The sequence below is a fragment of the Streptomyces sp. NPDC047072 genome (genome assembly GCF_040643855.1).
Lineage (GTDB): Bacteria > Actinomycetota > Actinomycetes > Streptomycetales > Streptomycetaceae > Streptomyces.
The window spans coordinates 21,305-77,666 of sequence record NZ_JBEYVC010000003.1 but is presented as its reverse complement, the minus strand read 5'-3'; the positions used below and the strand labels follow the sequence as shown (position 1 = coordinate 77,666).

The following is a 56,362-nucleotide window of genomic DNA, read 5'->3' as shown; positions in this document are numbered from 1 at the left end:
CACCGCAGAGGCGGGCGCGATCGGCGAGGTCATCGGCCTCGCGATCGCCGCGGTCGTCCTCGTCCTCACCCTGGGCTCGCTGGTCGCGGCCGGACTCCCGCTGCTGACCGCGATCATCGGCGTCGGCATCGGCGCCGCCAGTATCACCGCGCTCGCCAAGGCGCTCGACCTCGGTGACACCACGTCCACGCTCGCGGTGATGATCGGCCTCGCGGTCGGCATCGACTACGCGCTGTTCATCGTCTCCCGGTACCGGGGCGAGCTGGCCGACGGCAAGGACCACGAGGAGGCGGCCGGCCGGGCCGTCGGCACCGCGGGCTCCGCGGTGGTCTTCGCGGGCCTCACCGTCGTGATCGCGCTGGCCGGCCTCGCGGTCGTCAACGTGCCGATGCTGACCAAGATGGGCCTCGCGGCCGCGGGCACGGTCGTGGTCGCCGTACTGATCGCCCTGACGATGATCCCGGCGCTGCTCGGGTACGCGGGGCGCAAGGTGCGGCCTGTGGGGGAGAAGCGGAGCAAGAAGGGGGCCGATGTCAAGAGCGCCGCCCCCGAGAAGCCCGGCCTCGGTGTCCGCTGGGCGAGCTTCGTCGTACGCCGTCCCGCCGCCGTCCTGCTGCTCGGTGTGGTCGGCCTCGGCGCCGTCGCCCTGCCCGCCACCCAGCTGGAGCTGGGCCTGCCCGACGACGGCTCGCAGCCGACGTCCACCACCCAGCGGCGCGCCTACGACCTCCTCTCGGAGGGCTTCGGGCCCGGCTTCAACGGCCCCCTGATGATCGTCGTGGACGCCAAGAACAGCGACGACCCGAAGGCCGCGGCCACCACGGTCACCGACGGCATCAAGGACATGAAGGACGTCGCCACGGTCACCCCGGCGACCTTCAACAAGGCCGGCGACACCGCGACGATCACCGTGATCCCGGGCTCCAAGCCGTCCTCGACGCAGACCGAGGACCTGGTGCACGCGATCCGCGACCAGGGCGCCGACGTCAGGGCCGACACCGGGGCCGACGTCCTGGTCACCGGCACCACCGCCATGAACATCGACTTCTCGCAGAAGCTCACCGACGCGCTCATCCCGTACCTGGGACTCGTCGTGGGCCTCGCCTTCCTCCTCCTGATCGTGGTCTTCCGCTCGATCCTGGTCCCGCTGAAGGCGGCCCTCGGCTTCCTGCTCTCGGTGCTCGCCGCGCTCGGCGCCGTGGTCGCGGTCTTCCAGTGGGGCTGGCTCGGCGGCCTGCTCGGCGTCGAGGAGACCGGCCCGATCATGTCGATGATGCCGATCTTCATGGTCGGCGTGGTCTTCGGCCTCGCGATGGACTACGAGGTGTTCCTCGTGACCCGGATGCGTGAGGCGTACGTCCATGGCGAGGCCCCCGGCCAGGCCGTGGTGACCGGGTTCCGGCACAGCTCGCGGGTGGTGGCCGCGGCCGCGGTCATCATGATGGCCGTCTTCGGAGGCTTCATCAGCTCCAGCGAGTCGATGATCAAGATGATCGGCTTCGCGCTGGCGATCGCCGTCCTCTTCGACGCGTTCGTCGTCCGCATGGCGATCGTCCCGGCGGTCCTGGCCCTGCTCGGCAAGCGCGCCTGGTGGCTCCCGAAGTGGCTGGACCGCGCCCTGCCCAACGTGGACGTCGAGGGCGAGGCACTGCGCACGGAGTCCGACAAGGACGCCGACCACGACTCCGACCACGACTCCGACCCGGACGAGGACCGCGAACTGGCCCGCGTCTGACCCGCATCGCCCCCGCCGCAGGAAGCGTCCTGCGGCGGGGGCGATTGTCAGTGGCGCGGTCTAGCGTGAGGGACATGACCACACTCTCGGCACGACCACACACTGCGGTACTCGTGATCGACGTCCAGAAGGGCGTCGTCGCCGAGGCGCACCAGCGCGACGAGGTCGTCGCCGCCATCGGCTCCGTCGTCGACCGGGCCCGGGAGCAGCGCGTCCCGGTCGTCTGGATCCAGCACTCCGACGACGAGCTGGTCAAGGGCAGCGAAGCCTGGGAGTACGTCGCCGAACTGCCCCGCCAGGACGGCGAACCGCTGATCCACAAGCTGTACGGCGACTCCTTCGAGGACACCGACCTGGAAGCCGTCCTGGCCCGCGCCGGAGTCGGCCACCTGGTCGTGACCGGCGCGTCGACCGACGCCTGCATACGCTCCACCCTCCACGGCGCCTTCGTACGCGGCTACGACGTCACGCTCGTCGCCGACGCCCACACGACCGAGGACACCAGCAAGTGGGGCGCCCCACCGCCGGACCAGGTCATCGCACACACCAACCTCTACTGGCGCTGGCAGTCGGCACCGGGCCGGAAGGCGGGGGTGGTGGAGGCACGGGACGTCACGTTCTGAGGTCGCGGGCGAGGTAGGTGACGCTCGCGTCGGCGTCCGGCACGGCGACCTCGTGGAAGCCGAGGCGGTCGTAGAAGGCGCGGGCGGGGATGTTCGCGGTGAGCATGGACAGATGGACGCCGGCCACGCCCCGGTTCCGGAGCGCGTCCAGGAAGGTGTCCATGAGCGCCCGGCCGTACCCGCGCCCCTGCCACCGCGGGAGCAGGTCGATGTGCAGGTGGGCGGGGTAATCGGCGACTTCCGGTACGAGCATCCGCTCCGGGGTGTGGAGCAGGGCGACGATCTCCTCCTCGGGGGTACGGGGCGGACCGGCGAGCGCCGGGTACCGCTCCGAGACCTGCGGCAGCCACTTCGCCCGGAAGTCCCCGACGAACCGCGCGGTGTCCGCCGTACCGAGGACGTACCCGACGTCCCCCTCCCCACCGTCCAACACGAAGGCCAACTCCGGCTCCAACGCGACATACGGCCGCGCGAAGGTCACCGGGAAGACACCGGGGTCCGTGTAGTGGGGCCGGGCATCCCGCCCGACGTGCGCGGTACGGACACAGATGTCGTCGAGGGCGTCGGCGTCCTCGGGGCGGTAGGAGCGTACGGCGGGGGCCGCGGCGGGAAGGGTCATCGGAGCATCGTGCCTGAACGGGCGGGGGGTGGGAACGGCTGTTCCGCTCCGCACAGGACCGATCGCCCCGGCATCCCGTTCGTGGGACCTGGCGCCGCCGACCTTCTCGATCGCGTGTTGCTGCCAGAAACCGTCCTCGTTCCAGCGCTGTGGCGCCTTCAGGTGGCGAAGTCGGTCCTTTGCGGCGTAGTCGGAGTTCTTCGGGGGGGATGGCCGGTTCCTGGTTCATGTCACTCAGCGTGGCGGAATCTGCTTCCGTTGATCAGTGACGACTCGGGTGCTCACGGTGACTGTCCTGGCTTTGTCCTGCGCTGTCTCGGCTGTCCCGGGAGTTGTCCGGGTACGACTGCGCGGTGGAGGTGGGGCATGAACGAGGGTGCGGACGAGGCCGGTTGGGATGTCGAGCCGGGGGACGAGATCGAGCCGCTGGTCCAGGCGGTGGGACGGCTGCTCAAGGTGTGCCGGGAGTCGACGGGGATGCGGGCGGCCGACTTCGGTGAACTCATGGGCTACGGCGAGGACATCATCCGCAAGATGGAGCGGGGGCAGCGGATTCCCCGCCCCGAGTTCCTGGACCGGGCGGATCAGGTCCTCAAGGCGCAGGGGCATCTCAAGGCGTTCATGGAGGACATGTGGAAGGCCCGGTACCCGAAGAAGGTACGGGAGTTGGCGCAGCTGGAGGAGCGGGCGGTGGAGGTGCTCACCTACAACAACCACAACCTGCACGGTTTGCTGCAGACCCCGGACCACGCGAGAGCGCTGTTCGAGATGGTGCTGCCCGCCTACTCGGAGGACGAGGTGGAGCGCGGGATCGCCGCACGCATGTCGCGCAAGGCGATCTTCGACCGGGAGCCGTCGCCGATGCTCCTGTTCATCCAGGAACAGGTGACGCTGGAGCGCCCCTACGGCGGGAAGGACGTGCAGCGCCGACAGCTCCAACACCTGCTGGAGGTCGCACAGTTGCGGAACGTGTCGCTTCAGGTCATGCCGACCGGCCTGGAGGAGCACGGTGGGGTGCACGGGCTGATCCAGATGCTGAAATTCGAGGACGGAACGGCGATCGGGCGCTCTGACGGCGTCGTATTGGAGTGTGTGGTTCGAATGCGTGACCTTTCCGTATGCGTGTCGTTGATCGGATGACAGCACTATGGGTGAGGGAGGAGGGGCCGGTGAGCCGGAGGCTGCCGTTGGGTGAGGGGGAGATGGCCCGCACGGCCTGTGCCCGTGGTCTGCTGCGGGCGGGGGTGGTGGAGAAGTCGGGCGAGGTGCTGTCGGCCTCGGTGCTTGCGGAGCGGGTGGGCTGGGCTGCGGATCTGGTGTCCGGGATGGCTGCCGGTCTGCTGGCCGCGCACTGGAATTCGGCCGATGTGGAGGCGCTGGCCTCGGGTGTGGATGCCGGGGGCAGGGCGCTGCCGTCGCAGGCGTGGATGGCGCTGCGGCGGTTGGGCTGGAGTGCCGCCCCGGCTGAGGGCGTGCGCGTCAATGACCGGATCGTGCGCATGGCTCAGGAACAGGCGGGGCGCCTGCTGCGATCGGCGAAGTGGCGGGCCGGTCTGACCGCCGGGGTGCTTGCGGTGTGGCCTGCTGACCCGGACAGGCGCACCCCCGGCGAGTGGGATGCCGTCCGCGAGGCCGTCCCTGACGGCCGACACCTGCCAGCCGGTGTGATCAGATCCCGGACCCGGCAGATCGCGGCCTTCGCGGGCAGGCACGGCCGCATGCCGGCCGATGTGTTCGAACTGGAGGCCGCGCCCCGGGTGGCGCGGATGCTGCTGCTGTCCGCCTGTGATGGCCAGCAGGCCACCCTCACCCGTGGTGACCCGGGGCGGGCGCTGCTGCGGCTACAGCTGCCCACCCGGCCCGACCCGCGCTCGTATGCGGACTGGGCTTGGGTAGCCTGCCCGATCGCGCTGCCGCCGACCGTCCCGCCCGGCGCGGTGCTGCACCTGCCCACCCTGCGCATCCACCAGGGCCGGGTCCACGCCGACCTCGCCCACACGCACGCAGTGCCCACGGACCTGCGCACCGGACACACCATCGCGCTCGGCGTGGACTGGGGACTGAACACCCTGCTCAGCGCGGGAGCCGTCAGGCTGCACGACAACGGCACGATTACCGCCCTTGGAACCGGTGCCCAGTTCCGCGCAGCCGGGGTGCTGGCCAAACAGCACCGGCTGCGGCGCGAGAGCGAGCACCTGCACGCCAGGACCGACCACTACCACCGCCTCATCAACAACATCGAGGGCCACCGTCTGACCGGCCGGCACGCCGTGCTGGCCGAGGAGAGCCGGCATGTGGACAACCGGCGCTCCCACCTCAACGACGCACTCGCCTGGGCCGCCGCGCGCTGGGCGGTCGACCAGGCCATCACCGCCCGAGCGAGTGTCATCTATGTCGAGGACCTGCGCTCGATGGAGGCCCGGGGCATGGGCCGCACCCTCAACACCCGCCTGTCCCAACAGGTCCGGGGGCAGATCGTGGACCGGATGCGGCATCTGGCCGCCGAGGCGGGCATCGCCGTCGTCACCGTCCCGGCCCGGGGCACTTCCCGGCACTGCCCCCGCTGCCTGGTCCCGCTGCGCCACCGCAAGGCCCCCGACCGGCCCACCACACCGGGCTGGAAATGGGCTCTCTGCCCCAACCTCGACTGCCGCTGGCAGGGCGACCGCGACATGGGGGCATGGCAGCGTATCGCCGCACGCGGCCTCACCCACCAGACCAAAACCGCCACCGAACGCGCCAGCGGCGCGATGGCCATCCGCAGCGTGGTCGACAGGCTCGAAGCCACCGCCGTGGTCCAACAGGCCACGACCGAAGCCCGCCGGGACCGGTCGAAGACCGGATCCACCCGGCGCCGCACTCCACGCCCCGTGCCCAGGCGACGCGGGGCACCCTCCCCCACCGGCCCCTCGGGCCCGGTGGGCAAGCGTCCGGAGGGACACGCTCACACGGACCGCACGAGACTGCCCCGCGCAGCCCACCGGCACCAGGGCGTGACGACGATCAGCACACCCACAAGCCGACACCGGCCACGAGGGGCAGCACTGGGCGCAGGCTTCCACCTGCACGCCCACGCCACCCCACCAAAGTGGGCAGAACCCATACCGGACCAGACGGCCCGCATAGGTTCGCTTGGCTAATCAGAGACGCTCTCACGCCGAGGGAGTCGCTGGCCTTCATGGAGCAACTGCTGGGGAGACTATGAACGCCGCCGAACTCCACTGGTTCAAGAGCCAAGCCCCCCACATCCCACCTCACCGTCTCCCCGACGGCCTGGTCCACCTTCGTCGCCGAGATCTCCCGCTGACCAGTTCTCCTTCCTCCGATAACCCATCGCCTGCGCCCTACACACACCGCTAGCGTGCTCCGCATGACGACCCCCGACGCCGCCCACCCCCGTTTCGCCGAGGCCCTGCGGGAGCTGGGGCTCGATGAGCTGAACGCGCGGATCCGCCGTTTCCCCGACGCCACCCGGACCGCCGCCGAGGCCGCCGCGGCGATCGGGTGTGAACTCAGCCAGATCTGCAAGTCGTTGATCTTCGCGGCGGACGGGGTGCCGGTGCTCGTGTTGATGGACGGGGCGTCTCGGGTCGATGTCGAGCTGGTGCGGCGGGAGTTGGGCGCGGACAAGGTGACGCGGGCCAAGGCGGAGGTCGTGCGGGAGACGACCGGGTACGCGATCGGGGGAGTGCCGCCCTTCGGACACCGTACGAGAACCCGCGTACTGGCCGACCGCTCGCTCCTCGCGCACGACGTCGTCTGGGCCGCCGCCGGCAACCCGCACGCCGTGTTCCCCATCCCGCCCAAGGACCTGATCGCCCACGCCGGCGCCACCCTGGTGGACGTGCGCGAGTGACCCCCCTCGTCACCGCCGCCGTCCTCCTCGCCGCCGTCACCCACGCCTGCTGGAACGCGATCGCCCACAGGATCACCGACAAGCTGGTCGGCTTCACCCTGATCGCGGGCGGCGGGATGCTGATCGGCCTCGCGATGGCACCGTTCGTCGGGTTCCCGGCGGCGCGGGCGTGGCCGTACCTCCTCTGCTCCTCGGCGATTCACATCGCCTACTACGCGCTGCTCATGCGCTCTTTTCGGCTCGGTGACTTCGGACAGGCGTATCCGATCGCACGCGGTACCGCGCCCCTCGTGGTCACCCTGCTCGCCGCCGTCTTCGCGCACGAGGTGCCGGACGGGTGGGCGGCGGCGGGCGTGGCCGTCTCCTGTGCGGGGCTGACCGGGGTGGCGCTGTGGGGACTGCGGGGGAGCCGGCCCAACTGGGCGGCGATCGGCGCCGCGTTGGCCACCGGCCTGACGATCGCCGCGTACACCGTCGTGGACGGCCTCGGCGTACGGGCCTCGGGGTCGTCGCTGGGGTACATCGCCTGGCTGATGGCCGGCCAGGGGATCGTGATCCCCGCCTACGCCGCCTACCGCTGGCGCGGCGAACTCACCGCCCGCCTACGGCCGTTCGCGGCACTCGGCCTGCTCGGCGCGGCCCTGTCCGTGACGGCGTACGCCCTCGTCCTGTGGGCCCAGACCCGCGCGGAACTCGCCCCCATCGCCGCCCTTCGGGAGTCCTCGATCATCGTCGGCGCGGCGATCGGTGCGGTGTTCTTCAAGGAACGCTTCGGAGCGCCCAGAATCGCCGCGGCCTGCCTGCTGGTCGTAGGCATCGGCCTGATGCTGCACGCCGGTTAGTCGTGGAAGGAATGAAGGATGTCTCGTCGGGCTCTCGCAGGGTTGGGCCTTGTCTGCAGTGCGGTACTCCTCCCGGTTGCCTCATGCGCGTCGGGCCACCCCGATCCCGAAGGCTCGGCCGAGTCCACCAGGTCTGCCGACGCGGGTCCGGTGGCCAGTGACGGCGCTTCCGGTACCGGACAACCCTCGGTGGAGGAGCCGCCCGAGCTCGACCGGGATGAGGTTCTTGCCGGGCGGCAGCAGGTGACCAGCGGAAGCGCCAGGGTGGAATTCCGTGCGGGAAAGAAGGGACAGGCGCTGATCGTCGCCGTGCGCTGCCGGGGTGGCAGGAAGATCAAGGTGGACGTGCCTTCCGCTCATGTCTCCTTTCCGCTGGAATGTCCGGCGGACGATGTGAGCATCACGTACAACCAGGTCATGGTGACCGGCGTGGAGCGCGGCGGCACGGTGTCCGTTACCGCACCGACGGCCGTTCAGTGGTCCTTGACGGTCGGACGCGGGGAGCCGGTACGAGAGGAATCACCGGGAACGACCTGATCGCGAGGAACTGTTCCTCACTCGTGCCGGTGGGAGGCGGGCGGGTCAGGGCCGGATGTTCTCCAGGTCCTCCAAGAGGCTCGGGTGGGTCGGGTGCCAGTACAGAGCCTCGCGGGTGTGGGCCGCGGACGCCGGCTGGTCCATGGCGAAGAGAGGGCCGAAGGGGCCGAAGGTCTCCTCCGGGACCTGCTTGACCGGGAGGTCCAGGCGGCGGCCTATCACCGCCGCGATGTCCGCCACCGCGTCGCCCTCGTCGGCGACGGCGTGCCAGGCCGTCCCGGCCGGGGCGGATTCCAGGGCCAGCCGGATCAGGACCGCCGCGTCGCGCGCGTGCACGGCCGGCCAGCGCTGGGTGCCGTCGCCCGGGTAACCGGCCACCCCGGTGCGGCGCGCCGCGTCGGTCAGCAGACCGGCGAAACCGCCCCGCCCTTCGTCGTGGACCGTGCGCGGCATGCGGACGGCCGTGCTGCGCACCCCGCGCGAGGCCAGCTCCAGCAGGGCCGTGACCGTACGGCTGCGACCGGCCACGGGCCCGGAGGTCGGCAGCGGATCCCCCTCCGTGGAGGCGCGCCCCGGCACCGCGGGCGTACCCGAGACCGTGACGAGCGGACGGCCGCTGCCGACGAGTTCCTCGCCCAGCGCGCCGAGCGCCGCGCTCTCCTCGGCCATCGAGCGGGCGATCGCGTCCGGGGTGCTGTAGTCCCGCCCGAACGCCAGGTTGACCACCCCGCCGGACCGCGCGGCACCGGAGCGCAGGGCGTCGAGGTCGGCCAGCTCCCCGCGCAGCACCTCGGCACCGGCGCCCTCCAGGGCCCGTGCGGAGGCGTCGGAGCGGGCCAGCGCGAGCACGGTGTGGCCGCCCGTGATCAGTTCGTCGACGACGGCGGAGCCGATGGTGCCGGTGCCGCCCGTGATGAAGACGTGCATGAGCTCTCCCTGAACCGGAAGGTGATGGGACTCTTGTCCCATCACTGACCCTACACCCGTGATGGGACAAGAGTCCCATCACCTATCCTTGTCCCATGGCTAGATGGCAACCGGGGGCGACCCAGCGACTCGTCGTAGCGGCCGTCGACCTGTTCACCGAACAGGGGTACGACGCCACGACGGTGGCACAGATCGCCGAGCGCGCCGGCGTCACCAAGAGCACCTTCTTCCGGCACTTCTCCGACAAGCGCGAGCTGCTGGTCGCGGGCCAGGAGACGCTCAGCAGGCTGCTAGCCGACGGCATCACCGAGGCGCCCGCCGACGCCACCCCGCTCCAGGCGGTCGCCGCCGGCCTGGAGCGCGCGTCGAGCGCCATGGGACCGGCGAACCGCGAGTACGGACCCCGCCTCAAGGCGGCCGTGGCGGCCAGCACCGAACTCCAGGAGCGCGACGCCCTCAAGAGCGTCGGCCTCGCGGCGGCCATGACGGCCGCGCTCGTCGCCCGCGGTGTCCCCGAGCCGATCGCACAGCTCGCGGGCGAACTGGGCGTCCTCGCCTTCAAGCAGGGCTACGCCAAGTGGTGCGAGGGCGACCGCGACGACGAGGAAGGACTCGCCCCCTTCGCCCTGGCGGCACTCGAGGACCTGCGCGCGGCGACGGCCTCACTGGGCTGACCCGGAGCACGCCCCTTCTGCCAAGCACCGCCCAAGCGCGGCTCAACCCCGACTTTTCGTTTGCACTCCTTGCCCAGGCCTTGAACGACCGTTCCCCGCCCGTTCAGTCAGCCTTCTGTGCCCCTGTTGTGTGCCGTCCCTAGGGTCCCTGAGGACTCACAAGAGGGCACGCCAAGAGGGGACGCATGGACACACGCCGAGCGGTCCGGGCCCGCGGGATCACCAAGTGCTTCGGCGACGTCGTGGCGCTGGACGGGGTCGACCTGGAGGTCACGCAGGGGCGGATCCACGGCCTCGCCGGGCCCAACGGGGCAGGAAAGACAACCCTGTTGGGCCTGCTGCTCGGCCTCGCCGTCGCCGACACCGGTCGGCTGGAGATCCTCGGCACCCCGGTCGGCCGGGCCTTCGCCGCCCCCGACGGCGTCGCCGGCTTCGTGGACGGCCCCGGCCTCTACCCCTCCCTCACCGCCCGCCAGAACCTCGCCGCGCTGGCCCGGCTCCGGGGCCGGGCAACCAGCGCAAAAGGCATCGACGACGCCCTCCACCAGGTAGGCCTCACCTCCGTCGCCGACGAAAAAGCCCGCGGCTTCTCCCTCGGCATGCGCCAACGCCTCGGCCTGGCCGCCGCGTTGCTCACGCAACCGCGCCTGCTCGTCCTCGACGAACCCTCCAACGGCCTCGACCCGGCCGGGAAACGGCATGTTCACGGAGTCCTGGGCCGGCTCGCCGCGCAGGGCACGAGTGTCGTCGTCTCCAGCCACCGTATGGACGACCTGGAGGCCCTGTGCTCCGAGGTCACCATCCTCGCCACCGGACGGGTCGTGTTCTCCGGCCCGCTCGGCAAGCTGGCCGCCGAGAGCCGTGAACTCGACTACCGGGTAAGGACGTCGGACCCGGAGGCCGCGCGCCGGCTGGCCGCGGACACGGCCGGCGTCCGGATCGTCGACGACGAGACGGTCGTACGACAGGACGCGGGACCGCTCGTCGTACGGGCCCCGGTCCCCGCCCTCGACGAACTCGTCGCGCTGCTCGTCCGGTCGGGCGTCGCCGTACGTGAACTCGCCCCCGTGGTCTCGCCGTTGGAGGCCGCCTTCCTCGCACTCACGGAGAGCCGATGAGCGTGGCCCTCGCCCAGGAGACCGTCACTCCTCCCGTCCCGGTCGGCGGCGCCTACCGCTTCGAACTCGTCAAGCTCGTCTCCCAGTGGCGCATCCGCCTCCTCGTCCTCGCCTGCTGGACCGCGCCCGGTCTCTTCGTCGCCGGGGTGAGCGTGCAGAGCACCCTGCCCTCCGACACCCTCTTCGGCCGCTGGATGCACGCCACCGGCTGGGCCGGACCGCTGGTGGTCCTCGGCTTCGCCGGGACCTGGGCGCTCCCGCTGCTGACCTCGGTGGTCGCCGGTGACGTGTTCGCCGCCGAGGACCGGCTCGGCACCTGGCGGCACCTGCTCGTGGCGGTCCGCTCGCCCCGGCGCGTCTTCGCGGCGAAGGTGCTGGCGAGCCTGACCGTCATCCTGCTGCTGGTGGCGGGGCTGGCCTGTTCCAGCGCCGTCGGAGGGCTCGCGGCGGTCGGCAACCGGCCGCTGGTCGGCCTCGACGGCCACCTCCTGGCCCCCGGGGACGCCGCCGCGCGGGTCCTCCTCGCCTGGACCGCGGCCCTCGCCCCCACCCTCGCCCTGGCCGCGATCGGCCTGCTCGGCTCGGTCGCCCTCGGCCGCTCCCCGACGGGACTGCTGCTGCCCCCGCTCGTCGCGCTCGGCATGCAGGTCGCCCAGATGCTCCCGCTCCCCGTCGCCGTACGCCTCGCCCTACCGGGATACGCCTTCGTCTCCTGGAACGGCCTGTTCACGAGCCCGGCCCAGCTCACCCCGCTCCTGATCGCCGTAGCGGTGAGCCTCGCGTGGGCCGTGCTCGCCACTGCGCTGGCCCACCACCTGTTCCTACAGCGGGACTTCACCAACCTCGCCTACGACGGTGCCGGGCGCCGCGCGCTCACCATCGCCGTGCTTCCCCTGGCCGGCCTGCTCACCCTCAGTGTCGCGGTGATCGCCGTGGCGGTCCCGGCGACCGGCATCCGGCAGGACAAGGTCCAGCGCTCACTCGCCACCGCCTTCGCGCACCTGTACCGGATGCAGACCGACCAACTGCACCGCCCCGCTGTCACCGAGGCCCAACTGCGGGCCACGGCCGCGTGCACCAAGAGCGACGGACAGGCCGCCCAGCAGGGGCCGGGCAACGACTGGCGGTGTGTCGTGACCTGGCACCTGCCCGGGGCCGCGGTCGCGGGGACCGCGGTCTACCAACTCGACGTCGGATCGGACGGCCGGTACGTGGCCGACGGGGACGGTCCGAAGGAAGTCAACGGCTACTTCCTGGTGCGGACCGAGACCGGGGACGCCCCGAACCCGCTGTGGCAGTTCGACGGGAACGTCGATCTGCTCGACACCACCTCGAAGGGATAGGTCCATGCAGGTAACACGGCGTATCAGGGAGAAGGAGCCGGTCAGACGCCGGACCGTGCTGGTGGTCGCCGGCATCGCGGTCGCCATGGGCGTCACCGGCACCGCGGTCGCCTCGACCTACCAGTTCGGCACCCAGCAGGTCGCCCAGGACACCCCGAACGGACAGGTCATCTCCAGCGACCAGTACGTGAAGCCGTACGGCAGCCGGACGGTCATCAACGACGGCAAGATCATGTCGTCCACGGTCAGCCCCGACGGCACCCACCTCGCCGCCTCCGTCACCGACGGCGACGCGGCCCTCGTCGTCATGGACCTCGCGACCGGCCAGGTGAAGCAGAAGATCGGCGCCAACGCGGCGGACGACCTGCGGATCAGCAGCGCGGCGGTCGGTCAGGAGGGCCCCACCTACTCGCCCGACGGCAAGCAGCTCTGGCTCGGACAGGCCACCGGCTACACGAAGTTCACGGTCAACCCGGACGGCACCCTCGCCGACCCGGTCACCGTCCCGATCCCGACCGTCGGCTCCCAGCAGGCCCTCGTGGGCGCGGCCGTCTTCTCGCCCGACGGCTCCACCGTGTACGCGGCGGTCAACGGCCAGAACAAGGTGGTCGCGTTGGACGCGGCGACCGGAACCGTCCAGCAGACCTGGGCGGTCGGCAACGCGCCACGCGGACTCGCCCTGGTCGGCGGGAAGTTGTACGTCAGCAACGAGGGCGGCCGCCCGGCGAAGCCCGGCGACACCACCATGAACTCGTACGGCACCCAGGTGCCCGCCAACCCCGACACCGGCGCCTCGACGAGCGGCACGGTCAGCGTCATCGACACGGCCGCTCCCTCGGCCGCTGTGGGCACGATCACCGTCGGCCTGCACCCCACCGCCGTCTACGCCAAGCACGGCACGGTGTTCGTCACCAACACCGCCGACAACACCGTCTCGGTGATCGACACCCGCAAGGACAAGGTCGTCCAGACGATCGCCACCCAGCCGTGGCCCGAGGCGAAGGTCGGCTACGAGCCCGACGCGGTCACCCTCACCGACGACGGCCGCCTGCTGGTGACACTGGGCCGCGCCAACGCGGTCGCCGTCTACCGGTACAAGTCCGCGCAGGAGCCCGCCAGTTACGTCGGCCTGCTCCCCACCGACTACTTCCCCGCCGAGATCACCACCGTCGGCAAGAAGGTCGTCGTCTCCAACACCCGTGGCATAGACGCCCGTCGGCCCACCACCGCCTCCGGCCACGGCACCCACGACACCACGTCGAGCCTCACGCAGTTCACGCTGCCGAGCGACCTGGTCATCAAGTCCCAGACGGCGAAGGTCTTCCAGCAGAACGGCTGGACTCCGGGCTCGGTCCGCACGGCGAAGAACACGGCGAAGAACGCCAGGCCCGTCCCCGTCCCCGCCCGCCTCGGCGACCCCTCGACCATCAAGCACGTCTTCCTGCTGGTCAAGGAGAACCGCACCTACGACCAGGTCTACGGCGACCTCCCGCAGGGCGACGGCGACTCCGCGCTCACCACCTTCGGCGCCAACGTCACCCCCAACCAGCACGCCCTGGCCGAGCAGTTCGGGCTCTACGACAACTTCTACGACATCGGCACCAACTCCGCCGAGGGCCACAACTGGCTGATGCAGTCGGACAACCCGGAGTACACCGAGTCCTCCGCCGGTGAGTACACCCGCAGCTACGACACCGAGAACGACGTCCTCGGCCACCAGAAGTCCGGGTTCCTGTGGACCGGCGCGCAGGCGGCCGGCGAGTCGGTCAAGGACTTCGGAGAGTTCCAGTCCACCGAGTCCAAGCCGGCCGGGGCGAGTTGGCAGAACCTCTACTGCGACTCCAAGACCATGGCCGCGACCGGGGCGCAGACCCAGTACCCCATCCAGACCGGCTCGGCGATCCCGTCCCTCAACAAGGTCTCCGTGCAGGGCTTCCCGATGTTCGACCTCGACGTCCCGGACATCTACAAGGAACAGATCTGGCAGCAGGACTTCGAGAAGAACGGCCCGGCGAACCTGAACATGTTCTGGTTCTCCAACGACCACACCGGCGGCCCGGCCAACGCGGCCGCCGAGGTCGCCGACAACGACCTCGCGGTCGGCCGGATGGTCGACGAGATCTCCCACAGCAAGTACTGGAAGGACTCGGCGATCTTCGTCGTCGAGGACGACTCCCAGAACGGCCTCGACCACGTCGACGGCCACCGCGCCCCGGTCCAGATCATCAGCCCCTACGCCCAGCACGGCACCGTCGACAGCCACTACTACACGCAGATCACCATGATCCGCACGGTCGAGCAGATCCTCGGGATCCACCCGATGAACCAGAAGGACAGCGCGGCCACCCCGATGTTCGGGGCGTTCACGGGCAAGGCCGACACCACCCCGTTCACGGCCGTCCCCAACCGCACCTCGCTGACCCTCGGCGTGAGCCCCACGCCCTCCTGCGGCGCGGACACCCCGGCCGCCCAGGACACCGACGCGGCCCCGGCACCGACCACCACGGCGGTACCGCAGGCCGCACAGCAGGTCGCCGCCGAGTGGCAGACCTGGGCCTCCCACCAGCGCCTGACCGGCGCGCACGCGGTCCCCGACTACGCCAACCCCGAGCAGATGAACCGCTACACCTGGTACCAGACCCACAGCTGGACCAAGCCGTACCCCGGCGACAAGAAGGTCTACGCGCCGAACGACGTCCCGGGCGCGTACCTGCCGTCGTCGGACTCCGACAACTGACGGTTCTGTAACAGCCGTACGTCGTTTCCGGCGGCCATCTGTGATGTGGCCGCCGGACCGACGAGACGTACGGCCGGTCTCCTTGGGCTCGGCCGGGGCACACCGCCCCGGCCGGATCCCGACATCCCGAGGAGTCACGATGTCCCTGTCCTCCCGGCTGAAGAGCCGCGCCCGCAAGGCCACGGTCCCGGCCCTGCTGCTCGGCCTCACGCTCGGCTCGGTCGGCGTCGCCGCCACCGCGCACGCCACCGAGGAGCCCAGCTGCCAGACCGTCCCCGGCCAGACCTGCCCGGCGCCCGGACCGGCCGCCGACCCCCTGCCGGCGCGCGGAACGCAGCCCGCCGGTATCTCCACCCAGCAGTGGCGGGGCGCGACCACCGCGGCCCAGTTCTGGAACAACGAGGGCATCAGCAACGCCGCCGGCGACCGCTACCACCTCGTGATGCGCGGCGAGACCGGCTACCCCGGCCAGGGCTGGCCCGGCAACACCAGCGCGAACGCCCGCGCCTGGTACCACTTCGAGACCGGCAGCAGTTGGCGCCCGGTCCACCACTACATCGTCTACGGCGGTGTCTTCCAGGACCGCGACCACCGGATCCAGAACCTGGAGGAGTCCCACCACGTCACCCAGAGCAACGCGAGCGGCTCCAACAGCGTCTACCGCGAGTACGACGTCAACTCCTGGAGCACCACCACCGCCAACCGGGGCCGGGAGCGCATCGTCCGCAACGTCCGCAACGGCCACGTCTACGCGACCTTCGACCACTACGGCTCCTTCCACTACCTCGGCCGCTGGTGAACGAGATCCGCGGCAGCCGCTGCCGTACCACCGTCGACCTCTTCGCCGAGTGGGCCCAAGTCCTCGGTTTCCCGGACTACTTCGGGCATAACTGGGACGCCTTCGAGGAGTGCCTGCTCACCGTGGGCCCGCTGACCGTCCTCGTCCGGGACGCCGGTCAGCTGCTCGCCGACGAGGAGCCGCGGCAGCTGGCGACCTTCCTGGCGATCGTCGACACCGTCTCCCGGGAGGGCGGCTTCACGATGAGGACGGACCAGGTCTCACGATGAGGACGGGCCAGGCAGCGTGAGCACCGCCTCCGCCCCGCCTTCCGGACGGTTCCGGAAGGCGAGGCGGGCGCCCAGCAGCCGGGCCTGGCCCACGGCGATCGTCAGCCCCAGGCCCGTCCCGGCGCCCGGGGCCGTCGTACGGAAACGCTGGGGGCCGGAGGTGTGCACGACCGCCAGCAGGTCGGCCGGGAAGCCCGCGCCGTGGTCGCGGACGCGGACCACCGGGCCGTCCACCTCGACCTCGACCGGCGCGGCGCCGTGCCGCAGGGCGTTGGCGGTCAGGTTGGCGAGGATCCGCTCGACGCGGCGCGGGTCGGTCGTGACCACCGCGTCCTCGACGATCCGCAGCCCCACCTCCGCCGACCCCGCGACCGCCCGCCGGGTCATCGCGCTGACCTGCCGTTCCTCCGTCTCCAGGACGGCCACCTGGGCGTCCAGGCGGGCCACCTCCAGCACGTCCTCGACCAGCCCGCGCAGATTGTCCAGGGAGCGCTTCATCAGGTCCGTCGCCGGGCCCGCCGGCAGCAGCCCGACCGCCGTCGTCATGCCCGCGACCGGGGTGCGCAGCTCGTGCGCGATGTCCGCGGTCACCCGGCGCTCGGCCTCCAGACGGGCGCCGAGCGCGTCCGCCATGGTGTCCACGGACGCCGACAGCCGGGCGATCTCGTCCCGGCCGCCGGGCCGGACCCGGGCGTCGAGGTCGCCGTCGGCGATGGACTCCGCGGTCCGGGCGGCCGCCGTGGCCCGGCGGCCCATGCGCAGCCCGAGCAGCAGCCCGGCGAGGGACACCAGGACGGTCGCGGCCGCGCCCACCCCCAGCAGGGTCCGGTCCAGCGCGGCCAGGGAGCGCTCCTCGGGCGCGTAGGACCGCGACAGGGTGAGCACCTCGCCGTCCGCGACCCGGGTCGCCGCCCAGAGCGTGCCGTGGTCCAGGTAGGTCACGCGGACGCCCTTGTCCACGGCGTGCTTCACCGGGCCGGGCAGGTCGCGCGGGTTGAGCCGGGCGGGCGACTTGCGGGCCGCGTAGTAGTCGTAGGCGTCGCTCATCAGCCGACCGTCCAACTCGGAGCGGGCGGTGGAGAGTTGGTCCGCGGCCGTGACGCGGTGCACCAGGACGCCGCTCGTCGCCGCCACCGTCACGGCGGCCGCGGCGACGGCGAGCGCGACCTTCGTCCCGACGTTCACCGGCGGCTACCCGACCAGCTTGTAGCCGAAGCCGCGGACCGTCTCGATCCGGTCCCGGCCGATCTTGGCGCGCAGCCGCTGCACATGGACGTCCACGACCCGGGTGTCGCCGGACCAGGCGTAGTCCCACACCCGCTCCAGGAGCAGGTCGCGGGTGAGGACGGTGCCGGCCGCCGCGGTGAACTCCCGCAGCAGCTTCAGCTCGGTCGTGGTCAGGGCGAGGAGACGGCCGTCCCGCCGCACCTCCAGCGTCACCGGGCAGAAGGCGAGATCGCCGAAGCGCAACGTGTCGTCCCGCGCGGGCGAGGTCTCGGCGGGGGCCGCGCGGCGCAGCAGGGAGCGGATCCGGGCGACCAGCACCGAGCCGTCGAACGGCTTGGTCACGTAGTCGTCGGCGCCCGCCTCCAGGCCCATCACCACGTCCACCGGGTCGTTGCGCGCGGAGAGCAGCAGCACCGGCACTCCGGACTCCTCGCGGATCCGGCCCGCGAGGCTCACTCCGTTCAGGCCCGGCAGCATGATGTCCAGGACGGCCGCGTCGGGCGGGGACGCACGGAACATCGCCAGCCCGGCGACGCCGTCGGCCGCCGTACGGACGCGGTAGCCGTGGCCCTCCAGGGTGAGCCGGGTGGCCTCGCGGATCATCTCGTCGTCCTCGACGAGCAGGATCTCGTGCATGGGGGGTCCCTCCTCGGTGGGCAACGTTGTCAGGGCTTGGCCACGTGCAGTCGTACGGCGTGGACGTCCTCCGCCCAGTCCGGGGCCGGGGGCCGGACGGGGGTGACGGCCGCGTGGCTGTAGTAGGCCGCGTACTGGCGCTTGACCAGCCCGCTGAAGACGATCCTGACGGGATAGCTCGGGTAGTCGCCGTGCGGGCAGCCCGAGAGACAGGGCAGGTCGAGGACCGAGCCGGTGCCGGTGGCGCGGGGCGAGCCCCAGCCGTGCCAGGTCACGTCCCACAGAACGGTGTTCGCCGTCAGGTCCAGGGTGTCCGGGCGCTGCCAGGCCAGCGACTTCCAGTCCAGCACGTACACCGGTCCCGACCAGGGGATCCGCGACGGCGCCGGACCCTCGCTCCGGATCCCGCCGTCGGCCGTGCCGCACCCGGTGAGACCGGTGACCCCGGCGAGCAGCAGGGCGGCGAGCGACGCGCGCAGCGCCGGACGTCGAAGAACCATGTTCGTCATGGTGCGGGTTGCCGCCGGGAAAGCGGGGTGATGACGCCCGTGATATGCGCAATAGCAACCCGGCGCCGGATTCGTGCATCGGGGTCCGCGCGGGAGCACTCTGGAAGCAGAGGGTTCCGGAGGTGACCGTCATGACGCACAGCACAGTGGGATGGCACGTGGAGCTGGAGTTCCGGGAGGACGGGCAGCACACGGAGGCGGTCGCGCTGGTCCGCCTGCCCGACGGGTCCGAGGTACGGGCCCACGGCCGGGCCAGCCGCCACCGCGTCGACTCTGACCAGCCGCGGGTGGGCGAGGAGATCGCCGGGGCGCGGGCGCTGAACGAGATCGCCATGCAGTTGCTGACCAAGGCGCACGGCGAGATCGACTCGGCGTCGGGACGGACGTCGCACCCGATCCACGTCTGACCTATGGGTGTACGACGTTCCGCACGGCCCGAACCAGCGCCTGCGCCCTCGGATCCGCGGTCACCGTCTTGCGGAAGCCGTTGGTGACGTAGCCGAAGGCGATGCCGGTCTCCGGGTCGGCGAAGCCGAGGGAACCGCCGCGGCCGGGGTGCCCGAAGGAGCCGGGGCCGAGGAGCGGCGAGGCACTGCCGTGCAGCATGTAGCCGAGCCCGAAGCGGGTGTTGACGACAAGAACCCGATCGGGCCCGGCCGACTCCTCGGCGCGGGCGCGGGCGAGGGTGCCGGCGCTGAACAGAGCGGGGGTCGTGTCGGCCGCGCGGACCCGGTCGACCCCGTCGGCACCGTCGGTCGCGTGGACCCGCTCGCCTCCGTCGGTCGCGTCGGCCCGGTTGACTCCGTCGGCCGCGCGGGCCCGCTCACCCCCCTCGGTCGCGTCGACCCCGCCGGCCCCGTCGACCGCACCGATCAGCGCCGCATAGATGCGCGCCAGCCCGTCGGCCGTCGCGATGCCGTTCGTCGCGGGCAGGGCGCTTGCCCGGTATGTGGGGGCGTTCTGGTCCGGGAAGGGGGTGATGGCGGCGAAGGCGCGGCGGGTGAGGGAGCCGGGGTCCTCGTAGGCCTCGGTGACGGACCGCTTGGGACGGGCGCGCAGGGCACCGCTGGGCTCGGGCGCCTCGATACGGCCCACCCGCCCGGTCCGCCCGGCCGCCTCCTCCGCCACCGGCAGCCCGAGCCAGAACCCGGCGCCGAGCGGCCCGGCGATCTCGCGCGCGATCCACTCACCGGCCCCGACCCCGCTCACCCGGCGCACCAGCTCGTCCAGCATCCAGCCGTACGTCAGCGCGTGGTACCCGTGATCCGTGCCGGGCTCCCAGACGGGCGCCTGCGCGGCGACGGCGGCGGGCCCCTTGGCCGGGTCCAGGGACTCCTCGGGTGTGAGCGGCCGGTCCAGCACGGGCAGCCCGGCCCGGTGATTCAGCACGTGCCGCACCAGCACCCGCTCCTTGCCGGCCGCCTTGAACTCCGGCCAGTACTCACCCACCGGCGCGTCCAGATCCAGCAGCCCCCGCTGACGCAGCAGCAGCGGTACGACGGCGGCGACCCCCTTGGTGGCCGACCGCACGATCTGAGCGGTCCCACGCTCCCAGGGGGCGATGCCGTCGACATCCTTGGTACCGCCCCAAAGGTCCACGACCTTGCGCCCACCGCGATAGACGGCGACCGCGGCCCCCCGCTCCCCGAGCCCCTCGAAATTCCTGACGAACGCGTCCCTGACCGGCTCGAACCCATCGTCCACCGTGCCGCTCACGTCCACGTCCGTGCTCCTCCTGCGTGCGGGTGCTCCCTACACTCACCCAAGCAGGATGGTCACGTCGATGTTCCCGCGGGTCGCGTTGGAGTAGGGGCAGACCTCGTGGGCCGCGTCGACCAGCTTCTCGGCGAGGCCGGGGTCGAGGACCGGGAGGGAGACGCTGAGGGCGACCGCGAGGCCGTACCCCTTGGTCTTGTTCGGGCCGATGCCGACCTTCGCGGCGACCGTCGAGCCGGTGAGGTCGTAGCCCGCGCGGTTGCCGACGAGGATCAGCGCGTTGTGGAAGCACGAGCTGTAGCCGGCCGCGAACAGCTGCTCCGGGTTGGTGCCGTTGCCGTCCCCGCCGAGCGCCGGTGGCATCGCGACCTTCAGCTCGATCTGCCCGTCCTGACTGGTGACGAAGCCGTCCCGACCGCCGTGCGCGGTGGCCTCGGCGACGTACATGATCTTCGTAGGTCTGGTGTCGACGGCGGTGTCGTCACTCATGGCTGGCTCCCCCCAGAACAGACGCACACAAGAACATCGTGCACAAGGTACCGGCCGGTAGGTCGGGCGGGATTACCAGGGGGTAGTAACCGCGGGTACGCGTCGGCTCGTGACCGGCGGACGCCCGGGCCTGAGAAATCACGGAACTCTCACCCCGGCTGTCACACCGCCCGCCTAGAGTGCCCACAGAAACGGGGTATCGGGAGGGGACCAGTTCCATGGCCAAGGGGGTCAAGGCCGCCGTCATCGGCGCGGTGTTCGCCGTGATGGTCGGCGGGGCCGGATACGGGGCGTACAACGTCGTGTCCGCGCTGGGCGGCGACGGCAGCGGGATCGGCGACGCCAAGCGCAGCGGGCCGCCCGACGCGGACGAGGTCGCGAAGACCACGAAGGAGTTCTTCGCCGCCTGGGAGAAGGGCGACGCGAAGGCCGCCGGAAGCTTCACCAACAACGCCACGGTGGCCCAGCAGCTGTTCACCGCGTACAAGGCCGCCGGCCACATCGGCGACGTCCGCATCACGCCCGGCAAGGCGACCGGCAGGACCGTGCCGTACACCGTGAACGCCACGGTGTCGTACCAGGGGAAGTCCAAGCCCCTGGAATACGAGAGCAAGTTGACCGTCGTGCGCGGGCTGACCACCGGGCGCGCGCTGGTCGACTGGCAGCCCTCGGTCGTGTACCCGAAGCTCCAGCGCGACGACACCCTCCTCACCGACACCGCGGCGAGCCCGCCCATCGAGGCGGTGGGCCGCGACGGCTCGGTGCTGACGAAGGAGAAGTACCCCTCGCTGGGCGGGATCATCGACGCCCTGCGCTCCCGGTACGGCGACAAGGCGGGCGGCACCCCCGGCATCGAGCTGGTGATCCGGCACCCGGACCAGCAGGCCCAGCCCGACACCTCGCTGCTGACGCTCTCCGAGGGCACCCCGGGCAAGCTGAGGACCACCATCAGCCCGACCGCGCAGGCCGCCGCCGAGAAGGCCGTGAAGCTGTACGGCCAGTCCTCGCTCGTCGCGGTCAAGCCCAGCACCGGCGAGGTGCTCGCCGTGGCCAACAACCGCAAGGACGCCTTCAACGCGGCCTTCGAGGGCACCAAGCCCCCCGGCTCCACCATGAAGATCATGACCTCGGCGATGCTCATCGACAACGGCGTGACCTCGATGACCGGCCCGGCGCCGTGCACGCCCACCGCCTTCTGGCAGGGGCAGACCTTCAAGAACCTCAAGGGCATGGACCCCAACCCGGGCGCGACCCTCGCCAACAGCTTCCTGCGCTCCTGCAACACCGCCTTCATCAACCTCGTCGACAAGAAGCCGCTCACCGACGAGTCGCTGACCCTGGAGGCCCAGGACCACTTCGGCATCGGCGAGGACTGGAAGACCGGCATCGTCTCCTTCGACGGCAAGGTGCCCGCCGTCAGCGGCCCGGACCGCGCGGCCAACATGATCGGCCAGGGCCAGGTCCAGATGAACCCGCTGAACATGGCCTCGGTGACGGCCACCGCCATCACCGGCAGCTTCCGCCAGCCCTACCTGGTCTCCCCGAAGCTCGACGACCGGCAACTGGCCACCGCCGAGGGGCTGAAGGCCAGTACGTCCTCGCAGCTCAAGCAGATGATGCACCTGACCGCGACGCAGGGCACGGCCATGAACGCGATGGCCGGGATGCGCGGGGACTTCGGCGCCAAGACCGGCTCGGCGGAGGTCGACGGACAGGCCGTCTCCGACAGCTGGTTCACCGGTTTCCGCAACGACGTGGCGGCCGCCGCGATGACCGAGGAGGGCGGCCACGGCGCCGACGCGGCGGGGCCGATTGTCGCAGCTGTGCTACGAGCGGCAGGCTGATATCACCCGCGCGGGAGAGGGACTCTAGGCTGTTGCCGTCGTTGGGGTGGATGAGGGCAACGGGGACCCTGGGAAAGCGCGGAGGAAGCGTCAGTCGTGGGTAACAGGAAGCGCGTCGCCGCCGAGCGACGGAAGACCAAGCCCGCCGTGATCGGCGGGATGATCGCCGTGGTCGTCGGCGGCGCCGGTTTCGGCGTCTACGCGCTGTACGGCGGCGGGGCGGCGGCCGACGACCGGACACAGAACACGTCCGCGGCCGCCGACCAGAAGGCGATCAAGACCGGCCCCCTGTCGGCCGTCGAGGTCACCGCGACCGCCACGCGGTTCCTGACCGCCTGGCAGCAGGGCAAGCCCGCCGTGGCGGCGGCCGCCACCGACGACACCAAGGCCGCCACCGCCCTGCTCACCGGGTACACCAAGGACGCCCACCTCACCGGCGTCACCGTCACCCCCGGCGCCCGCACCGGCGACAAGATCGCCTACTCCGTGCAGGCCACGGTGTCGTACAAGGGCCTCAAGAAGCCGCTGGCGTACAAGAGTTCACTGACCGTGGTGCGCTCCGCCACGACCGGCGAGCCGCGGGTCGACTGGCACGCCTCGGTCCTCCACCCCGACCTCAAGGACGGCGACACCCTGGTCACCGGCGAGTCCGGGACCCCGCCGGTCAAGGCGCTCGACCGGGACGGCGACGAGCTGACCGCGGCCGAGTACCCCTCGCTGGGCACGGTGATCGACGGTCTGCGCGAGAAGTACGGCAAGAAGGCCGGCGGCAAGGCGGGCGTCGAGCTGCGGGTGGTGCGTGCCAAGGGCTCCAAGTCCTCCGACAAGACGCTGGTGGCGCTGAGCAAGGGCACCCCCGGCACGGTGAAGACGACCCTCAACCCGACGCTCCAGGCGGCGGCCGAGCGTCAGGTCAAGACGCAGGCCCGCTCCTCCGTCGTCGTCCTGCGCCCCTCGACCGGTGAGATCCTCGCGGTCGCCAACGCCAGCCCCGGCTTCAACACCGCCTTCCTGGGCTCCCTCGCCCCGGGCTCCACGATGAAGACCATCACCTCCTCGATGCTCATCGAGAAGGGCCTGGCCTCGGCGGACAAGGCGCATCCGTGCCCGAAGTACTTCACGTACGGCGGCTGGAAGTTCCACAACGACGACATGTTCGAGATCAAGGGCGGCACCTTCAAGGCGAGCTTCGCCCGCTCCTGCAACACCGCCTTCATCAGCCAGGCGGGCAAGCTGGACAACGACAGCCTGACCAAGCAGGCCCAGCAGGTCTTCGGACTGTCCCTGAACGACTGGGCGATCGGCGTCCCGTCCTTCGACGGATCGGTGCCGGTGCAGACCGCGGCACAGAAGGCGGCCTCGCTGATCGGACAGGGCGGGGTCCGGATGAACCCGCTGAACATGGCGTCGGTGGCCGCCACCATCGAGTCCGGCACCTTCCGGCAGCCGTACCTGGTCTCGCCCGACGTCGACCACCGCAAGCTGGCCACGGCCTCGCGCACGATGTCCGCGGACACGCTCTCGCAGCTGCGCGAGCTGATGGCCTACACGGCGGCCTACGGTACGGCGGCCGAGCCGATGTCCGGGGTGACCGGCAACGTCGGCGCGAAGACCGGTTCCGCGGAGGTCGACGGCCAGGAGAAGCCGAACGGCTGGTTCACCGCCTATCGCGGCGACCTCGCGGCCGCGGGCGTGGTCCAGGCGGGCGGCCACGGCGCCGACACGTCCGGGCCGATCGTGGCGTCACTGCTGAAGCTGGGCGGCTGAGCCGGGGGTCTGAAGCTGGGTGGCTGAGCCCGGCGCCGCCGTATAGGTCCGGCGCAGGAAGCGGAGCAGGGCCTTCGTCTCGAACTGCACCACCGAGACGCCCTGCGCGGAGTGGAACTCCACGACCGCCTGGACGCGCCCGCACGGCCACACGCGGACCTCTCCGCTGCCGACGGGCGCGCGCAGTCCCTGTTCGAGCAGGGCCCGGGAGAACGTCCACTCATGGCTGCCGGGCAGGCCGAACCGGACGGAGCGCGGGTCGGTCTCGGGGTCGTAGCGCAGGGCCACCGGGACCGCGTGGTCCTCGACGACGTCGTCGTCCGTGACGATGTGTGCTCGGGCGTACTGTTCGACTACGGACATCGTGACGACCCTCTCACGCTCTGTCACCTGTGTGGAAGCTGTGCGTCCACCCCCTCTCCAATGTCGCACATTTCCCGGAAGGCGCCCGCCGGGAAGAAGATGCTGTTCCTCACGCACCGCTCTTGCAACTGGTTCGCAACAAGCCACTATCATCGAACGGTGCATGTGCCTGACGGATTCATAGACGCCCCGATCTCCGCCGCGACCGGAGTCGCCGCCGCGGCCGCGGTCGCCGTGAGCCTGCGCGGCGCCCGCCGCGAGCTGGACGAACGCACCGCGCCGCTGGCCGGTCTGGTGGCGGCGTTCATCTTCGCCGTGCAGATGCTGAACTTCCCCGTCGCCGCGGGAACCAGCGGACATCTGCTGGGCGGAGCGCTCGCCGCGATCCTCGTAGGTCCCTATACGGGTGTGCTGTGTGTGTCGGTGGTCCTGCTGATGCAGGGCATCCTCTTCGCGGACGGCGGTCTGACCGCGCTCGGCGTGAACATCACGGACATGGCCGTCGTCACCACGGTCGTCGCGTACGCCGTCTTCCGCGGCCTGGTCAAGATCCTTCCGCGCGGGCGGAGTTCGATCACCGCGGCCTCCTTCGTGGCCGCGCTGCTCTCCGTACCGGCCGCGGCCCTCGCCTTCACCCTGATCTACGCGCTCGGCGGCACCACCGACGTCTCGATCGGCAAGGTCGCCACGGCGATGATCGGCGTCCACGTCCTGATCGGCGTCGGCGAGGCCGCGATCACCGCGCTGACGGTCGGCGCTGTCGTCGCCGTACGCCCTGACCTGGTGTACGGCGCGCGGGGGCTCCAGCAGAAGCTCAAGCTGCGGGTCGGCGGCGAGTTGGTGGACGTACCGGCCGCCGAGCCCGTGGCCGCGCGTACCTCCCGCCGTGGGCTGTGGATCACCGGCCTCGCCACCTCCCTGGTCCTCGCCGGGTTCGTCAGCTTCTACGCCTCCGCCAGCCCCGACGGGCTGGAGAAGGTCGCCGCCGACAAGGGCATCGACGCGAGGACCGAGGAGCACGCCTCCGCGGACTCGCCGCTCGCCGACTACGGCGTCAAGGATGTCGAGAACGCCCGCCTGTCCGGGGGGCTGGCGGGCGTTCTCGGTGTCGGGGCGACCGTCGTCGCGGGCAGCGGGGTGTTCTGGGTGGTCCGCAGGCGTCGTACGGCCGAAGCGTCGGGCGTCTGACGTGGGCGCCGGACACGCGCACAGGCTGTACCGGCACGGGCACTCGCCCGTGCACGCCCTGCCGCCGCACACGAAACTCGCCGCGGTCTTCGCCTTCGTGGTGGTCGTCGTCTCGACCCCGCGGGAGGCGATGTGGGCGTTCGGGCTGTACGCCGTCCTCCTGGGCGTCGTCGCGTACGTCGCCCGTGTGCCGGCCGCCTTCCTGCTGAAGCGGCTGCTGATCGAGGTGCCGTTCGTGGCGTTCGCGGTGCTGATGCCGTTCGTCGCGGAGGGCGAGCGGGTCTCGGTGCTCGGGCTGTCGTTGAGCGTGAACGGCCTGTGGGGCGCGTGGAACGTGCTCGCCAAGGGCACGCTCGGGGTCGCCGCCTCGGTCCTGCTGGCCTCCACCACGGAACTGCGCGCGCTGCTGCTGGGTCTCCAACGCCTCCGTCTGCCACCGCTGTTGGTGCAGATCGCGTCGTTCATGATCCGCTACGGCGATGTCATCACCGACGAGATGCGGCGGATGCGGATCGCGCGGGAGTCGCGGGGGTTCGAGGCGCGGGGCGTACGGCACTGGGGCGTGCTCGCGAAGTCGGCCGGGGCGCTGTTCATCCGCTCCTACGAGCGTGGCGAGCGCGTGCACCTGGCCATGGTGAGCCGGGGGTACGCCGGTTCGGTGCCGGTGATCGACGAGGTGACGGCGTCGCGGGCGCAGTGGACGTACGCTGCGGTGCTCCCCGTCGCCGCTCTGCTGGTCTGCGTGTTGGGATGGACGCTGTGAGCACTGTTTCGTTGGAGGTCTCCGGCCTCGCTTTTGCCTATCCCGACGGTCATCAGGCGCTGTTCGGCGTGGACTTCACGATCGCGCGCGGTGAACGGGTCGCGCTGCTCGGGCCGAACGGCGCGGGCAAGACGACGCTGGTCCTGCACCTCAACGGCATCCTCGGCGGCGGGGTGGGCACGGTCGAGGTCGCCGGACTGCCCGTGGACAAACGGAACATGGCGGAGATCCGCCGCAAGGTCGGCATCGTCTTCCAGGACCCGGACGACCAGCTCTTCATGCCGACGGTGCGCGAGGACGTGGCGTTCGGCCCGGCGGCGGCGGGTCTGAAGGGGGCGGAGCTGGAGGCGAGGGTGCGGACCGCTCTCGAACGGGTAGGCATGGCGGAGTTCGCCGAACGCCCCCCGCACCACCTCTCCTTCGGCCAACGCCGCCGGGTGGCGGTCGCGACGGTCCTGGCGATGGAGCCGGAGATCCTCGTCCTGGACGAGCCGTCCTCCAACCTGGACCCGGCGTCCCGACGCGAACTCGCCGACATCCTGCGGTCGTTGGACGTGACGGTCCTGATGGTCACACACGACCTCCCCTACGCCCTGGAACTGTGCCCACGCGCACTGATCCTGAGCGAGGGCACGATCGCCGCGGACGGCCCCACGGGCGGGCTGCTCTCCGACGACGACCTGATGCGGGCGCACCGCCTGGAGTTGCCGTTCGGCTTCGACCCGCGGTCCGTGACAATGGGCGCGTGACTAACGAAGAGGACACCGGGTCGCTCCTACTGGACGACCAGTTGTGCTTCGCCCTGTACGCCGCCCAGCGCGCGGTGACCGCCGCGTACCGTCCACTCCTCGACGAACTCGGCCTCACGTACCCGCAGTACCTGGTCCTGCTGGTCCTGTGGGAACGCGGCGAGACCTCGGTGAAGGACCTCACGGCGGCGCTCCGCTTGGACTACGGCACGGTCTCGCCGCTCCTCAAACGGCTGGAGAGCGCGGGCCTGGTACACCGGGAACGCGCCCCGAACGACGAACGCTCGGTACGCGTCGCCTGCACGGGCCGCGCAGAGGAACTCCGCTCACGCGCGACCCGCGTCCCAGGAGCCCTGCTGGCAGCAACGGAACTGAACGGCCCGGAGGCGGCACGGTTGCGGGAGGAGCTGCGGGGCCTGGCCCGCCGTGTGGACGCAGCAGGGCGCGGCTAGACCCACGTATCGATCCACATCCGCGACCGCCAATCATCGATCGGGATAGACGTCCCCGTGTACAGCGGCCAGAAGTAGATGAAGTTCCAGGTGATCAAAAGAACCAGGACACCCGCGGCCGTGGCGCCGGCCACTCGGCGGGTTTCCGACGAGCGTGGTGGGCCGATCAAGGCGCCGGCCAGCATGGCTACCGCCAGGCACAGGAACGGGAGGAAGACGATCGTGTAGAAGAAGAAGATCGTGCGTTCCTGGTAGTTGAACCAGGGGAGGTAGCCCGCCGCGATGGCGCAGGCGATCGCGCCCGCTCGCCAGTCGCGGCGGAAGAACCAGCGGTACAGGACGTAGAGGATCGCGAAGCAGGCCGCCCACCAGAGCAGTGGCGTGCCGATGGCCAGGACCTCGCGGGCGCATTTCTCGCCCGCGTTCACTGGGCAGCCGTCCGTGCCGGGGTCGGGGGACTCGTAGAAGAAGGAGACCGGGCGGCCGTCGACGATCCAGCTCCAGGGGTTGGACATGTACGTGTGCGGCGAGTGCAGGCCGACGTTGAACTTGTAGACCTCGTGCTCGTAGTGCCACAGGCTGCGCAGCCAGTCGGGCAGGAAGGTCCAGCTGCCGCCCTTGCCGTCGGTCGCCGCCCAGTTGCGGTAGTAGCCGCCGGTGCCGTCCGCGGGGGAGAGGATCCAGCCGATCCACGAGGTGAAGTACGTGACGACCGCGACCGGCACCATCGCGAGGAACGCGATGCCGGCGTCGTACATGAACGCCGAGACGTACGGGTTGCGCGCCCCCGCGACCTTGCGGGCGTTCGCGTCCCACAGCACCGCCATGATGCCGAAGGCGATCAGGAAGAACAGGCCGTTCCACTTGGTGCCGATGGCGAGGCCCAGCAGCAGGCCCGCCAGCCAGCGGTACGGCCGCCAGCCGAGCCGGAACCTGTCGCCGATCGCCGGGTCGGGGCGCAGCCGGCCGTCCGCGTCCACGGGCAGCGCGGCCGCGAGTTTCTCGCGCGCCTTGTCCCGGTCCACGACCAGCGCGGCGAACGCGGCCACCACGAAGAACATCAGCACGCCGTCGAGCAGCGCGGTGCGGGCCATCACGAAGGCCAGCCCGTCCACCGCCATCAGCGCGCCCGCCAAGCAGCCGAGGAACGTCGAGCGGAAGATGCGCCGGCCCACCCGGCACACGATGAGCACCGCGAGCGTGCCGAGCAGCGCGGTCATGAACCGCCAGCCGAACGGATTGAGCCCGAACATCAGCTCGCCGAGCCCGATGACGTACTTGCCGACGGGCGGGTGCACGACGTACGCCGCGTTCGTCGGGAGGGGGACGTCGCCGTTCGAGGAGATGATCAGCTTGTCGACGTTCTTGTCCCAGCTGAGCTCGAAGCCGCGGTGGACGAGCGCCCACGCGTCCTTCGCGTAGTACGTCTCGTCGAATATCACCTTCTTCGGCTGGCCCAGGTGCCAGAACCGCATCACGCCCGCGAGCAGGGTCACCAGCAGTGGGCCGATCCAGCCCGACCAGCGGGTGACGCGGTCCGCGAGCGCCGGTGGGACCCCGAGCATCTGCCAGATCCGCGGGCTGGGCTGGGCGTACGGCGGCACCAGGCGGTCGCGCAGATCGCTTCTGGGCGCGGCCGTGTAGCCGAAACGGCGCAGCCTCTGCTGCCACGACGGCCGCCGGTCCTGGGGGGCCTGGTCCTGCCGGGTGTCCGTGGAGGACGCGGTACTGGTCACCGCGCCATCGTAGGGAACAGGGCTGTGTGAGTCCCGTGCATGGGCGGATGCGTCCGGTTCGGGCGGTCCCTGCAAGGATGAAAGGCGTGACTGGAACCCTTGTTTTGGCGGGCACCCCCATCGGCGACATCGCGGACGCGCCGCCCCGGCTCGCGGAGGAACTCGCCGGGGCCGACGTCGTCGCGGCCGAGGACACACGGCGGCTGCGGCGGCTCACGCAGGCGCTGGGCGTGACGCCCAAGGGCCGGATCGTGTCGTACTTCGAGGGCAACGAGGCCGCCCGTACGCCCGAGCTGGTCGAGGAACTCGTCGGCGGCGCACGGGTGTTGCTCGTCACCGACGCCGGGATGCCGTCCGTGTCCGACCCCGGCTACCGGCTGGTCGCCGCCGCGGTCGAGAAGGACATCCGCGTCACCGCCGTACCCGGGCCGTCCGCCGTGCTGACCGCGCTCGCGCTGTCCGGGCTGCCCGTCGACCGGTTCTGCTTCGAGGGGTTCCTGCCGCGCAAGGCGGGCGAGCGGCTGACCCGGCTGCGCGAGGTCGCGGGCGAGCGGCGCACGCTCGTCTACTTCGAGGCCCCGCACCGGCTCGACGACACCCTCGCGGCGATGGCCGAGGTCTTCGGCGCCGACCGACGTGCCGCCGTCTGCCGGGAGTTGACCAAGACGTACGAGGAGGTCAAGCGCGGTCCGCTGGGGGAGCTCGCGGTGTGGGCGGCCGAGGGGGTGCGCGGCGAGATCACCGTGGTCGTCGAGGGGGCGCCGGAGAAGGGCGCCGAGGAGATCGACGACGCCGAACTGGTGCGCCGGGTGCGGGTGCGCGAGGAGGCGGGGGAGCGCCGTAAGGAGGCGATCGCCGCGGTGGCGGTGGACGCGGGGGTGCCCAAGAGGGTCGTGTTCGATGCGGTCGTTGCAGCAAAGAACGCGCCGTCCGGATGAGGCGCGTGAGGTAGGTCATACCCCCTCTGAGCAGGGCGCATGTCGTCTGAGCGTGCGCCCCATGTGCGGGCAAAGGGCTGTCTCGGAAAGCAAAGGCCACGACGGCGCGCCGAGGCGGTTTGGCAAGGAAAGTCCAAATCGGCTCCAACACTCGACAGGGCTGCTGCGTTCGGGCCCGTGGAGGCGTCCACTGGAGTGCAGGGACGCACCCGTCCCGGTGTCCAGCGGACCAGAGGAGCTGGCATGAGCGAGATCGCAGGGCAGCACGCGCTTCGCGACGGAGCGACCGCAGTCGTCCACGAGTCGTATTCCTTCGCCTGCATGCGGTGCGGGCACGGCTGGGAGCAGTCGTACGAGATCGAGCACCACCGTGACGCCGGCGGCCACGAGTTCGTGATGTACGTCGCGAACGGCCAGGTCGTGCCCTCCCCGCTGAGCCGGCCCTGCTGCCAGAACTGCGACGGGCACGTGGTGCGCATCATGGCCGCGGGCCAGGTGTCCTCGGTGCGCGAGGCGGCCTACCGCCACCAGCGGCAGGTGCCGCAGGCCGGTCCGGTCGAGGTGGCGGAGGTGCCCGCGCAGGGCGGAGAGGCCGAGGTGGCGGGGGACGTCGTAGAACGGCATCACTGGCACCTGTCCGACCTGCTTCACCCGTTCCAGCGCAAGGCGAGCTGACTCCCCCCTCAAGCTCGGGCCTTGGCGCCGACGAGGAGGGCATGGTCCTTTCGTAGGATTGGGCCATGCCCTCCTCCACCGACAAGGCCGACAAGGCCGACAGGAACGCCGCGCCGCCGCTCCCGGAGCCCCTCCGGGTGCCCGTCGCCGACTCCCACACCCACCTCGACATGCAGTCCGGGACCGTGGCGGAGGTGCTCGCGAAGGCCGCGTCGGTCGGGGTGACCACGGTCGTGCAGGTCGGCTGTGACATCCGGGGCTCGCGGTGGGCCGCCGAGACGGCCGCCGCGCACGACGCCGTCCACGCGACCGTCGCCCTGCACCCCAACGAGGCCCCCCGGATCGTCCACGGCGACCCGGACGGCTGGTCGCGGCAGGGGGCGCGCACTCCCGGCGGAGAGGGCGCCCTGGACGAGGCGCTCGCCGAGATCGACCGCCTGGCCGCACTCCCGCAGGTCAAGGGCGTCGGCGAGACCGGTCTCGACTACTTCCGCACCGGCCTCGGGGGCAAGGAGGCGCAGGAGCGCTCGTTCCGCGCCCACATCGAGATCGCCAAGCGGCACGGCAAGGCCCTCGTCATCCACGACCGCGACGCCCACGAGGACGTCCTGCGCGTGCTGAAGGAGGAGGGCGCCCCCGAGCGCACCGTCTTCCACTGCTACTCCGGTGACGCCGCGATGGCCGAGATCTGCGCCCGCGCCGGGTACTTCATGTCCTTCGCCGGCAACGTCACCTTCAAGAACGCCCAGAACCTCCGGGACGCGGTCGCGGTGGCCCCGCCGGAGCTGCTCCTGGTGGAGACCGACGCGCCCTTCCTCACCCCGGCGCCCTACCGCGGACGGCCCAACGCCCCGTACCTCGTTCCGGTCACGGTCCGCGCGATGGCCGCCGTGCGCGGGGTCGACGAGGACGCGCTGGCCACGGCACTCGCCGCCAACACCGCACGCGCCTTCGGGTACTGACCCGGAGGCGGCCCGTCTCGAACGTAACTCCGGGTAGCCGCGTCGCTTTGGAGAGTGACGGTCACTCCGCTAGGTTCTGTGGGCCCGATCCGGACCCCTGGAGCGTGTCGGCGTGAGCAGATCCCAGTACGAGACATACGAGCCGTACGAGGCCTACGCGCCCGTCGAGCCCTACGACGCCCCGGCGTACGCCGGATCCGAGGCGCCGACCGTTCCGGACACCCTCGTGTACGGCCCGTACGCGACGCCGTACGAGGACACCTACCGGCCCGCCTACGAGACCCCGGCGCCCGCACCCGGCACGCGCTCTGGGGGAGGCGGGGGCGCAGGCGGCGGCGGTGCGAGCCGGCGGGCCGCGCGCCGACGCCGTACCCGCTCCATGGAGCGCTCGGACAGCACCGTGCGCCGACTGCTGCCACAGGCGCTGGTCGTCGCGTTCCTCGCGGGCGGCACCACCGCGTTCGTCGCCAAGGACAAGGCGATCGAGCTGACCGTCGACGGCAAGCCCCGCACCCTGCACACCTTCGCGGACGACGTGACCGAACTGCTCGCCGAGGAGGGCGTGGAGGTGGGGGCGCACGACGTGATCGCGCCCGCCCCCGATGAGGCGCTGGCCAGCGGGGACGAGGTCGCGGTGCGCTACGGCCGTCCCGTGCGGCTCACGCTCGACGGGCACCGGCGCGAGGTGTGGACGACGGCGCGGACGGTGGACGGGGCGCTCGAACAGCTCGGGGTGCGCGCGGAGGGCGCGTACGTCTCCACCTCGCGCTCCCGGCGCATCGGACGCGAGGGGCTCGCGCTGGACGTGCGCACCGAGCGGTCGGTGACGGTCATGGCGGACGGCCGGGCCCGCACCATCCGCACCAACGCGGCGACGGTCGCCGAGGTCGTGGAGGAGGCCGGGGTCACCCTCAGCGGCATGGACACCACCTCGGTGGCACCGGGCAGCTTCCCGCGCGACGGCCAGACCGTTACGGTCCTGCGGATCACCGGCACGAAGGAGGTCCGCGAGGAGCGGATCCCGTTCCGGGTGGAGCGGACGGAGGACCCCTCGCTGTTCCGGGGCACGGAGTCCGTGGAGCAGGCGGGCCAGCCGGGCCTGCGCCGGGTCACGTACTCCCTCCGGACCGTCAACGGCGTCCGGCAGAAGCCGCGCCGGATCGGCACGGAGGTGGTCCGCGAGCCCCGCACCCAGATCGTGAAGGTCGGCACGAAGCCCCTGCCGACCTCGGTCCAGGGCGCGGACCACCTGAACTGGCAGGGCCTGGCGGCCTGCGAGTCCGGCGGCCGCCCAGACGCGGTGGACCCTTCGGGAACGTACGGCGGCCTGTACCAGTTCGACACCCGGACCTGGCAGGGCCTCGGCGGCTCCGGCCGCCCCCAGGACGCCCCGGCGGCGGAACAGACGTTCAGGGCGAAGAAGCTGTACGTGAACAGGGGCGCGAGTCCGTGGCCGCACTGCGGCTCAAGACTGCACGGGTGACTGGAGCGCTTTTAGCTTTTAGGGGCGCGGGGAACTGCGCGACAAGCCCCCACCGGCCCGCAGCTAGTCTTAAACCGTGACCAGCCCCTCCCAAGACGCCCTCCTCGGCGCCGCAGACATCCGCGAACTAGCGGCCGCACTCGGCGTACGCCCCACCAAACAGCGCGGCCAGAACTTCGTGATCGACGCGAACACGGTCCGCAGGATCGTCCGCACCGCCGAGGTGAAGCCCGAGGACGTCGTACTGGAGGTAGGCCCAGGCCTGGGTTCACTCACCCTCGCCCTCCTGGAAGCAGCCGACCGGGTAACCGCCGTAGAGATCGACGACGTACTCGCAAGCGCACTGCCGGCCACCATCGCCGCCCGCATGCCGGACCGCGCGGCCCGCTTCCACCTCGTACACGAAGACGCCATGCAGGTCACCCACCTCCCGGCCCCCTTGCCAACGGCACTCGTCGCGAACCTCCCCTACAACGTCGCCGTCCCCGTCCTCCTCCACATGCTCGCCACCTTCCCGACCATCGAGCGCACCCTGGTGATGGTCCAGGCGGAGGTCGCCGACCGGCTCGCCGCGGCCCCCGGCTCGAAGGTGTACGGCGTCCCGTCCGTGAAGGCGAACTGGTACGCGGAGGTCAAGCGCGCCGGGTCGATCGGCCGCAACGTGTTCTGGCCCGCGCCGAACGTCGACAGCGGGCTGGTCGCGCTGACCAGAAGGACCGAGCCGATCAAGACGACGGCGTCGAAGGAGCAGGTGTTCGCCGTGGTCGACGCGGCCTTCGCCCAGCGCCGCAAGACCCTGCGGGCCGCGCTCGCCGGCTGGGCGGGCTCGGCAGCGGCTGCGGAACAGGCCCTCGTGGCGGCCGGAGTCTCGCCCCAGGCCCGCGGTGAGTCGCTCACGGTGGAGGAGTTCGCGCGCATCGCGGAGCACGGTGGGCAGACCGGGAGCCCCGAAGGCGCCGCGCACACCGAGGGCACCGGGACGTCCGAGCCCGCCGAGCACGTCGAGTCCGCAGCGCACAAGGAGCCCGGTCACCAGTGAGCGTCACCGTCCGCGTCCCCGCCAAGGTCAACGTCCAGCTCGCGGTGGGCGCCGCCCGCCCCGACGGCTTCCACGACCTGGCCAACGTCTTCCTCGCGGTCGGCCTGTACGACGAGGTCACCGTCACCCCGGCCGACGAGCTGCGGATCACCTGCGAGGGCCCCGACGCCGGCCAGGTCCCCCTCGACCGTACGAACCTCGCGGCGCGCGCGGCCCTGGCACTCGCCGAACGCCACGGCCTCGACCCCTCCGTGCACCTCCACATCGCCAAGGACATCCCCGTCGCCGGGGGCATGGCGGGCGGCAGCGCGGACGGCGCGGGTGCGCTGCTGGCCTGCGACGCGCTGTGGGGGACCGGTGCGTCCCGGGCGGAACTGCTCGACATCTGCGCGGAGTTGGGCAGTGACGTGCCGTTCAGCCTGGTGGGCGGGGCGGCGCTCGGGACGGGACGCGGGGAGAAGCTGCGGCCGCTGGAGGTCGGCGGGTCGTTCTCGTGGGTCTTCGCGATGGCGGAGCGCGGGCTGTCGACGCCGGCGGTGTTCCGGGAGTTCGACCGGCTCGCCGAGGGGCGGGACGTCCCGGAGCCCGTCGCCTCGGAGGAACTGCTCGACGCGCTGGCCAAGGGCGACCCGGACGCGCTCGCCGCGGCCGTCTCCAACGACCTCCAGCCCGCCGCGCTCTCCCTCTTCCCGGAACTCGCCGACACCCTCGCCGCGGGCCGCGCCGCGGGCGCCCTCACCGGCCTGGTCTCCGGCTCGGGCCCCACGACCGCGTTCCTCGCCCGCGACCCGGAGTCCGCGACGACGATCGCGGCCGCCCTCAGGGCGTCCGACACATGCAGGACGGTCCGCACGGCCTCCGGCCCGGCGGCGGGGGCGACGGTTCTTGGGCAGTGAGGAAACACCTCACGTGAGGTCACTCGGCGAGGCCGTACGACAGGGAGACGCCCGCGCCGTCGAGGCGCTCCTCGCGGACGGTGCCGATCCCGACGGTCTCGACGACACGGACGGCGTCCCCGTGCTGTGTCTCGCCGTCGCCGCGTACGACGACGCCGTGGTCGAGGTGCTGCTGAACGCCGGCGCGGACCGCCGTACCCCGCTGACATGGGCCGTCGACGGCGGCAGCGTCGGGATGGTGCGGGCACTGCTGTACGCGCCGGAACCCCCCGAAGACCCGGCCGTACGCGCCGAGTTGCTGGACCGCGCCCGCCGCTGGACCCGGACCGGCACGGAGGCGGGGCTGCGCCGTCGTACCGGAAGCACCGCGCCCGTGCGGCGGGAGCGCGTCGAGGACACCGCCCACTCCTGCCACTACGAGCAGCTCACGCTGGGCGGGGCGACCGTGCGGGACGGTCACGCGGGCGTGCTGAGCGAGTTGGAGGAGTGCTTCGGATCGCGCGCCCCCTTCGACGAGTTGTGCGCGCGAGCGCTCACCCGCCCCGACCCGGACCACGCCGTCTGGTCGGCGTCGGCCTCCGTGGCCGCCGGCCCGATGGACGAGGAGACCTGGGCCGAAGCCCTGGCCCTGGCCCGGCACCCCGACCGGCTGCGCCGGCTCTTCGCCGCCGACGTACTGCTGCGGATGATCCTGGGGGAGACCCGCGTCGAGGACGGCCGGGTGGTCCTCCGCGAACCCTTCGCGGGCCGCGCGCCCGACCTGTTCCCGTGGGCCGCCGAGGAGCGCGACCCGGAGGTCCTCGCGGCGGTGCTCAACGCGCTGACCCAGGAGGAGAGTCCGCAGATCGAGGCGCTGGGGCTCTCGTACCGGACGCATCCCGACGCCCGGGTCCGGGTGATGGCGCTGTACGCCCTGGAGCGGGGTCCGGACGGGCTGCTGGTCCGGGACGGGAACCTCGCGGTGGTGACGGAGCTGGCCCGCGATCCCGACCCCGCGGTGCGCGCGTCGGTGTGCGGCTGGCTCTCGGACTACCCCGGCCGGGCTCCGGAGCTCGCCGACGTGCTCCACGAACTCACCTACGAGGACGAGCAGTTGGTCCGGATCCACGCCGTCAAGGGGCTCGCCGACCGCGACGATCCGCGCTGCGTCGAGGCCGAGCGGCGGATCGGCACGGTCGACGTCACGGGCTGGCCGGACACCTGGCTGCTGGACGCGGTCCGCCGCTACGAGGAGCGCCGGGACCGCGCTGACAGCTCCCGGACATCTCCCTGACAGGCTTCTGACCTGCATAAATATACGGCCGAGATGTAATCCACGCCACAGTAATTTAATGTTCAGCAATCGCCCCCCATGACCCCTTTCGCGCCCTCTGTGCCAAGGGAAGGGCTGGCATGATCAGCCAACCCCGACCCGGAGTTACCGGTGGTACGAGAGGACATCTTCATGGGGCACATGGATCACTTCAGCGCCGGATGGGTCACCCCCGTCCTGTCCTATGCGATGGCCGTCGTCGGTTCGGCGCTGGGACTGCGCTGCACCGTCAGGGCGCTGGAAGCGGAGGGCGTCTCCAAGCGCAACTGGCTCACCCTCGCCTCCGTCGCCATCGGCTCGGGCATCTGGACCATGCACTTCATCGCGATGATGGGCTTCAGCGTCGAGGGCACCCCGATCCGCTACGACGTTCCGCTGACCGTCCTCAGCCTGCTGATGTCCGTCGGCGTGGTCGCCGCGGGTGTCTTCATCGCCGGGTACGGGCGCTCGCGCGTGACGTCGGTGGTGTTCGGCGGGCTGGGCACGGGAGTTGGGGTGGCCGCGATGCACTACACCGGCATGGCCGCGCTCAATCTGCACGGGAAGGTCGACTACGACCCGATGCTGGTGATCGCGTCTGTCGTGATCGCGGTCGTCGCGGCCACCGCGGCGCTGACGCTCACGCTGGTGGTGCGGGGGCCGGTGCTCGCCACGGCGGCGGCGCTGGTCATGGGGCTGGCGGTGAGCAGCATGCACTACACCGCGATGTACGCGGTGAGTATTGATCTGGCGCCCAGCAGTGCGGGGTTGGCTGGCGCCACGCCGACGGAGTTCATCTTTCCGTTGGCTGTAGTGCTGGGGTCGTTTCTGTTTCTTGCCGCTGCGTATGTTGCGTTGTCGCCTACCGGAAAACGGCATGAGTCGGCTATCGCCGCGGAATTGCTTCGTGAAGTTGAGTTGACCACCGCGTAGGTCATTGGTCGGCTGCGGGTCCGTTGTGGCTGGTCGCGCAGTTCCCCGCGCCCCTGGGTGGGCTGCTGAAACGTATCTTCAATCGTGAGCTAGGTCCCCTTCATGTCCTTTTCCCGTACGTCCGCCCGCCTGCGCCCCAGATCCGTTCGCGCGAAGATCGTCTCGCTGTTGATGTTGCCCATCGTGTCGCTCATGGCGTTGTGGGGGTTTGCCGCTGTGACGACCGCGTCCAGCATCGGGGACACCGAGCGGGCCAAGGATGTCAACGCCGAACTGCTCACTCCGGTCGGGGAGTTCGTGAGTGCGGTGCAGGACGAGCGGGCCGCCGCGCTCAGTGGGGACGGGCTCGGGGCCGCGGGGGAGGTCACCGACAAGGCCGCCGCCGCTCTCAAGGACGGGATCAACGCGTCCAGTTCGGACGCGGCGCTGCTCGACGCCGGGCTGCCGGAGCGGATTGAGCGGCTGGAGAGCGACGTGCGGGGGCTGGCCGCCGTGCGGAGCGGGGTGAGCGCGAAGGGGGCCGCGTCCTCGGCGACGTACACCAAGTACACGACGGTCATCGAGCACGCCTTCGCCGTCACCGGGGCGCTCACCGGTGACGAGGGCACCGATGCCGCCTCCGACGCGCGCGTGGTGCTCGAACTGGCCCGCGCGCGTGAGGCGATGGCCCGCGAGCAGGCGCTCCTGGGTGCCGCCGCCGGGAGCGGGACGCTGAGCCGGGAGCAGTACGCGCTGTTCGTCGGCGCGGTCGCCACCCAGCGGGAGCTGCTGGAGCCCGCGGTCGCCGATCTGAAGGCCGCGCACCAGGGGGCGTACCAGGAGATCCTCGACGGGCAGGGGTACGCGCGCGTGCAGGCCGTCGAGAACCGGGTGCGGGCCGCGGGCCCGGGTGCCGTGCCCTCGACGACGCTGTCGGGCTGGGACACCGCCTCCACCACCGTGCTGGAAGGTCTGACCGCCGCGGAGACGGCGGCCGGTACGGGCGCCACCGCCAAGGCCGACCCCTTCGGCTGGGACACCCTCGGCGCCTCCGGGATCGCCGTGGTGCTCGGTCTGGTCGGTGTGCTGCTGTCGCTGCTCGTCTCCGTCCTCGTCGGGCGCGGGCTCATCGTCGAACTGCTCGACCTGCGCAACTCCGCCCTTGAGGTGGCCGGCCGCCGGCTGCCGCAGGCCATGCGCAGGCTGCACGCCGGACAGGGCGTCGACATCGACGCCGAGGCGCCCATGCGCCGCCTGGCCGGTGACGAGCTCGCCCAGGTCGGCACCGCCCTGACCGCCGTCCAGCGGGCCGCCCTGAAGGCCGCCTCCGAGCGCGCCGAACTGCTCAGCGGGATCTCCGGGGTGTACGTCTCCCTCGCCCGCCGCAGCCAAGTGCTGCTCCACCGTCAGCTGGACCTGCTCGACGCGCTGGAGCAGCGCCAGCAGGACCCGGCCGTGCTCCAGGAGCTGTACCGCGTCGACTACCTGGCCACCCGGATGCGGCGGCACTCCGAGAGCCTGCTCATCCTGTCCGGGATCGCGCCGGGCCGCGGCTGGCGGGACCCGATCGCGCTGTCGGACGTGCTGCGCGCGGCCGTCGCCGAGATCGAGAACGCGCCCCGGGTGCAGATCTGGGCGGTGCCGCGGGTCTCCGTGGTCGGCGGTTCGGTGGCCGACGTGATCCATCTGCTCGCCGAACTGGTCGAGAACGCGGCCGCGTTCTCGCCGCCCAGCACCAAGGTGCAGCTGCGGGCCGCGCGGGTGCGCGACGGCGTGCTCATCGAGGTCGAGGACAGCGGCTTCGGCATGAACGAGGACGCCCTCGCCGACGCCAACCGCAAGATCCAGTCCGACCGGGTCGACCTCCTCGACGCCAAGCAGATCGGCCTGTTCGTGGTCAACCGGCTGCGCGAGCGGCAGGGGCTGCGGGTCGAGCTGCGCGCGTCGCCGGGCGGCGGTGTCACCGCGGCCGTGTTCCTCCCCGAGGGCCTGATCCGCGACGACATGCCGGTGGCCGAGGCCGACCGGCAGGGGCGCGGGCTGGCTCCGGCGTCGGCGCTGATCCAGCGGCAGGGGATGGCCGGAGCCTGATGCGCGGGATCTTCACCCGAAAGTACGACTGAGGTCCTACAGCGGTGAACCGCGGGGCGCATAGCGTCCGTTGAGCCTCAAGAGCTTTCTGTTGTCCGTACGTCCCCCCTGCACCGCCGAAGGAACCACTCGTGTCAGAAACCCCCACACCCGACCCCACGCCGACTGCCTCGCACCGCCGCAGGAGCCGTCTGTCCCGTCGCGGGATGATCGGCGCCGCGGCGGCCGTGGCCGGCGGGGCCGCGCTGACCCCGGCGGTCTTCGCGGCCACCGAGTCCGACTCCGGCTCGGGCGACTCCTCGGGCTCCGCCGCCGCGGACACCTCCGGCACCACGCCGGAGAGGTTCCCCGCGACCCGGACCGACGCGGCCACCGGCACCGGCGAGGCCAGCACCGCCGTCGCCGCCTCCTACGTCGGGGTGCGCTGGTCCGGGGCGAAGGAGGGTGCCGCCATCAAGCTCGCGGACGGCGCCTGGCAGGACCTCACGGGCGGCTGCGCGACCGTCGAGGACGGCGGCACGGCCCTGGTCGCCGGGGGGAACGCGACCACGTACGAGGTGAAGGCGCCGAGCGGCATCGACGGGGTCCGTTCGCTGGCGATCGACACCACCGACGGCCCGGCGCGCACCTTCAAGGTGCCCTCGGAGCCCACTCGCCTCCGGGGCGCGGTCTACCTCTCCCGGCCGGCCTGGGGCGCCGACGAGGCCAAGCGGTACAAGGCGGACGGCACGGTCAACTCGCCGGAGAAGTACTTCCCGCTGCAGACGATCACCGTCCACCACACGGACACCCCGAACGACGACCCGGACCCGGCCGCGACCGTCCGCGCGATCTACGAGTACCACGCGATCACCCTGGACTGGGGCGACATCGGCTACCACTTCCTCATCGACGAGACCGGCAACGTCTACGAGGGCCGCTACTCCGGCACCGACCCGGTCCCCGCCTTCGACGCCGACGGCAACCTCGTCACCGCCTTCCACACCGGCGGCTGGAACTCCGGCAACCTCGGCATCGCCCTGCTCGGCACGCTCGTCGACCAGCCCCCGACCGACGCGGCCAAGAAGTCCCTGATCCGCCTGATCAAGGTCATCGCCCGGCTGAAGGGCCTCGACCCGACGGCGCAGGTCACCTTCGTCAGCCCGGTCACCGCCGGTGCGACCAAGGACGTCCAGACGGTGAGCGGCCACCGCGACTGGCTGGCGACGGACTGCCCCGGCCAGACGATGTACGACCTCCTCACCGAGGTCCGCACGGCGGCGGCCCGCTGACGGGGTTTTCCACACCCTGACCCGCTCGGGGATCGCTCACCGACGGGCGCACCCAGGCCCTGCCGTCAGCTCCGCTTGCCGTGCAGGGCTTGGCGCGCGCTCCCCGGCGGGCAGCGGCCGACCGGCACGGCTCCTCCGCCTTGCGGCGGCCCGCTGACGGGGTTTTCCACAGGCTCACCTGCTCGGGGATCGGTCCGTCACCCGCGCGCACTACGCTGGGAGGCTGATCGATCCCCCCGGGCAGGAGAGTAATGGCCGTCAATCTGGTCAATGTCGAGAACGTCAGCAAGGTGTACGGCACCCGTGCCCTGCTCGACGGTGTCTCCCTCGGCGTCTCCGAGGGGGACCGCATCGGCGTCGTGGGCCGCAACGGCGACGGCAAGACCACGCTGATCCGGATGCTGGCCAAGCTGGAGGAGGCCGACACCGGGCGCGTCACGCACTCCGGCGGACTGCGCCTCGGAGTGCTCACCCAGCACGACTCCCTGGACCCGACGGCGACCGTCCGGCACGAGGTCATCCGGGACATGGCCGACCACGAGTGGGCGGGCAACGCCAAGATCCGGGACGTCCTGACCGGACTCTTCGGCGGACTCGACCTCCCCGGCTTCCCGCAGGGCCTCGACACCGTCATCGCCCCGCTCTCCGGCGGCGAGCGCCGCCGTATCGCGCTGGCCAAGCTCCTCATCGAGGAGCAGGACCTCGTCGTCCTGGACGAGCCCACCAACCACCTCGACGTCGAGGGCATCTCCTGGCTGGCGAAGCACCTGCGCGAGCGCCGCTCCGCGCTCGTCTGCGTCACCCACGACCGCTGGTTCCTCGACCAGGTCTGCACGCGCATGTGGGACGTGCAGCGCGGAGACGTCTTCGAGTACGAGGGCGGCTACTCCGACTACGTCTTCGCGCGCGCCGAGCGCGAGCGCATCGCGGCCACCGAGGAGACCAAGCGGCAGAACCTCGTGCGCAAGGAGCTGGCGTGGCTGCGGCGCGGCGCCCCCGCCCGTACGTCCAAGCCCCGCTTCCGCGTCGAGGCCGCCAACGAGCTCATCAAGGACGTGCCGCCGCCGCGCGACAGCAGCGAGCTGATGAAGTTCGCCTCCTCGCGGCTCGGCAAGACCGTCTTCGACCTGGAGGACGTGACCGTCCAGGCCGGGCCCAAGGTGCTGCTCAAGCACGTCACCTGGCAGCTCGGACCGGGCGACCGCATCGGCCTCGTCGGGGTCAACGGCGCCGGCAAGACCTCGTTGCTGAGGGCGATGGCGGAGGCGGCCCGCACCGAGGGCGAGAAGCAGCCCGTCGGCGGGCGCGTCACCGTCGGCAAGACGGTCAAGCTGGCCTACCTCTCCCAGGAGGTCGCCGAGCTGAACCCGAACCTGCGGGTCCTGGAAGCCGTGCAGCAGGTCCGCGAGCGCGTCGACCTCGGCAAGGGGCGGGAGATGACCGCCGGGCAGCTGTGCGAGACGTTCGGCTTCAACAAGGAGAAGCAGTGGACGCCGGTCGGCGACCTGTCCGGCGGTGAGCGCCGCCGCCTCCAGCTCCTGCGACTGCTGATGGACGAGCCCAACGTCCTCTTCCTCGACGAGCCCACCAACGACCTCGACATCGAGACCCTGACCCAGCTGGAGGACGTCCTCGACGGCTGGCCCGGCTCGATGATCGTCATCTCCCACGACCGGTTCTTCGTCGAGCGGACCACGGACCGGGTCTTCGCGCTCCTCGGCGACGCCACGCTGCGGATGCTGCCGCGCGGGATCGACGAGTACCTGGAGCGGCGGCAGCGCATGGAGGAGGCGGTGGCCGCGGCCGCCCCGGCTCCGGTGAAGGCCGTACCCGAGAAGAGCGCGGCGGATCAGCGGGCCGCGAAGAAGGAGCTCCAGAAGATCGAGCGGCAGCTCGACAAGATCTCCGAGCGCGAGACCAAGCTGCACGCGCAGATCGCCGACCACGCGACCGACTTCGCGAAGGTCGCCGAACTCGACGCCGAGCTGCGGGCGTTGGGCGGCGAGCGGGAGGAACTGGAGCTGCGCTGGCTGGAGCTGGCCGAAGACGCGTGAGTGCGCCGGGGGCGCGCGGACCGCTTATCGTGCATCCCCGTCGAATGAGAGGAAAGACAGAAATTCCGTCGTTCTGGGGCACTTCTCACCAGTAGGGGAAGCGCAACGTCGAACAAGCGTGTAGCTTCCGGGGGCATTCACGCGGATCCATTGGGGGGACTGGGGGGTTGCTCGATGGGAGTGCGGCTCATGGTGGTCGACGACCACCGACTGCTCGCCGAGGCGCTGGCCTCGGCACTGAAACTGCGCGGGCACCGGGTGCTCGCGGCGGCGGCACCGGCCGCGGGGGCGGCGGAGCTGGTGATCAGCAGGGCGCCGGAGGTGTGCCTGCTGGGGACGGCCACGCCCGCGGAGCCGGGGATGTTCGACCCGGTCGTGAAGATCAAGCGCGAGCGGCCGCAGGTGGCGGTGCTGGTCCTCGGGCCGGTGCCGAGCCCTCGCGGGATCGCGGCGGCGTTCGCGGCGGGGGCGTCCGGATATGTGCGGCACGACGAGCGGATCGAGGGTGTCGAGCGGGCGATCATGAAGGCGCGGGCGGGGGAGGCCGCGGTGGCTCCGCAGTTGCTGCAGGGGGCGTTCAGTGAACTGCTGAACCCCGCGGCCCAGCCGGACGACGAGGGGCAGCGGTTGCTGTCGATGCTGACGCCCCGTGAGGTCGAGGTGCTGGTGCGGGTCGCGGACGGCGAGGACACGCGGCTGATCGCGGCGGGGATGGGGATAGCGCCGTCGACCGCCCGCACCCATGTGCAGCGGGTCCTGATGAAGCTGGGGGTGGGGTCTCGACTGGAGGCGGCGGCGTTGGCTGCGCGGACGGGGTTGTTGGATCGGGCGGGGCCTGTGCCGCAGCCGCAGCCTCCGGCGATTGGGCCGTGATGGTGCGGCTGCGTGGGGCCCCTTCAAAACGCCTGTAGCTCACCGTGCCCGGAGATCGGACAGCCCTTCCGCCAGCGTTCCCCAGCCCGCGACGGGGAAGCAGATGCTGACCCGTGAGCCGTCGCTGAAGGCGATGTCGTGGGTGCCATGGGGTGCGTCGGTGCGCTTGCGGAACCAGGCCACCTGATCGACGGGCACCCCCCAGCCGTACTTGACGGCCGGGCCCGCCGTGCGGCCGTCCGGGGACCTCTGGACGTGGACCACATGCAGGCCACGGTGCCCCAGGAGAAGCACCGACACGACGCCGGCGTCCTCGCGGGGCTGCAGGGCACAGGCCAGCTGTCCCGCAGTGCTGCCCCAGTCCCCGGACAGCGCCTGTTCCGTCCTGCCGCCCCGGTTGTCGAACGCGTCCATCGCCGCGTTCACCGGATTCAGCCGGTCCAGCACCCGCTCGGTCCGGTCCGCATGGGCCAGCACCCGGTCGGTGGTCGACCCGGCCTCCGGGAACACGTCGGGTCGCATACGGGCCGGGGGCACCGGCGCCCCGTCGCCGATCGCCACGACATGGGAGTCCACCAGCCGCTCCACGGCGGGAAGGGCGACCCTGGCCTGCTCCCGGGCCGCGCGGGCGACCGCGTGCGGGTCGGGGCGCTCGGCGCCCGAGATCCAGGTCTTGAAGCCCGACCAGGAGAGCACCTCCGAGAACTTCACCCGAACACTTCCTTCACCGTCTTGCCGGAGAAGTCCCGGTCGCCCATGCGTTCGTCGAAGCTCTGGGAGTCCGGACGCTTCGCGTATTCGGCGCTCTCCTCGGCCAGCGCCGGCGAACCCTCCGTCATCGCGCCCGTGACAGCGCCCCCGGGGTCGACCCCGAGGATGCCCTTGGCCAGCGCCTTTCCCTGCTTCCACGCCATGTACTGGGCGATGTCCGCAGCCTCGGGCATCTCACCACGGCGGACACTGCCGAGGATCTTCCACTTGGCGCCCTTCCACTCCTTGATCTTCGCGCGGTCGAGACTGCGCAAGTACCGGCGGAGCCGCGAGAGTTTCGCCAGGGCTCTGGTCTGCTTCGCGAGATCGGCCAGCTTGTCGGCCAGCTTGGCCGCGATCCTCGTGGCCTTGGCGACCCGGTACGCCACGTTCGCGGCACCCGCCAGCGGGCCGATGGCGGCGGCGGCTCCTGCGGTGAGCACGGCGAGGATCGCCGTGGTCGCGGCGGTGACCAGGAGAGACTCCACGAGTTCGACGAGGAGGTCGGTCATGGCCTGCTCGGCCATCTCGCACGCCGACGCCGCGACCTCCAGCAACTCCGCGATGGTGACCATGTCCTCGGCCTCGCCCAGCAGGGCCTGCTCGAAGTCGGTCATGGTCCGGCTGAAGCCCGTGGCCGCGTCACTCTCCCAGACGCGCTCCACGGCCTTCCGCTCCGCGACGAGATCGTCGACGACGCCCTGGAGTTCGCGCGCGGCGGTACGCCACTCGTTCGCGGTCTCCTGCAACTGCGCGCTGTCTCCGGTGACCCAGTCGAACCAGTCGTCGACACCGCACTGCTTGAGCACGCCCTTGATGACCTCGTCGATCGTCGAGGCGAGGGGGTTGCTCCAGTCCAGGGTGTAGTTGATGCGGTCCAGGGCGCTGGTCGCCTCCTGTCCGACACCCATCAGGCGTCACCCCCGAAGGAACGTGCCGTCGCGTCCTCGTTCGCGTCGTAGTCGTCCGCCGAGCCGCGCATCGCCCGGGCGACCGTGTCCAGGGTCTCCGCGGCCGACTCCAGATCGTCCCCCGACTGCCCCATCTGCTCGATGTAGCCCGCCCGCAGCTCGTTGGCCTCGGGCAGCTGTCCGAACACGCCGTCCGACAGGTGCAGCCCCGAGGTCCGCCGCCGGATCCGGCGGACGCGCTCGGCCGCGTCCTCGGCGGCGTCGGCGTAGCGTCGCAGTGCTTCCGTCTCGACATTCGTGCCTTGGCCCATGGATCCCCCGTAAGCAGACGTCATGCCCTCTGATCAGCACCGACAGTGGTCGGCGAGGAGGGCGACAGCCGTTCGACCTTAGCAAAGCAATGGCAAAGTCGTCTGCCCCGGCGGCCGTTCTCCCGTCTCACTCGTCGTCGCGCGGGGCTTCCTGCACAGGCGCCGCAGGCTTGAGCTTCAGCCACACCAGGAAGAAGACGCCCAGGGCCAGCATCCCCAGGCCCGTCCACAGGTTGATGTTGACGCCCTCGGCCTTGTCGAGGGTCGCGTCGGACGGGTTGATGCCGGCGATCGTGACGATGACGCCGTAGAGGACGAACAGGCCGCCGATGATGCGGCGCAGGTCGAAGATGCGGGCCGCGGTCGCCGACTTGGCCTGGAGGTCGGTGACTTCCCGCTGGACGTCGTGTTCGGAGTAGTGCTCGGAGGACATGGCTGCGGGATCCTTCCGCGATCAGAACGAGAACGGGATGTAGCAGGCGGCGGCCAGGACGACCGCGCCCCAGCCCAGCAGGGCCGGCCGCCGGTACCACGCGTCGTCGCCGGCGGCGGGCGGCTCGGACATGCCGGGGGACGTCGTGCCGTAGACCAGGCCCTGGAGTTCCTCGGCGGGCTTCGGCCGCGTGAACAGGGAGACGGCGACCATGACCACCGCGCCGGCCACGAAGCCGACGATCGCGGAGACGAAGTTGGCGCCCTGGTCGGAGGGGATGTCGATGATGCCCTGCTTGTAGATCCAGAAGTAGTTCAGCATCGCCGCGAGCGTGCCCGCGAGCAGCCCCCAGAAGCCGGACTTCGCCGACGCGCGCCGCCAGAACATGCCGACGATGAAGACGACGAACATCGGCACGTTGAAGAAGGAGAACAGCGTCTGGAGGTAGCTCATGATGTTGGAGAAGGACGAGGCGAGGAACGCCGTGCCCACCGACGCGCAGACGCCGATCACCGTGATCAGACGGCCGAAGCGGACGTAGTACCCGTCCTCGCGGCCCCGCTGCACGTAGCGGGCCCAGATGTCGTTGGTGAACACCGTGTTGAAGGACGAGACGTTCGCCGCCATGCCCGCCATGAACGCGGCCAGCAGGCCCGTCACCGCGATGCCCAGGACGCCGTTCGGCAGGAGCTGTTCCATCAGGTACGGGATCGCGTCGTTGTACTGGTAGCCCGACTTGTCCGTGCCGAAGCCGGGGATCAGGGCGGCCGCCGTCAGACCCGGGATCATCACCAGGAAGACGATGAAGATCTTCGGGAACGCGGCGATCAGGGGCGTGCGCTGGGCCGCCGACAGGTTCTTCGCCGACAGCGCGCGCTGGACCTCCGCGAAGTTCGTCGTCCAGTAGCCGAAGGACAGCACGAAGCCGAGGCCGAGGACGATCGTCAGCCAGTTCGCGCCCAGCGGGTTGCCGCTGCCGATGCCCGTGCCGCCCCAGGCGGTGGTGAAGTTCTCGCCGTGCTGGGCCGTCAGCCTGTCCGTGAGGCCGCCCCAGCCGCCCACCTTCTTCAGGCCCAGGACGACCAGCGGGATCAGGGCCGCCAGGATCACGAAGAACTGGAGGACCTCGTTGTAGATCGCCGAGGAGAGGCCGCCGAGGGTGATGTAGGCGAGGACGAAGGCACCGGCGACCACGATCGCCACCCACTGCGGCCAGCCCAGCAGGGCCTCGACGACGATCGCCAGGGCGTAGAGGTTCACACCCGCGATCAGGATCGCCGCGAACGCGAACAGCGCCGAGCTGAGCAGGTGCGCCCACTTGTCGAAGCGCAGGAGCAGCATCTCCGGGACCGAGCGCACCTTGCTGCCGTAGTAGAAGGGCATCATCACCAGGCCGAGGAAGACCATGGCGGGGATGGCGCCGATCCAGTACCAGTGCACGGTGTAGGCGCCGTACTGTGCGCTGTTGGCCGCCATCCCGAGGATCTCCGTCGCGGCCAGGTTGGCCGAGATGAAGGCCAGACCGGTGATCCAGGCGGGCAGCGAGCGTCCGGAGAGGAAGAAGTCGAGGCTCGTCTTCACGGAGGCGCGGGCCGCGAAGCCGATGCCGAGGACGACGACGAAGTAGATCCCGAGGATCGTGTAGTCGAGCCAGTTGGTGGGGAGTCTCAGCTCGGCCGCGAGGTATGCGGTTTGTGCGGTGTATGCGCCGTTTGTGGGGGATTGCATAGTCAGCAATTGAACACCTCGACTGATGCGCTTTGTTTGATTCCGATGTTGACGCAGGTGGGCGGTTATGGTTACTTGTGTTTAGTTATGTTTGAGTGAAGGAGTCCCGCGGTGAAGAAGACCTCGACCCGGCTGGCCGACGGTCGCGAGCTCATCTACTACGACCTGCGGGACGACACCGTCCGCGAGGCCGTGGACCGGCGTCCGCTGGAGCGGACCGTCACCACGTCCGAGGTTCGTCGGGATCCGCTGCTCGGCGACTCCGTGGCCATCGCCTCGCACCGGCAGGGGCGGACCTACCACCCGCCGGCCGACGAATGTCCGCTGTGCCCCTCGCAGGGCGACCGGCTGAGCGAGATCCCCGACTCGTCGTACGACGCCGTGGTCTTCGAGAACCGTTTCCCCTCGCTGGCCGGGGACTCGGGGCGCTGCGAGGTGGTCTGCTTCACCTCCGACCACAACTCCTCCTTCGCCGATCTGACCGAGGAGCAGGCGCGGCTCGTCCTGGAGGCGTGGACCGACCGGACGTCGGAGCTGTCTCATCTGCCCTCCGTAGAGCAGGTGTTCTGTTTCGAGAACCGCGGTGCGGAGATCGGTGTGACACTGGGTCACCCGCACGGCCAGATCTACGCCTACCCCTTCACCACGCCTCGCACCGCACTGATGTTGCGCTCGCTCGCGGCGCACAAGGAGGCGACTGGCGGGGAGAACCTCTTCGACGCCGTCCTGGAGCGGGAGCTCGCCGACGAGCGGATCGTCCTGGAGGGCGAGCACTGGGTGGCCTTCGTGCCCTACTCGGCGCACTGGCCCTACGAGGTGCACCTCTACCCCAAGCGCCGGGTGCCCGACCTGCTCGGCCTGGACGAGGAGGCCCGCACAGAGTTCCCCAAGGTGTATCTGGAACTCTTGAGGCGCTTCGACCGGATCTTCGGCGAAGGTGAGCCTCCGACGCCTTACATCGCCGCCTGGCACCAGGCGCCGTTCGGCGCGCTGGAGGAGTTCGAGGGCGTGGGCCGCGACGACTTCGCGCTGCACCTGGAGCTTTTCACCATCCGTCGTACGTCCGGCAAGCTGAAGTTCCTCGCGGGCTCCGAGTCGGGGATGAACGTCTTCATCAACGACATCCGGCCGGAGGCCGCGGCACAGCGACTGCGAGAGGTAGCGAGTTCATGAAGTACCTGGTGACAGGTGGCGCGGGGTATGTCGGCGGGGTCGTGGCCCAGCACCTCCTGGAGGCCGGCCACGAGGTCGTCGTCCTCGACAACCTCTCCACCGGCTTCCGCGAGGGCGTCCCGGCCGGCGCCGCCTTCATCGAGGGCGACATCCGCGACGCCGCCAAGTGGCTCGACGCCTCCTTCGACGGCGTGCTGCACTTCGCCGCGTTCTCGCAGGTCGGCGAGTCGGTCGTGAAGCCCGAGAAGTACTGGGACAACAACGTCGGCGGCACCATGGCCCTGCTCGGCGCCATGCGCGAGGCCGGAGTCAAAAGGCTCGTCTTCTCCTCTACGGCCGCCACGTACGGCGAGCCCGAGGAGGTGCCGATCGTCGAGTCGGCGCCCACGAAGCCGACCAACCCGTACGGCGCCTCCAAGCTCGCCGTCGACTTCATGATCACCAGCGAGGCGAACGCGCACGGACTGGGTGCCGTGTCCCTGCGCTACTTCAACGTCGCCGGTGCCTACGGCAAGCAGGGCGAGCGGCACGACCCCGAGTCGCACCTCATCCCGCTGATCCTCCAGGTCGCGCAGGGCAGGCGGGAGGCGATCAACGTCTTCGGCGACGACTACCCCACCCCGGACGGCACCTGCGTCCGCGACTACATCCACGTCGCCGACCTCGCCGACGCCCACCTGCTGGCGCTGAAGGCGGCCCAGCCGGGCGAGCACCTCATCTGCAACCTCGGCAACGGCGAGGGCTTCTCGGTCCGTCAGGTCATCGAGACCGTCCGGCAGGTCACCGGCCACCCGATCCCCAAGATCGTGGCCCCCCGCCGCGGCGGCGACCCGGCCACCCTGGTCGCCTCGGCGGCCACCGCCCGCGAGAAGCTGGGCTGGAACCCCTCCCGCGCGGACCTCGCGGGGATCGTCGCGGACGCCTGGGAGTTCGCGCAGCACATCTCGAAGGAGCAGTAGTGGCACAGCAGGTGCGGGACGGTTTCACCGAGCTGTACGGGACCGGCCCCGAAGGTGTCTGGTCGGCGCCCGGCCGCGTCAACCTCATCGGTGAGCACACCGACTACAACGACGGCTTCGTGATGCCCTTCGCGCTGCCGCACACGGCCGTCGCGGCCGTCTCCCGGCGTACGGACGGCGTCCTGCGGCTGCACTCGGCCGACGTCGAGGGCGACGTCGTCGAACTGCGCCTGGACGAACTCGCGCCGGAGAGCGACAAGAACTGGACGGCGTACCCGGCCGGTGTCGTGTGGGCGCTGCGGGAGGCCGGCCACCCGGTCACGGGCGCCGACATCCACCTCGCCTCGACGGTCCCCTCGGGCGCGGGCCTGTCCTCCTCGGCGGCCCTGGAGGTCGTGGTCGCGCTCGCCCTGAACGACCTGTTCGAACTCGGGCTCCAGCGCTGGCAGTTGGCCCGCCTGTGCCAGCGCGCCGAGAACGTCTACGTCGGCGCCCCCACCGGGATCATGGACCAGACCGCGTCCGCGTGCTGCGAGAGCGGCCACGCCCTGTTCCTCGATACCCGGGACCTCGGGCAGAAGCAGATCCCCTTCGACCTCGCCGCCGAGGGCATGGTCCTCCTCGTCGTCGACACGCAGGTCAAGCACGCCCACAGCGAGGGCGAGTACGGCAAGCGCCGGGCGGGCTGCGAGCGGGGTGCGGCGCTGCTGGGCGTGGACGCGCTGCGGGACATCCCCTACGGTGAGCTGGACGCGGCCCTTGCCCGGCTCGGCGACGACGAGGAGGCCGTACGCCTGGTCCGGCACGTCGTCACCGAGGACGAGCGGGTCGAGAAGGTCGTCGCCCTGCTGGAGTCGGGCGACACCCGGGCGATCGGCCCGGTGCTGGTGGCGGGGCACGCCTCCCTCCGCGACGACTTCCGGATCTCCTGCCCGGAGCTGGACCTGGTCGTCGACACCGCCCTGTCCGCCGGCGCCCTGGGCGCCCGGATGACCGGCGGCGGCTTCGGCGGCTCGGCGATCGTCCTCGCGGAGACCACCGACGCGGACCGCATCACCAAGGCGGTAGAGGAAGCCTTCTCCGCCGCGGGCCACACAGCCCCACGCGTCTTCGAAGCGGTCCCGTCCCCGGGCGCCCGACGCCTGTCCTGAACCCCATAGCGGTAGCCCTGGGTCCGGCTCGGGCCCGGGGCCTGTCCGGCGGATCAGGCCGGCTGCAAGAAGCGGTACTGATGAGTGCAGGCGGGCGTGCCCAACCCCGCGACGCCGGCATGATCCGCCGGACAGGCCCCCGGGCTGACCCCTGTTTTGCGCGGCTTGAGGGGATCTTGGGGAAAGACGGGCCGATCCCTGGCACGGGCCCCAGTAACTTCGGAGCGTGAGTCGAGGGCACCATCGCATCCTGTCGGCGATCGGTATCGGCTGCTACGTGCTCGCCGCGATCGCGGGTCTGTTCTGGCTGACGGACGACTTCGGCCCCGGCCTCCTCGTCCCCCTGTGGATCGCGCACGCCCTGCTGCTCGCCCTCCTGCTGGCCAAGCTCTGGGCGGGCGAGGCCGCCGCGGGCCTCGCGCTGCTGGTCGTCGGCGCCTCCCTGGCCGCCGTCTCCTTCGCCGACCTGGCCCGCGACGACCTCACCCTGGAGCGCCGCGGCGAGAAGATCACCGCCACCGTCGTACGGGAATGGCTCGCCCCCTCCGACGAGCAGGACCAGCGGTCGGACACCTACGACTACGCGCTCGTGCGCCGCGACGGCACCGCCGTCCCCGGCCCCGCCCTCAAGGCCCGGCGCGGCAGCTTCGGCGTCGGCCAGACCATCACCGTGATCGCGGACCCGAAGGGCGTCCTGCGCCCCGAGACCCCGAGCGACGCGGACGCCACCGGCGACGCCGTCGGCGTGGGGGTCTTCGCGCTGATCGCCCTCGCCCTCGTCGCCTTCGCGGCCGGCCAGGGCACCGGCCGCTCCCGGCGCCGCGAGGAGCGGGACACCCTCGCCGAGCAGGAGCACACCCTGCGCGAGGCCCTGCGCACGGCCGCCGCCGACCCCCACGGCTATGTCGAGGTGCACGCCGAGCACTACCCCGACGTCTCCCCCCACCGCGCCGCCCGCATCGCCTGGGAACTGGGCCTGAACCCGGAAAGCGCGGACGACCCCGACTCCTGGCGCTTCCTGCGCACCTGACGGCCGCGATTCCTTCCTGGCGAGAGCGGGAGCCGAAGAAGCCGGAGCAGCCGTACCGCCCTGTCGTCACCCTTTGTGATGACGATCAACCATTCCGGCGGTTACCGTGGACGGGCAGGCCGAGAATCCCGCCCATGGGAGGAATCATGACCGCCGAGCCCCTCGCCGAGCCGACCGCCGAGCCCGGCTCCCGCTGGCCGGTGCCGCCCCGGGACGGATACACCGTGGACGACCTGTTCACGTTGCCCGACCTCCCGCCGCACACCGAGCTGATCGACGGGAGTCTGGTTTTCGTGAGTCCGCAGCGGGATTTTCACAGCACGATGATTGACCTGCTGGTGACCGGCCTGCGCCGGACGGTCCCCAAGGGCATGAAGGTCCGCCGCGAGATGACCGTCGTCCTGGACCGCCGTAACGGCCCCGAGCCCGACATCTCCGTCGTACGTGCCGAGGCCGTCAGGAGCAGGGAGCAGACCCGCTTCGACGCCGCCGACGTCCTGCTCGCCGCCGAAGTCGTCTCCCCCGACTCCGAGGCCCGCGACCGCGACACCAAGCCCCACAAGTACGCCGCCGCAGGCATCCCGCACTACTGGCTGGTCGAGATGACCGGCACGAACCACCAGCCCGTGGTGAGGACCTATGAGCTCGACCCGCTGTCCAAGACATACGCCCTGACAGGCACCCACCGCGACCAGCTCAAGCTGGGCGTCCCCTACGACATCGACATCGACATCACCCCTGAGGCCCTCGACGAGCTGTGAACGGGTTCTGCCGTTTCACCCCAGCCGTTTCGTCAGCGTGTACTCCGTGACCCCCGGCGGATAGTCCGGAATCACGCACACCACCTCGTATCCCTGCTTCTTGTAGAACTCCGGGGCCTGGAAGTCCCACGTCTCCAGGCGGACGGCGGCGCAGCCCCGCTCCCGGCGTGCCAGCCGCTCCGCGGTCGCAAGCAGGTGCGAACCCAGACCCGTGCCGCGGTGGGCCGCGTCGACCCAGAGATAGGCCACATGCAGCCAACTCGTCCAGGTGTGCCCGACCAGCCCGCCCGCAAGGGCGTCGGACTCGTCCAACGCCCAGACATGGAGCGGAAGTTCCCGTTCACCTGGGGTTCCGCGCAGTGCGCGCAGCACCGGCGAGGCCGCCGTGTTGGTGTCCCGCAGCCGGCTGCGGAGCAGATCTTGCCGGGCTTTGTCGACTTCTGTCTCCAGACGAAACATGCGGCTCACCATAAACGCACCGGACAGCCAGTTCTGCAAATAACCTTCCGCTCCTGCCCCCCGGCCGTACCCTGATGAACAGCACCGGTGGGGGCCGGTGCTGATCAGGGGGCGAGACAGTCGGGTACGGCGCCCGAAGTGGGGGTAGCAGTTCCTGCACGGCGGCGGCCGTGCGGCCATCGTGCTTCGGGCGTCGTATCCGCTCCGATGTCGTCTCCCGAATCGTCTGCCGAGGACGATGACGATGGGGTATCCCCTGCTCTTCGAGAGCTTGGGGAAGGGGGTTACGTGGTTCGCATCCGAGTCCTGGTCGTCGACGACCATCGCATCTTCGCCGAGTCGCTCGCCGCCGCACTGGCGGCCGAGCCCGACGTGGAGGTCTCCGCCGCCGGCAGCGGCCCCGCCGCGCTGCGCTCGCTGGAGCGCGCCGCGGCCGAGGGCCGCCGCTTCGACGTGCTGCTGGTCGACGCCGACCTGGGAGGCAACGTCCAGGGCATCAGGCCCGCCGTGCCCGTGCAGGACGGCAACGAGGAGGGGCTGGTCGACGGCATATCGCTGGTCGCCGGGGTCCGTTCGGCTCAGCCGGGCGTGAGGATCGTCGTCCTCGCCGAGAAGGACGACCCGCGGCGGGCCGCGCTCGCCCTCCAGGCGGGTGCCTCGGGCTGGGTCGCCAAGGACTGCTCGCTGTCCCGGCTGCTCACCGTCATACGAGGGGTCCTGCGGGACGAGACGCATCTGCCGCCCGCCCTGCTGACGGGCGTGCTCCGGGAGCTGACCGCGGCCCGCAAGCACCGCACCGAGAGCGAGCGGCTGGTGGAGTCCCTCACCCCGAGGGAGCGCGAGGTCCTGCGGTGCATGGTGGCGGGGCTGGGCCGCAAGGCGGTCGCCGAGCGGCTTTTCCTGTCCCCCCACACCGTCCGCACCCATATGCAGAACGTCCTCGGCAAGCTGGGCGTCCACTCCACCCTGGCCGCGGTCGCCCTCGCGCGCCGGGCCGGGGTCGGTCCCGTCGACCTAGCCGGGGATGTTGTCGAACGGGGCGGTCAGCTGGCGTAGCAGCCCGGCCAGTTCACCGCGCTGGGCCCGGGAGAGCTCGGCGAGGATCGCGCGTTCCTGCTCCAGCAGACCGGCGAGTGCCTGGTCCGCGCGGTCCCTGCCGTCCTCGGTGAGCCGGACCAGCACCCCGCGCCGGTCGCTCGGGTCCGGCAACCGCTCCACCAGGCCCTTCTTGGCCAGCCGGTCGATGCGGTTGGTCATGGTGCCCGAGGTGACCAGAGTCTGCGTCAGCAGCTGCCCCGGGGAGAGTTGATACGGCGTTCCCGCGCGCCTGAGCGCGGTCAGCACGTCGAACTCCCAGGGCTCCAGGCTGTGCTCGGCGAAGGCCAGCCGGCGGGCCCGGTCCAGGTGCCGGGCGAGTCTGCTCACCCGACTGAGGACCTCAAGCGGTTCCACGTCGAGGTCCGGGCGCTCGCGGCGCCACGCCGATACCAGTCGATCGACCTCGTCCTCCATGACGATCAGTGTAGTGGTTGTGTCGATGTGAAGTCTCTTGAAGTCGAGTCTCTTGACATCAAGATAAATTCGGCGGGAAGGTGGGGGACATGACCACTCCCGCCTGGGACCCGGCCCAGTACCTCCGGCACGCCGGCCACCGCGCCCGCCCCTTCGCCGACCTCATCGCCCGCATCCCCGAACTCCCGTCCCCCGAGCCCGTCGTCGCCGACCTCGGCTGCGGCCCCGGCAACGTGACCGTCTTCCTCGCCGAACGCTGGCCCACGGCACGGATCACCGGCTACGACAACTCCGCCGAGATGCTCGACAAGGCGCGCGCCGACTACGGCCACCTGGACTTCGTCCACGCCGACGTCCGCACCTGGGCGCCCGCACAGCCGTACGACCTCATCGTCAGCAATGCGACGTTGCAGTGGGTGCCGGGGCATGTGGAGCTCTTCGGGGCGTGGGTGGCCGGGCTCAGGCCCGGCGGTGTGTTCGCCTTCCAGGTGCCCGGGAACTTCGACTCCCCGAGCCACCGGCTCATGCGTGAACTCGCGGAGTCGGCCGGCCTGGGGGACACCCTGCGCCACGACGACGCGGTGCTCGCGCCGGAGACCTATCTGACGGCGCTGGCGGATCTGGGCTGCGAGGTCGACGTGTGGGAGACGACGTACGTCCACCTGCTCCAGGGGGAGGACCCGGTGCTGGACTGGGTGAAGGGGACGGGACTGCGCCCGGTCCTCACGGCGCTCGCCGACGACCCCGGGGCGCGGGAGGACTTCCTGGACGCCTACCGCACGGCCCTGCGCAAGGCGTATCCGGCGGGGCCGCACGGCACCCCCTTCCCCTTCCGCCGCATCTTCGCGGTGGCCCGCAGGGAGGGCTGATGCTGGTCGCCGTGGACCATGTGCAGCTGGCGGCCCCACCGGGCTGCGAGGACCTGCTGCGGGCGTACTACGTGGACGTCCTCGGCATGACCGAGATCCCCAAGCCGCCGGCGCTCGCCGGGCGGGGCGGGTGCTGGTTCGAGGCGGGGGCCGTGCGGCTGCACCTGGGGATCGAACGGGACTTCCGGCCCACGAGGAAGGCGCACCCGGGGCTGCGGGTCACGGGCATCGAGGCGTACGCGGCCCGGCTGGAGGCGGGCGGGGCGCCGGTGCACCGGGACGGGGACCTGCCGGGGCACCGCCGCTTCTACT

Annotated in this window: 56 protein-coding genes (1 of these 56 only partly in view); 40 read left to right on the top strand and 16 right to left on the bottom strand. The window is 71.1% G+C overall.

What is annotated here, in order from left to right:
• Positions 1-1,735, top strand: partial view of an MMPL family transporter gene (locus tag ABZ896_RS02175; RefSeq protein ID WP_360920474.1) — the 3' portion only. 509 nt of this gene lie to the left of the window's left edge; only the last 1,735 of its 2,244 coding nucleotides appear in the window; the start codon falls outside the window, past its left edge; its stop codon occupies positions 1,733-1,735.
• A 74-nt stretch (positions 1,736-1,809) separates the two neighbouring features.
• Positions 1,810-2,358: an isochorismatase family protein gene (locus tag ABZ896_RS02170; protein WP_360920471.1), complete on the top strand. Its 549-nt coding sequence runs from the start codon at positions 1,810-1,812 to the stop codon at positions 2,356-2,358.
• Here the strand turns inward: ABZ896_RS02170 and ABZ896_RS02165 are convergent.
• Positions 2,348-2,977 carry a GNAT family N-acetyltransferase gene (locus ABZ896_RS02165; RefSeq protein ID WP_360920468.1) on the bottom strand — a complete coding sequence of 210 codons (630 nt, stop codon included), beginning with the start codon at positions 2,975-2,977 and terminating at the stop codon, positions 2,348-2,350. The two genes, ABZ896_RS02170 and ABZ896_RS02165, sit on opposite strands and share 11 nt — an antisense overlap.
• A 366-nt stretch (positions 2,978-3,343) precedes the next feature.
• Here ABZ896_RS02165 and ABZ896_RS02160 point away from each other — a divergent pair, with 366 nt between their 5' ends.
• The 5 genes from ABZ896_RS02160 to ABZ896_RS02140 all read left to right on the top strand — a co-directional run bounded on the left by ABZ896_RS02160 (position 3,344) and on the right by ABZ896_RS02140 (position 8,212).
• Positions 3,344-4,117 (top strand): helix-turn-helix transcriptional regulator, encoded by a 774-nt coding sequence (locus ABZ896_RS02160; protein ID WP_360920465.1) that lies wholly within the window; start codon positions 3,344-3,346, stop codon positions 4,115-4,117.
• A 29-nt stretch (positions 4,118-4,146) separates the two neighbouring features.
• A complete protein-coding gene (locus ABZ896_RS02155; RefSeq protein WP_360920462.1) occupies positions 4,147-6,117 on the top strand; it encodes a zinc ribbon domain-containing protein in 1,971 nt (656 codons plus the stop codon).
• 230 nt (positions 6,118-6,347) lie between these two features.
• Entirely contained in the window at positions 6,348-6,833 is a 486-nt protein-coding gene (locus tag ABZ896_RS02150; protein WP_360920458.1) for a YbaK/EbsC family protein, read from the top strand.
• Positions 6,830-7,675, top strand: coding sequence for a DMT family transporter (locus ABZ896_RS02145; RefSeq protein WP_360920455.1), 846 nt, complete (start codon positions 6,830-6,832; stop codon positions 7,673-7,675). Before ABZ896_RS02150 ends, ABZ896_RS02145 begins: the two co-directional genes overlap by 4 nt.
• Before the next feature lie 150 nt (positions 7,676-7,825).
• Complete coding sequence (locus tag ABZ896_RS02140; RefSeq protein WP_360920452.1) at positions 7,826-8,212, top strand: hypothetical protein; 387 nt, start codon at positions 7,826-7,828, stop codon at positions 8,210-8,212.
• A 45-nt stretch (positions 8,213-8,257) separates the two neighbouring features.
• On the opposite strand, the gene ABZ896_RS02135 is transcribed toward ABZ896_RS02140, so the two are convergent.
• Positions 8,258-9,139, bottom strand: coding sequence for an SDR family oxidoreductase (locus ABZ896_RS02135; RefSeq protein WP_360920449.1), 882 nt, complete (start codon positions 9,137-9,139; stop codon positions 8,258-8,260).
• A gap of 95 nt (positions 9,140-9,234) precedes the next feature.
• On the opposite strand from ABZ896_RS02135, the gene ABZ896_RS02130 reads away from it, so the two are divergent.
• The 6 genes from ABZ896_RS02130 (at position 9,235) to ABZ896_RS02105 (ending at position 16,079) form a co-directional block, all read left to right on the top strand.
• A complete protein-coding gene (locus ABZ896_RS02130; protein WP_360920446.1) occupies positions 9,235-9,813 on the top strand; it encodes a helix-turn-helix domain-containing protein in 579 nt (192 codons plus the stop codon).
• 185 nt (positions 9,814-9,998) lie between these two features.
• Positions 9,999-10,931, top strand: a complete 933-nt coding sequence (locus tag ABZ896_RS02125; RefSeq protein ID WP_360920443.1) for an ABC transporter ATP-binding protein — start codon at positions 9,999-10,001, stop codon at positions 10,929-10,931.
• A complete protein-coding gene (locus tag ABZ896_RS02120) occupies positions 10,928-12,274 on the top strand; it encodes an ABC transporter permease (protein ID WP_360920440.1) in 1,347 nt (448 codons plus the stop codon). Before ABZ896_RS02125 ends, ABZ896_RS02120 begins: the two co-directional genes overlap by 4 nt.
• A 4-nt stretch (positions 12,275-12,278) precedes the next feature.
• Positions 12,279-15,011: an alkaline phosphatase family protein gene (locus ABZ896_RS02115; RefSeq protein WP_360920437.1), complete on the top strand. Its 2,733-nt coding sequence runs from the start codon at positions 12,279-12,281 to the stop codon at positions 15,009-15,011.
• A gap of 139 nt (positions 15,012-15,150) precedes the next feature.
• Complete coding sequence (locus tag ABZ896_RS02110) at positions 15,151-15,810, top strand: ribonuclease domain-containing protein (RefSeq protein ID WP_360920434.1); 660 nt, start codon at positions 15,151-15,153, stop codon at positions 15,808-15,810.
• Entirely contained in the window at positions 15,807-16,079 is a 273-nt protein-coding gene (locus tag ABZ896_RS02105; protein WP_360920432.1) for a barstar family protein, read from the top strand. Before ABZ896_RS02110 ends, ABZ896_RS02105 begins: the two co-directional genes overlap by 4 nt.
• On the opposite strand, the gene ABZ896_RS02100 is transcribed toward ABZ896_RS02105, so the two are convergent.
• Genes ABZ896_RS02100 through ABZ896_RS02090 form a run of 3 tightly spaced genes read right to left on the bottom strand, consistent with a single transcriptional unit; the run spans position 16,071 to position 18,442 of the window.
• Positions 16,071-17,264 (bottom strand): HAMP domain-containing sensor histidine kinase, encoded by a 1,194-nt coding sequence (locus ABZ896_RS02100; RefSeq protein WP_360920429.1) that lies wholly within the window; start codon positions 17,262-17,264, stop codon positions 16,071-16,073. The genes ABZ896_RS02105 and ABZ896_RS02100 overlap by 9 nt on opposite strands.
• 6 nt (positions 17,265-17,270) lie before the next feature.
• The gene (gene cseB, locus ABZ896_RS02095; protein WP_360920426.1) at positions 17,271-17,942 is read right to left on the bottom strand and encodes a two-component system response regulator CseB; all 672 of its coding nucleotides are present in this window, start codon (positions 17,940-17,942) and stop codon (positions 17,271-17,273) included.
• Between the two features lie 29 nt (positions 17,943-17,971).
• Positions 17,972-18,442: a hypothetical protein gene (locus tag ABZ896_RS02090; protein ID WP_360920423.1), complete on the bottom strand. Its 471-nt coding sequence runs from the start codon at positions 18,440-18,442 to the stop codon at positions 17,972-17,974.
• Positions 18,443-18,582: 140 nt separating this feature from the next.
• Between ABZ896_RS02090 and ABZ896_RS02085 the strand changes: the two genes are divergently transcribed.
• Positions 18,583-18,858 carry a DUF1876 domain-containing protein gene (locus tag ABZ896_RS02085; protein WP_360920420.1) on the top strand — a complete coding sequence of 92 codons (276 nt, stop codon included), beginning with the start codon at positions 18,583-18,585 and terminating at the stop codon, positions 18,856-18,858.
• 1 nt (position 18,859) lies between these two features.
• Here the strand turns inward: ABZ896_RS02085 and ABZ896_RS02080 are convergent, their stop codons facing one another.
• Together ABZ896_RS02080 and ABZ896_RS02075 are read right to left on the bottom strand one after the other, a co-directional pair.
• Positions 18,860-20,173: a serine hydrolase domain-containing protein gene (locus ABZ896_RS02080; RefSeq protein ID WP_360920417.1), complete on the bottom strand. Its 1,314-nt coding sequence runs from the start codon at positions 20,171-20,173 to the stop codon at positions 18,860-18,862.
• A 36-nt stretch (positions 20,174-20,209) separates the two neighbouring features.
• A complete protein-coding gene (locus ABZ896_RS02075; protein ID WP_360920413.1) occupies positions 20,210-20,656 on the bottom strand; it encodes an organic hydroperoxide resistance protein in 447 nt (148 codons plus the stop codon).
• Between the two features lie 218 nt (positions 20,657-20,874).
• On the opposite strand from ABZ896_RS02075, the gene ABZ896_RS02070 reads away from it, so the two are divergent.
• Together ABZ896_RS02070 and ABZ896_RS02065 are read left to right on the top strand one after the other, a co-directional pair.
• Positions 20,875-22,500 (top strand): penicillin-binding transpeptidase domain-containing protein, encoded by a 1,626-nt coding sequence (locus tag ABZ896_RS02070; RefSeq protein ID WP_360920410.1) that lies wholly within the window; start codon positions 20,875-20,877, stop codon positions 22,498-22,500.
• A 96-nt stretch (positions 22,501-22,596) separates the two neighbouring features.
• On the top strand, positions 22,597-24,267 hold the full coding sequence (locus tag ABZ896_RS02065) for a penicillin-binding transpeptidase domain-containing protein (RefSeq protein WP_360920407.1): 1,671 nt from the start codon (positions 22,597-22,599) through the stop codon (positions 24,265-24,267).
• Here ABZ896_RS02065 and ABZ896_RS02060 read toward each other — a convergent pair.
• On the bottom strand, positions 24,244-24,630 hold the full coding sequence (locus tag ABZ896_RS02060; protein WP_360920404.1) for an SsgA family sporulation/cell division regulator: 387 nt from the start codon (positions 24,628-24,630) through the stop codon (positions 24,244-24,246). The genes ABZ896_RS02065 and ABZ896_RS02060 overlap by 24 nt on opposite strands.
• A 159-nt stretch (positions 24,631-24,789) precedes the next feature.
• Here ABZ896_RS02060 and ABZ896_RS02055 point away from each other — a divergent pair, with 159 nt between their 5' ends.
• Genes ABZ896_RS02055 through ABZ896_RS02040 form a run of 4 tightly spaced genes read left to right on the top strand, consistent with a single transcriptional unit; the run spans position 24,790 to position 27,782 of the window.
• A complete protein-coding gene (locus ABZ896_RS02055) occupies positions 24,790-25,818 on the top strand; it encodes an energy-coupling factor ABC transporter permease (protein ID WP_360920401.1) in 1,029 nt (342 codons plus the stop codon).
• A 1-nt stretch (position 25,819) separates the two neighbouring features.
• The gene (gene cbiQ, locus ABZ896_RS02050) at positions 25,820-26,581 is read left to right on the top strand and encodes a cobalt ECF transporter T component CbiQ (RefSeq protein WP_360920397.1); all 762 of its coding nucleotides are present in this window, start codon (positions 25,820-25,822) and stop codon (positions 26,579-26,581) included.
• Complete coding sequence (locus ABZ896_RS02045) at positions 26,569-27,330, top strand: ABC transporter ATP-binding protein (RefSeq protein WP_360920394.1); 762 nt, start codon at positions 26,569-26,571, stop codon at positions 27,328-27,330. The genes cbiQ and ABZ896_RS02045 overlap by 13 nt, the downstream gene beginning before the upstream one ends.
• Complete coding sequence (locus tag ABZ896_RS02040) at positions 27,327-27,782, top strand: MarR family transcriptional regulator (protein WP_360920391.1); 456 nt, start codon at positions 27,327-27,329, stop codon at positions 27,780-27,782. The genes ABZ896_RS02045 and ABZ896_RS02040 overlap by 4 nt, the downstream gene beginning before the upstream one ends.
• Here the strand turns inward: ABZ896_RS02040 and ABZ896_RS02035 are convergent.
• Positions 27,779-29,518, bottom strand: coding sequence for a phospholipid carrier-dependent glycosyltransferase (locus tag ABZ896_RS02035; protein WP_360920388.1), 1,740 nt, complete (start codon positions 29,516-29,518; stop codon positions 27,779-27,781). The genes ABZ896_RS02040 and ABZ896_RS02035 overlap by 4 nt on opposite strands.
• A gap of 86 nt (positions 29,519-29,604) precedes the next feature.
• Here ABZ896_RS02035 and rsmI point away from each other — a divergent pair, with 86 nt between their 5' ends.
• The 12 genes from rsmI (at position 29,605) to ABZ896_RS01975 (ending at position 44,003) form a co-directional block, all read left to right on the top strand.
• The gene (rsmI, locus tag ABZ896_RS02030) at positions 29,605-30,456 is read left to right on the top strand and encodes a 16S rRNA (cytidine(1402)-2'-O)-methyltransferase (RefSeq protein WP_360920385.1); all 852 of its coding nucleotides are present in this window, start codon (positions 29,605-29,607) and stop codon (positions 30,454-30,456) included.
• A 243-nt stretch (positions 30,457-30,699) separates the two neighbouring features.
• Positions 30,700-31,131 carry a hypothetical protein gene (locus ABZ896_RS02025; protein ID WP_360920382.1) on the top strand — a complete coding sequence of 144 codons (432 nt, stop codon included), beginning with the start codon at positions 30,700-30,702 and terminating at the stop codon, positions 31,129-31,131.
• A 65-nt stretch (positions 31,132-31,196) separates the two neighbouring features.
• Positions 31,197-32,093, top strand: coding sequence for a TatD family hydrolase (locus ABZ896_RS02020; protein ID WP_360920379.1), 897 nt, complete (start codon positions 31,197-31,199; stop codon positions 32,091-32,093).
• Between the two features lie 112 nt (positions 32,094-32,205).
• The gene (locus ABZ896_RS02015) at positions 32,206-33,576 is read left to right on the top strand and encodes a ubiquitin-like domain-containing protein (protein WP_360920377.1); all 1,371 of its coding nucleotides are present in this window, start codon (positions 32,206-32,208) and stop codon (positions 33,574-33,576) included.
• Positions 33,577-33,652: 76 nt separating this feature from the next.
• Positions 33,653-34,615, top strand: a complete 963-nt coding sequence (rsmA, locus tag ABZ896_RS02010; RefSeq protein ID WP_360920374.1) for a 16S rRNA (adenine(1518)-N(6)/adenine(1519)-N(6))-dimethyltransferase RsmA — start codon at positions 33,653-33,655, stop codon at positions 34,613-34,615.
• Positions 34,612-35,511: a 4-(cytidine 5'-diphospho)-2-C-methyl-D-erythritol kinase gene (locus ABZ896_RS02005; RefSeq protein ID WP_360920371.1), complete on the top strand. Its 900-nt coding sequence runs from the start codon at positions 34,612-34,614 to the stop codon at positions 35,509-35,511. Before rsmA ends, ABZ896_RS02005 begins: the two co-directional genes overlap by 4 nt.
• A gap of 13 nt (positions 35,512-35,524) precedes the next feature.
• Entirely contained in the window at positions 35,525-36,784 is a 1,260-nt protein-coding gene (locus ABZ896_RS02000) for an ankyrin repeat domain-containing protein (protein ID WP_360920368.1), read from the top strand.
• Between the two features lie 171 nt (positions 36,785-36,955).
• Positions 36,956-37,735, top strand: coding sequence for an MHYT domain-containing protein (locus tag ABZ896_RS01995; RefSeq protein ID WP_360920365.1), 780 nt, complete (start codon positions 36,956-36,958; stop codon positions 37,733-37,735).
• A gap of 216 nt (positions 37,736-37,951) precedes the next feature.
• Positions 37,952-39,805, top strand: a complete 1,854-nt coding sequence (locus tag ABZ896_RS01990) for a nitrate- and nitrite sensing domain-containing protein (protein ID WP_360920362.1) — start codon at positions 37,952-37,954, stop codon at positions 39,803-39,805.
• A 131-nt stretch (positions 39,806-39,936) separates the two neighbouring features.
• The gene (locus ABZ896_RS01985) at positions 39,937-41,076 is read left to right on the top strand and encodes a peptidoglycan recognition family protein (protein WP_360920359.1); all 1,140 of its coding nucleotides are present in this window, start codon (positions 39,937-39,939) and stop codon (positions 41,074-41,076) included.
• Positions 41,077-41,327: 251 nt separating this feature from the next.
• On the top strand, positions 41,328-43,130 hold the full coding sequence (locus tag ABZ896_RS01980; protein ID WP_360920356.1) for an ABC-F family ATP-binding cassette domain-containing protein: 1,803 nt from the start codon (positions 41,328-41,330) through the stop codon (positions 43,128-43,130).
• A 174-nt stretch (positions 43,131-43,304) separates the two neighbouring features.
• Positions 43,305-44,003, top strand: a complete 699-nt coding sequence (locus ABZ896_RS01975) for a response regulator transcription factor (RefSeq protein ID WP_360920353.1) — start codon at positions 43,305-43,307, stop codon at positions 44,001-44,003.
• 39 nt (positions 44,004-44,042) lie between these two features.
• Here the strand turns inward: ABZ896_RS01975 and ABZ896_RS01970 are convergent, their stop codons facing one another.
• From ABZ896_RS01970 to ABZ896_RS01950, 5 genes are all read right to left on the bottom strand, one after another.
• The gene (locus ABZ896_RS01970) at positions 44,043-44,714 is read right to left on the bottom strand and encodes a hypothetical protein (protein WP_360920350.1); all 672 of its coding nucleotides are present in this window, start codon (positions 44,712-44,714) and stop codon (positions 44,043-44,045) included.
• Complete coding sequence (locus ABZ896_RS01965; RefSeq protein ID WP_360920347.1) at positions 44,711-45,664, bottom strand: hypothetical protein; 954 nt, start codon at positions 45,662-45,664, stop codon at positions 44,711-44,713. The genes ABZ896_RS01970 and ABZ896_RS01965 overlap by 4 nt, the downstream gene beginning before the upstream one ends.
• Positions 45,664-45,975, bottom strand: a complete 312-nt coding sequence (locus ABZ896_RS01960) for a hypothetical protein (RefSeq protein WP_360920344.1) — start codon at positions 45,973-45,975, stop codon at positions 45,664-45,666. Before ABZ896_RS01960 ends, ABZ896_RS01965 begins: the two co-directional genes overlap by 1 nt.
• A 127-nt stretch (positions 45,976-46,102) precedes the next feature.
• Positions 46,103-46,408 carry a hypothetical protein gene (locus tag ABZ896_RS01955; RefSeq protein WP_360920341.1) on the bottom strand — a complete coding sequence of 102 codons (306 nt, stop codon included), beginning with the start codon at positions 46,406-46,408 and terminating at the stop codon, positions 46,103-46,105.
• A gap of 21 nt (positions 46,409-46,429) precedes the next feature.
• On the bottom strand, positions 46,430-48,136 hold the full coding sequence (locus tag ABZ896_RS01950; protein ID WP_360920338.1) for a sodium:solute symporter family protein: 1,707 nt from the start codon (positions 48,134-48,136) through the stop codon (positions 46,430-46,432).
• A 111-nt stretch (positions 48,137-48,247) separates the two neighbouring features.
• Between ABZ896_RS01950 and galT the strand changes: the two genes are divergently transcribed.
• The 5 genes from galT (at position 48,248) to ABZ896_RS01925 (ending at position 53,210) form a co-directional block, all read left to right on the top strand.
• On the top strand, positions 48,248-49,309 hold the full coding sequence (gene galT / locus ABZ896_RS01945; protein WP_360920335.1) for a galactose-1-phosphate uridylyltransferase: 1,062 nt from the start codon (positions 48,248-48,250) through the stop codon (positions 49,307-49,309).
• Entirely contained in the window at positions 49,306-50,268 is a 963-nt protein-coding gene (galE, locus tag ABZ896_RS01940) for a UDP-glucose 4-epimerase GalE (protein WP_360920332.1), read from the top strand. Before galT ends, galE begins: the two co-directional genes overlap by 4 nt.
• Positions 50,268-51,419 (top strand): galactokinase, encoded by a 1,152-nt coding sequence (gene galK, locus ABZ896_RS01935; RefSeq protein ID WP_360920329.1) that lies wholly within the window; start codon positions 50,268-50,270, stop codon positions 51,417-51,419. Before galE ends, galK begins: the two co-directional genes overlap by 1 nt.
• Before the next feature lie 226 nt (positions 51,420-51,645).
• On the top strand, positions 51,646-52,449 hold the full coding sequence (locus ABZ896_RS01930) for a hypothetical protein (RefSeq protein ID WP_360920327.1): 804 nt from the start codon (positions 51,646-51,648) through the stop codon (positions 52,447-52,449).
• 146 nt (positions 52,450-52,595) lie between these two features.
• On the top strand, positions 52,596-53,210 hold the full coding sequence (locus ABZ896_RS01925) for a Uma2 family endonuclease (RefSeq protein ID WP_360920324.1): 615 nt from the start codon (positions 52,596-52,598) through the stop codon (positions 53,208-53,210).
• Positions 53,211-53,225: 15 nt separating this feature from the next.
• On the opposite strand, the gene ABZ896_RS01920 is transcribed toward ABZ896_RS01925, so the two are convergent.
• A complete protein-coding gene (locus ABZ896_RS01920; RefSeq protein WP_360920320.1) occupies positions 53,226-53,681 on the bottom strand; it encodes a GNAT family N-acetyltransferase in 456 nt (151 codons plus the stop codon).
• Between the two features lie 276 nt (positions 53,682-53,957).
• Here ABZ896_RS01920 and ABZ896_RS01915 point away from each other — a divergent pair, with 276 nt between their 5' ends.
• Entirely contained in the window at positions 53,958-54,725 is a 768-nt protein-coding gene (locus ABZ896_RS01915) for a response regulator transcription factor (RefSeq protein ID WP_360920317.1), read from the top strand.
• Here ABZ896_RS01915 and ABZ896_RS01910 read toward each other — a convergent pair.
• Entirely contained in the window at positions 54,684-55,181 is a 498-nt protein-coding gene (locus ABZ896_RS01910) for a MarR family transcriptional regulator (protein WP_360920314.1), read from the bottom strand. The two genes, ABZ896_RS01915 and ABZ896_RS01910, sit on opposite strands and share 42 nt — an antisense overlap.
• Positions 55,182-55,270: 89 nt before the next feature.
• Between ABZ896_RS01910 and ABZ896_RS01905 the strand changes: the two genes are divergently transcribed.
• Entirely contained in the window at positions 55,271-56,050 is a 780-nt protein-coding gene (locus ABZ896_RS01905) for a trans-aconitate 2-methyltransferase (protein ID WP_360920311.1), read from the top strand.
• Positions 56,050-56,362 (top strand): glyoxalase (locus tag ABZ896_RS01900; RefSeq protein ID WP_360920308.1); only part of this gene is annotated, 313 nt, incomplete at its 3' end. The genes ABZ896_RS01905 and ABZ896_RS01900, both read left to right, overlap by 1 nt.

Bases quoted from the DNA above. Each gene is read 5' to 3' on its own strand.
- ABZ896_RS01905 (WP_360920311.1), top strand. From the start codon at position 55,271: ATGACCACTCCCGCCTGGGACCCGGCCCAGTACCTCCGGCACGCCGGC.
- galE (WP_360920332.1), top strand. From the start codon at position 49,306: ATGAAGTACCTGGTGACAGGTGGCGCGGGGTATGTCGGCGGGGTCGTG.
- ABZ896_RS02025 (WP_360920382.1), top strand. From the start codon at position 30,700: ATGAGCGAGATCGCAGGGCAGCACGCGCTTCGCGACGGAGCGACCGCA.
- ABZ896_RS02045 (WP_360920394.1), top strand. From the start codon at position 26,569: ATGGACGCTGTGAGCACTGTTTCGTTGGAGGTCTCCGGCCTCGCTTTT.
- cseB (WP_360920426.1), bottom strand. From the start codon at position 17,942: ATGCACGAGATCCTGCTCGTCGAGGACGACGAGATGATCCGCGAGGCC.
- ABZ896_RS01995 (WP_360920365.1), top strand. From the start codon at position 36,956: ATGGGGCACATGGATCACTTCAGCGCCGGATGGGTCACCCCCGTCCTG.
- ABZ896_RS02085 (WP_360920420.1), top strand. From the start codon at position 18,583: ATGACGCACAGCACAGTGGGATGGCACGTGGAGCTGGAGTTCCGGGAG.
- ABZ896_RS01920 (WP_360920320.1), bottom strand. From the start codon at position 53,681: ATGGTGAGCCGCATGTTTCGTCTGGAGACAGAAGTCGACAAAGCCCGG.
- ABZ896_RS01950 (WP_360920338.1), bottom strand. From the start codon at position 48,136: ATGCAATCCCCCACAAACGGCGCATACACCGCACAAACCGCATACCTC.
- ABZ896_RS01925 (WP_360920324.1), top strand. From the start codon at position 52,596: ATGACCGCCGAGCCCCTCGCCGAGCCGACCGCCGAGCCCGGCTCCCGC.
- ABZ896_RS02170 (WP_360920471.1), top strand. From the start codon at position 1,810: ATGACCACACTCTCGGCACGACCACACACTGCGGTACTCGTGATCGAC.
- ABZ896_RS01910 (WP_360920314.1), bottom strand. From the start codon at position 55,181: ATGGAGGACGAGGTCGATCGACTGGTATCGGCGTGGCGCCGCGAGCGC.
- ABZ896_RS02120 (WP_360920440.1), top strand. From the start codon at position 10,928: ATGAGCGTGGCCCTCGCCCAGGAGACCGTCACTCCTCCCGTCCCGGTC.
- ABZ896_RS02090 (WP_360920423.1), bottom strand. From the start codon at position 18,442: ATGGTTCTTCGACGTCCGGCGCTGCGCGCGTCGCTCGCCGCCCTGCTG.
- ABZ896_RS02160 (WP_360920465.1), top strand. From the start codon at position 3,344: ATGAACGAGGGTGCGGACGAGGCCGGTTGGGATGTCGAGCCGGGGGAC.
- ABZ896_RS01960 (WP_360920344.1), bottom strand. From the start codon at position 45,975: ATGGGCCAAGGCACGAATGTCGAGACGGAAGCACTGCGACGCTACGCC.
- ABZ896_RS02060 (WP_360920404.1), bottom strand. From the start codon at position 24,630: ATGTCCGTAGTCGAACAGTACGCCCGAGCACACATCGTCACGGACGAC.
- ABZ896_RS02020 (WP_360920379.1), top strand. From the start codon at position 31,197: ATGCCCTCCTCCACCGACAAGGCCGACAAGGCCGACAGGAACGCCGCG.
- ABZ896_RS02125 (WP_360920443.1), top strand. From the start codon at position 9,999: ATGGACACACGCCGAGCGGTCCGGGCCCGCGGGATCACCAAGTGCTTC.
- ABZ896_RS01975 (WP_360920353.1), top strand. From the start codon at position 43,305: ATGGGAGTGCGGCTCATGGTGGTCGACGACCACCGACTGCTCGCCGAG.
- ABZ896_RS01965 (WP_360920347.1), bottom strand. From the start codon at position 45,664: ATGGGTGTCGGACAGGAGGCGACCAGCGCCCTGGACCGCATCAACTAC.
- ABZ896_RS01955 (WP_360920341.1), bottom strand. From the start codon at position 46,408: ATGTCCTCCGAGCACTACTCCGAACACGACGTCCAGCGGGAAGTCACC.
- ABZ896_RS02075 (WP_360920413.1), bottom strand. From the start codon at position 20,656: ATGAGTGACGACACCGCCGTCGACACCAGACCTACGAAGATCATGTAC.
- ABZ896_RS02135 (WP_360920449.1), bottom strand. From the start codon at position 9,139: ATGCACGTCTTCATCACGGGCGGCACCGGCACCATCGGCTCCGCCGTC.
- ABZ896_RS02115 (WP_360920437.1), top strand. From the start codon at position 12,279: ATGCAGGTAACACGGCGTATCAGGGAGAAGGAGCCGGTCAGACGCCGG.
- ABZ896_RS01980 (WP_360920356.1), top strand. From the start codon at position 41,328: ATGGCCGTCAATCTGGTCAATGTCGAGAACGTCAGCAAGGTGTACGGC.
- ABZ896_RS02110 (WP_360920434.1), top strand. From the start codon at position 15,151: ATGTCCCTGTCCTCCCGGCTGAAGAGCCGCGCCCGCAAGGCCACGGTC.
- ABZ896_RS02165 (WP_360920468.1), bottom strand. From the start codon at position 2,977: ATGACCCTTCCCGCCGCGGCCCCCGCCGTACGCTCCTACCGCCCCGAG.
- ABZ896_RS02070 (WP_360920410.1), top strand. From the start codon at position 20,875: ATGGCCAAGGGGGTCAAGGCCGCCGTCATCGGCGCGGTGTTCGCCGTG.
- ABZ896_RS02150 (WP_360920458.1), top strand. From the start codon at position 6,348: ATGACGACCCCCGACGCCGCCCACCCCCGTTTCGCCGAGGCCCTGCGG.
- ABZ896_RS02130 (WP_360920446.1), top strand. From the start codon at position 9,235: ATGGCTAGATGGCAACCGGGGGCGACCCAGCGACTCGTCGTAGCGGCC.